Source organism: Paraburkholderia solisilvae (assembly GCF_902859875.1).
GTDB lineage: Bacteria > Pseudomonadota > Gammaproteobacteria > Burkholderiales > Burkholderiaceae > Paraburkholderia > Paraburkholderia solisilvae.
Genome location: NZ_CADIKF010000015.1, coordinates 1 through 57,671, shown reverse-complemented (window position 1 = coordinate 57,671; position 57,671 = coordinate 1). Strand labels below are relative to the sequence as shown.

Annotated in this window: 46 protein-coding genes, 1 tRNA gene and 1 pseudogene (1 of these 48 running past the window's edge); 19 read left to right on the top strand and 29 right to left on the bottom strand. The window is 63.2% G+C overall.

Annotation, left to right across the window (positions count from 1 at the left end):
* The 6 genes from HV675_RS11645 to HV675_RS11620 all read right to left on the bottom strand — a co-directional run.
* Positions 1-538, bottom strand: partial view of an SRPBCC family protein gene (locus tag HV675_RS11645; protein ID WP_175111057.1) — the 5' portion only. 197 nt of this gene lie to the left of the window's left edge; the window shows 538 of its 735 coding nt (coding positions 1-538); the start codon lies at positions 536-538; its stop codon lies off the left edge, out of view.
* Positions 539-570: 32 nt separating this feature from the next.
* A complete protein-coding gene (locus HV675_RS11640) occupies positions 571-1,026 on the bottom strand; it encodes a DUF427 domain-containing protein (RefSeq protein WP_175111056.1) in 456 nt (151 codons plus the stop codon).
* A gap of 229 nt (positions 1,027-1,255) precedes the next feature.
* Positions 1,256-1,756, bottom strand: coding sequence for a carboxypeptidase regulatory-like domain-containing protein (locus HV675_RS11635; RefSeq protein WP_175111055.1), 501 nt, complete (start codon positions 1,754-1,756; stop codon positions 1,256-1,258).
* Positions 1,757-1,893: 137 nt separating this feature from the next.
* Positions 1,894-3,414: a DegQ family serine endoprotease gene (locus HV675_RS11630; RefSeq protein ID WP_175111054.1), complete on the bottom strand. Its 1,521-nt coding sequence runs from the start codon at positions 3,412-3,414 to the stop codon at positions 1,894-1,896.
* A 113-nt stretch (positions 3,415-3,527) separates the two neighbouring features.
* The gene (locus tag HV675_RS11625; protein ID WP_175111053.1) at positions 3,528-4,829 is read right to left on the bottom strand and encodes an ATP-binding protein; all 1,302 of its coding nucleotides are present in this window, start codon (positions 4,827-4,829) and stop codon (positions 3,528-3,530) included.
* A 4-nt stretch (positions 4,830-4,833) separates the two neighbouring features.
* On the bottom strand, positions 4,834-5,496 hold the full coding sequence (locus HV675_RS11620; protein ID WP_175111052.1) for a response regulator: 663 nt from the start codon (positions 5,494-5,496) through the stop codon (positions 4,834-4,836).
* Between the two features lie 589 nt (positions 5,497-6,085).
* On the opposite strand from HV675_RS11620, the gene dacB reads away from it, so the two are divergent.
* Positions 6,086-7,672, top strand: coding sequence for a D-alanyl-D-alanine carboxypeptidase/D-alanyl-D-alanine endopeptidase (dacB, locus tag HV675_RS11615; RefSeq protein WP_175111117.1), 1,587 nt, complete (start codon positions 6,086-6,088; stop codon positions 7,670-7,672).
* Between the two features lie 529 nt (positions 7,673-8,201).
* Positions 8,202-9,365, top strand: coding sequence for an SGNH/GDSL hydrolase family protein (locus HV675_RS11610; protein WP_175111051.1), 1,164 nt, complete (start codon positions 8,202-8,204; stop codon positions 9,363-9,365).
* Positions 9,366-9,595: 230 nt separating this feature from the next.
* Here the strand turns inward: HV675_RS11610 and HV675_RS11605 are convergent, their stop codons facing one another.
* The 9 genes from HV675_RS11605 to HV675_RS11565 all read right to left on the bottom strand — a co-directional run bounded on the left by HV675_RS11605 (position 9,596) and on the right by HV675_RS11565 (position 19,896).
* Positions 9,596-10,678: an L-threonylcarbamoyladenylate synthase gene (locus HV675_RS11605; protein WP_246270195.1), complete on the bottom strand. Its 1,083-nt coding sequence runs from the start codon at positions 10,676-10,678 to the stop codon at positions 9,596-9,598.
* 13 nt (positions 10,679-10,691) lie between these two features.
* Positions 10,692-11,918 carry a 5-(carboxyamino)imidazole ribonucleotide synthase gene (locus HV675_RS11600; RefSeq protein ID WP_175111050.1) on the bottom strand — a complete coding sequence of 409 codons (1,227 nt, stop codon included), beginning with the start codon at positions 11,916-11,918 and terminating at the stop codon, positions 10,692-10,694.
* 132 nt (positions 11,919-12,050) lie between these two features.
* Entirely contained in the window at positions 12,051-12,578 is a 528-nt protein-coding gene (gene purE / locus HV675_RS11595) for a 5-(carboxyamino)imidazole ribonucleotide mutase (protein WP_175111049.1), read from the bottom strand.
* A 122-nt stretch (positions 12,579-12,700) separates the two neighbouring features.
* On the bottom strand, positions 12,701-13,591 hold the full coding sequence (locus HV675_RS11590) for a phosphoribosylaminoimidazolesuccinocarboxamide synthase (RefSeq protein ID WP_175111048.1): 891 nt from the start codon (positions 13,589-13,591) through the stop codon (positions 12,701-12,703).
* Between the two features lie 319 nt (positions 13,592-13,910).
* Complete coding sequence (fba, locus tag HV675_RS11585) at positions 13,911-14,975, bottom strand: class II fructose-bisphosphate aldolase (protein WP_175111047.1); 1,065 nt, start codon at positions 14,973-14,975, stop codon at positions 13,911-13,913.
* Positions 14,976-15,281: 306 nt separating this feature from the next.
* Positions 15,282-16,718 carry a pyruvate kinase gene (gene pyk, locus HV675_RS11580; protein ID WP_175111046.1) on the bottom strand — a complete coding sequence of 479 codons (1,437 nt, stop codon included), beginning with the start codon at positions 16,716-16,718 and terminating at the stop codon, positions 15,282-15,284.
* Positions 16,719-17,218: 500 nt separating this feature from the next.
* Positions 17,219-18,412: a phosphoglycerate kinase gene (locus HV675_RS11575; RefSeq protein WP_175111115.1), complete on the bottom strand. Its 1,194-nt coding sequence runs from the start codon at positions 18,410-18,412 to the stop codon at positions 17,219-17,221.
* Positions 18,413-18,811: 399 nt separating this feature from the next.
* A complete protein-coding gene (locus HV675_RS11570) occupies positions 18,812-19,135 on the bottom strand; it encodes an AzlD domain-containing protein (protein WP_175111045.1) in 324 nt (107 codons plus the stop codon).
* Positions 19,132-19,896 carry an AzlC family ABC transporter permease gene (locus tag HV675_RS11565; protein WP_175111044.1) on the bottom strand — a complete coding sequence of 255 codons (765 nt, stop codon included), beginning with the start codon at positions 19,894-19,896 and terminating at the stop codon, positions 19,132-19,134. Before HV675_RS11565 ends, HV675_RS11570 begins: the two co-directional genes overlap by 4 nt.
* Positions 19,897-20,315: 419 nt before the next feature.
* On the opposite strand from HV675_RS11565, the gene HV675_RS11560 reads away from it, so the two are divergent.
* From HV675_RS11560 to HV675_RS11535, 6 genes are all read left to right on the top strand, one after another.
* Positions 20,316-21,239, top strand: coding sequence for a branched-chain amino acid transaminase (locus tag HV675_RS11560; RefSeq protein WP_175111043.1), 924 nt, complete (start codon positions 20,316-20,318; stop codon positions 21,237-21,239).
* 86 nt (positions 21,240-21,325) lie between these two features.
* A complete protein-coding gene (locus tag HV675_RS11555) occupies positions 21,326-21,520 on the top strand; it encodes a zinc-finger domain-containing protein (protein ID WP_075155855.1) in 195 nt (64 codons plus the stop codon).
* 216 nt (positions 21,521-21,736) lie between these two features.
* A complete protein-coding gene (waaF, locus tag HV675_RS11550; protein ID WP_175111042.1) occupies positions 21,737-22,762 on the top strand; it encodes a lipopolysaccharide heptosyltransferase II in 1,026 nt (341 codons plus the stop codon).
* A gap of 336 nt (positions 22,763-23,098) precedes the next feature.
* Positions 23,099-23,545 carry a nuclear transport factor 2 family protein gene (locus HV675_RS11545; protein ID WP_175111041.1) on the top strand — a complete coding sequence of 149 codons (447 nt, stop codon included), beginning with the start codon at positions 23,099-23,101 and terminating at the stop codon, positions 23,543-23,545.
* A gap of 39 nt (positions 23,546-23,584) precedes the next feature.
* Entirely contained in the window at positions 23,585-24,658 is a 1,074-nt protein-coding gene (locus HV675_RS11540) for a hydrolase (RefSeq protein WP_175111040.1), read from the top strand.
* The gene (locus tag HV675_RS11535; RefSeq protein WP_175111039.1) at positions 24,651-25,286 is read left to right on the top strand and encodes a DUF2946 family protein; all 636 of its coding nucleotides are present in this window, start codon (positions 24,651-24,653) and stop codon (positions 25,284-25,286) included. The genes HV675_RS11540 and HV675_RS11535 overlap by 8 nt, the downstream gene beginning before the upstream one ends.
* Positions 25,287-25,459: 173 nt before the next feature.
* On the opposite strand, the gene HV675_RS11530 is transcribed toward HV675_RS11535, so the two are convergent.
* Complete coding sequence (locus HV675_RS11530) at positions 25,460-27,145, bottom strand: M48 family metalloprotease (RefSeq protein WP_175111038.1); 1,686 nt, start codon at positions 27,143-27,145, stop codon at positions 25,460-25,462.
* A 232-nt stretch (positions 27,146-27,377) separates the two neighbouring features.
* On the opposite strand from HV675_RS11530, the gene moaC reads away from it, so the two are divergent.
* Positions 27,378-27,857: a cyclic pyranopterin monophosphate synthase MoaC gene (gene moaC / locus HV675_RS11525; RefSeq protein ID WP_175111037.1), complete on the top strand. Its 480-nt coding sequence runs from the start codon at positions 27,378-27,380 to the stop codon at positions 27,855-27,857.
* A 66-nt stretch (positions 27,858-27,923) separates the two neighbouring features.
* Here moaC and HV675_RS11520 read toward each other — a convergent pair whose 3' ends face one another.
* The 8 genes from HV675_RS11520 to recA form a co-directional block, all read right to left on the bottom strand.
* Positions 27,924-29,714 carry a PglL family O-oligosaccharyltransferase gene (locus HV675_RS11520; RefSeq protein ID WP_175111036.1) on the bottom strand — a complete coding sequence of 597 codons (1,791 nt, stop codon included), beginning with the start codon at positions 29,712-29,714 and terminating at the stop codon, positions 27,924-27,926.
* Positions 29,715-29,845: 131 nt separating this feature from the next.
* Positions 29,846-30,472 (bottom strand): pilin, encoded by a 627-nt coding sequence (locus HV675_RS11515; protein ID WP_175111035.1) that lies wholly within the window; start codon positions 30,470-30,472, stop codon positions 29,846-29,848.
* Between the two features lie 184 nt (positions 30,473-30,656).
* Entirely contained in the window at positions 30,657-31,370 is a 714-nt protein-coding gene (locus HV675_RS11510) for a TerC family protein (RefSeq protein ID WP_175111034.1), read from the bottom strand.
* Positions 31,371-31,632: 262 nt separating this feature from the next.
* On the bottom strand, positions 31,633-32,514 hold the full coding sequence (gene sucD / locus HV675_RS11505; protein ID WP_175111033.1) for a succinate--CoA ligase subunit alpha: 882 nt from the start codon (positions 32,512-32,514) through the stop codon (positions 31,633-31,635).
* Between the two features lie 116 nt (positions 32,515-32,630).
* A complete protein-coding gene (gene sucC, locus HV675_RS11500; RefSeq protein ID WP_175111032.1) occupies positions 32,631-33,803 on the bottom strand; it encodes an ADP-forming succinate--CoA ligase subunit beta in 1,173 nt (390 codons plus the stop codon).
* Entirely contained in the window at positions 33,800-34,552 is a 753-nt protein-coding gene (locus HV675_RS11495; RefSeq protein ID WP_175111031.1) for a DUF2889 domain-containing protein, read from the bottom strand. Before HV675_RS11495 ends, sucC begins: the two co-directional genes overlap by 4 nt.
* Before the next feature lie 162 nt (positions 34,553-34,714).
* The gene (gene recX / locus HV675_RS11490) at positions 34,715-35,743 is read right to left on the bottom strand and encodes a recombination regulator RecX (protein ID WP_377700618.1); all 1,029 of its coding nucleotides are present in this window, start codon (positions 35,741-35,743) and stop codon (positions 34,715-34,717) included.
* A 10-nt stretch (positions 35,744-35,753) separates the two neighbouring features.
* The gene (gene recA / locus HV675_RS11485) at positions 35,754-36,839 is read right to left on the bottom strand and encodes a recombinase RecA (RefSeq protein WP_175111030.1); all 1,086 of its coding nucleotides are present in this window, start codon (positions 36,837-36,839) and stop codon (positions 35,754-35,756) included.
* 290 nt (positions 36,840-37,129) lie between these two features.
* On the opposite strand from recA, the gene HV675_RS11480 reads away from it, so the two are divergent.
* The 4 genes from HV675_RS11480 (at position 37,130) to HV675_RS11465 (ending at position 41,671) form a co-directional block, all read left to right on the top strand.
* The gene (locus HV675_RS11480; RefSeq protein ID WP_175111029.1) at positions 37,130-37,960 is read left to right on the top strand and encodes a response regulator transcription factor; all 831 of its coding nucleotides are present in this window, start codon (positions 37,130-37,132) and stop codon (positions 37,958-37,960) included.
* Between the two features lie 15 nt (positions 37,961-37,975).
* Positions 37,976-39,532 (top strand): sensor histidine kinase, encoded by a 1,557-nt coding sequence (locus tag HV675_RS11475; protein ID WP_175111028.1) that lies wholly within the window; start codon positions 37,976-37,978, stop codon positions 39,530-39,532.
* Positions 39,533-39,765: 233 nt separating this feature from the next.
* The gene (locus tag HV675_RS11470) at positions 39,766-41,424 is read left to right on the top strand and encodes an MFS transporter (protein WP_175111027.1); all 1,659 of its coding nucleotides are present in this window, start codon (positions 39,766-39,768) and stop codon (positions 41,422-41,424) included.
* A gap of 170 nt (positions 41,425-41,594) precedes the next feature.
* Positions 41,595-41,671: transfer RNA gene (locus tag HV675_RS11465), tRNA-Met, on the top strand.
* 91 nt (positions 41,672-41,762) lie between these two features.
* On the opposite strand, the gene HV675_RS11460 is transcribed toward HV675_RS11465, so the two are convergent.
* From HV675_RS11460 to HV675_RS11440, 5 genes are all read right to left on the bottom strand, one after another.
* Complete coding sequence (locus HV675_RS11460; RefSeq protein ID WP_175111026.1) at positions 41,763-42,296, bottom strand: hypothetical protein; 534 nt, start codon at positions 42,294-42,296, stop codon at positions 41,763-41,765.
* Between the two features lie 151 nt (positions 42,297-42,447).
* On the bottom strand, positions 42,448-42,852 hold the full coding sequence (locus HV675_RS11455; protein WP_175111025.1) for a PIN-like domain-containing protein: 405 nt from the start codon (positions 42,850-42,852) through the stop codon (positions 42,448-42,450).
* A complete protein-coding gene (locus HV675_RS11450; protein ID WP_175111024.1) occupies positions 42,849-43,535 on the bottom strand; it encodes a DUF433 domain-containing protein in 687 nt (228 codons plus the stop codon). The genes HV675_RS11455 and HV675_RS11450 overlap by 4 nt, the downstream gene beginning before the upstream one ends.
* 328 nt (positions 43,536-43,863) lie before the next feature.
* Positions 43,864-44,238, bottom strand: a complete 375-nt coding sequence (locus tag HV675_RS11445; protein WP_175111023.1) for a hypothetical protein — start codon at positions 44,236-44,238, stop codon at positions 43,864-43,866.
* Positions 44,239-44,581: 343 nt separating this feature from the next.
* On the bottom strand, positions 44,582-44,758 hold the full coding sequence (locus HV675_RS11440) for a hypothetical protein (RefSeq protein ID WP_246270193.1): 177 nt from the start codon (positions 44,756-44,758) through the stop codon (positions 44,582-44,584).
* 496 nt (positions 44,759-45,254) lie between these two features.
* Here HV675_RS11440 and HV675_RS11435 point away from each other — a divergent pair, with 496 nt between their 5' ends.
* From HV675_RS11435 to HV675_RS11410, 6 genes and pseudogenes are all read left to right on the top strand, one after another.
* Positions 45,255-45,695, top strand: a complete 441-nt coding sequence (locus tag HV675_RS11435; protein ID WP_175111021.1) for a zinc-finger-containing protein — start codon at positions 45,255-45,257, stop codon at positions 45,693-45,695.
* 258 nt (positions 45,696-45,953) lie between these two features.
* Positions 45,954-53,999, top strand: coding sequence for a hemagglutinin repeat-containing protein (locus HV675_RS11430; RefSeq protein WP_175111020.1), 8,046 nt, complete (start codon positions 45,954-45,956; stop codon positions 53,997-53,999).
* Between the two features lie 507 nt (positions 54,000-54,506).
* Positions 54,507-55,055: a hypothetical protein gene (locus HV675_RS11425; protein WP_175111019.1), complete on the top strand. Its 549-nt coding sequence runs from the start codon at positions 54,507-54,509 to the stop codon at positions 55,053-55,055.
* A gap of 130 nt (positions 55,056-55,185) precedes the next feature.
* On the top strand, positions 55,186-55,500 hold the full coding sequence (locus HV675_RS11420) for a hypothetical protein (RefSeq protein ID WP_175111018.1): 315 nt from the start codon (positions 55,186-55,188) through the stop codon (positions 55,498-55,500).
* Positions 55,501-55,525: 25 nt separating this feature from the next.
* Positions 55,526-56,407 carry a hypothetical protein gene (locus tag HV675_RS11415; RefSeq protein WP_175111017.1) on the top strand — a complete coding sequence of 294 codons (882 nt, stop codon included), beginning with the start codon at positions 55,526-55,528 and terminating at the stop codon, positions 56,405-56,407.
* A 685-nt stretch (positions 56,408-57,092) separates the two neighbouring features.
* Positions 57,093-57,353: pseudogene (locus tag HV675_RS11410) on the top strand (Imm42 family immunity protein); the annotation flags it as partial.
* Positions 57,354-57,671: the final 318 nt, after the last annotated feature.

Here is a 57,671-nt window from a genome sequence, read left to right as displayed (position 1 = left end):
TCGGCCGCAGAAACACATGCTGGCGCCGCGGCGGCGTTTCGCGCGACTGGTTCGGCCCCTGGCCATGCTTGGCCTGCACGACCGCGCAGAACTCGGTGAAGAAATCGTCTGCGAGTTCATGCAGCGCGTTCTCGATCTGGCGCGCCGGCAATTCGGCGAGCGGCCCGGTCGAAGTCGCCCACACCGAGTAGTCGATACGCGTGCTCGGCGCGGCGCCGGGCGTTTCGTCGTCCGCGCGCAAAGCGACGTCGATCTGGCCGCGCAGCGAACCCACGCCGCCCGCGCGCGCCTTGAAGTTCAGCGTGCGGTGCGGCTGGTCGGCGGCCGTGCCGTTGTCGCTCGCCACGTGAGCGCGCACCTCGTAATGCGCACGCAAGGGTCCGAGCGGCACCGTCAGCGTCAGTTCATATTCGCCGCCCGCGAGGCGCGTGAACGACTCGCAGTTGTCGAGACTTGCGCGCAGCAACGCGAGATCCTGCATCGCGTCCCAGACTTCAGACTGTGCAAGCGGAATTCTTAACGCGTTGGTCAGTTCCATGGCCGCCTCCCGATAAGCTCGCCACCGCGGGATCAGGACGTCTGATCGATGCGGTCGACGCGCGACGCGTAAAACGCCAGATACCCTTTGATCTGTCCGGCTCCGTCGATCGGGGCCTCGTAACTCCATGCGGCGTTTTCCACGATTCCGTCCTCAGTGCGCAAATGAAAATACGATGCGTCACCTTTGAAGGGACATCGGGACGAGTGGGTCGAACGTTCGAGGCGCGCCATGTTCACGTCTGCGCGCGGAAAGTAGACGACGTCGGGCAAGCCGGTTTCGGCGAGCGTCAACGCGGTCTGGGTGTCGGCGACGGTGATGCCTTGGTGGATCACACGCACGCGGTGGCGATTCGGCGCAATGCTGATGCGATGTCCGCCGGCCTCGCGACTCTCCGACGCGCGCTCGCAAGCCGCGTCGCCGCACGCGGCGCCTGACTGTTGCGAGGCGTCGCGGTCTTGGCCGCCGTTGGTCGGAACACCGCTCATCTCACCCGCTCCGGGAGGAATCTGATATTGCGTGGACTCGCGTTTGTGCAGTCGCAGCAAAGCAAAACCGCCGACCTTTCAAACACGCTTTCAAAAACGAAAAGCCACGGACCGGGAAGTCCGTGGCTTTATTATCGGCCAAACCGTCATCTATTGCGCGCGTTCGCGCACGCTGGCAACCACCTGACCGGCGGCATCCGGCGTCCGTTCAGATGCGCGATCGCCTGATTTACTGGGTTTGCCAGTAGAAAGCCGCCTTCGCGGTGCCCTTCGCCGGCACCGTGATGGTCTTCGATTGCGCGTGGTCTTTATACGACGCCTGAACCGTGTAGCGGCCCGGGCGCAACTTGACGAGCATATACGGGCCGCGCGACGTCGTATCGAGCACGTCGCCGCCGTGCGCGTCGGAGATCTTCACCTTGACGTCGGCCAGATAGTCTGAACCCGGCCCGGTGAAGCGCAGCGATAGCGGCCAGCTATGTTCCGCGCTACGCAGCGCGCGCGATTCATCGAGGCCGACACCGCCCGACGTATACGACACGTCGCCCTGTTGCTGAACCTGCGGCAGACCCTCGACGTTCGCATTGCCCGCGCTGGTGTCGTCCGTCGTGCTGCCGCCGGTCACGCCGTTCGCGTTCTGCGCGAACGCGGCCGACGTGAAACCGAGTGAAAGCGCCGCGGCTGCAATGATTGCAGTCACACGGCGAGAAAGGTGGCGCGGATCGTTCATTGGTTAGCTCCTTTTTCGGGGTTCCCCGAACGGTGGAAATCCAACCGGAGCAGCAAGGGACATACCCGCTTGCCGCCCTTTTTTACCGATCGGCGGACGCGCGGCCAGCCGCGCCCGCCGAAACGCGCGCTGCGCGATCAGCCGAGGTCGACCGGTACGAAGATCTGCGCGTTGTCGCGCTGGATCAGCAGCGCGAGGCTGTCGCCCGCTTGCGACACCGCCTGCTTCAATTGCTCGACGCTCGACACCGGACGACCGTTGACGGCGAGAATCACGTCGCCGGGCTGAATGCCCGCGCTGGCCGCCGCGCCGCCCGCCTGCTGCACGAGCAGCCCGTGCGAAACCGACGCGCCGCTCTTTTCCTGCGGCGTGAGCGGACGCACCGCGACGCCGAGGCGCCCTTGCATCTGCGCAGACGACGGATCGTCGTTGGACGCGACCTTCGTATCCGACAGCGAGCCGATCGTCACCTTGATGTTCTTCGACGACTTGTCGCGCCACACGGTCACATCGGCGGTGGTGCCCGGCTTCAGGTTCGCGATCTGCGTCGGCAGGTCCGTCGAATCGCTGACCGGGTTGCCGTTCACCGAGGTGATCACATCACCCGGCTGCAGGCCGGCCTTCGCCGCGGGGCCATCCTTGTCGACCGAGCTGATGAGCGCGCCATTCGGCTGCTTCAGGCCAAACGAATCGGCAAGCGTCTGGTTCATGCCCTGCACCGCGACACCCAGACGCCCGCGGCTCACATGACCGGTCTTCACCAGATCGTCCTTGACCTTGATCGCCTCATTGATCGGGATAGCGAACGAAAGACCCTGGAAGCCGCCCGTCTGCGAATAGATCATCGAGTTGATGCCGATCACTTCGCCTTGCAGGTTGAAGAGCGGACCGCCCGAGTTACCCGGATTCACCGGCACGTCGGTCTGGATGAACGGCGTGTAGTTCTCGTTCGGCAGCGAGCGCGACTTCGCGCTGATGATGCCCGACGTCACCGTATTCTCGAAGCCGTACGGCGAACCGATCGCCACCACCCACTGACCGACCTTGCTCTGGCGCGGGTCGCCGATCTTCACGACCGGCAGATCCTTCGCATCGATCTTCAGCACCGCGACATCCGACTGCTTGTCCGCGCCGACCACCTTCGCGTGGAATTCGCGCTTGTCCGTGAGCTTCACGGTCACGACATTCGCGCCGTCGACGACGTGCGCGTTGGTCAGGATGTAGCCGTCGCTGCTGATGATGAAACCCGAACCGAGGCTTGCGCTCGGCTGGTCGGGGCCGTCGCCGCCGTCATCGCCGCCGGGACCTTGCATGCCCGGCACGTTGCCGAAGAAGTGGCGATAGAACTGGTAGAAAGGATCGCTCGGATCGATCGGCAATTGCTGGTTATTGCCTCCGCCGCCGCGCAACGCGGTGTGCTTCACCACGTGCTTCGCGCTGATGTTCACGACCGCCGGGCCGTATGTTTCGACGAGTCCGGAGAAATCGGGGATGCCGGTTTTCGCGGCGGCTTCGGCCGGCATCATCGCGGCAGCGGCCTGGGCCGGCTGGATGACTTCGGGCGTCTGCATATTGCGGCGCCCGGCCACGTAGCCGGCGGACAGCGCAACCGCGACAGCGACGGCAACGGCACTGCGGGACAGAGTTTTGGCGTTCATCGTTGTACTCCAGACAGGGAGAATGATTCTCGGATGTGTCGCAGAGTACGCGGGGTCGCTTAAAACAATCTTAAATAGAATGTTTCAAAAAATAGCCATAAAACACAGGGTTTTCAGAACGTGACCGTGACGAGCAATCCGCCTGACTGCGAATCGCCGAGTGTGACGCTCGCGTGATGCTGAAGTGCGATGCGCCGCACGATCGCGAGGCCGAGGCCGCTGCCCGCGACATCGGTGCGCGCGCGGTTGGCGCCTTCGCCGACGCGATAGAAACGGTCGAACACGCGGCTGCGTTCTTCGCGTGCAATGCCGGGGCCGTTGTCCGCGATCTGCACCGTTGGATGTCCGTCAGCCTCACGCACGCACACGTCGACGCGCCCCCCGCTCGGCGTGTACTTGGTTGCGTTGTCAATCAGATTGTTGAACAGCACGCGCAGCGCCTCAGGATCGCCGCTCACCAGCGCCGTTTCGCTCGCTTCGATGCCGAGATCGACGCCGCGCCGTTGCGCAAGCGGCGCGTACGACGCCACGCAGTCATGCAGCAGCGCGTCGAGATCGAGCTGGCTTGCCGCTTCGCGGCCGTCCGGCTCGGTGCGCGCGAGCGCGAGCAACTGTTCGGCGAGGCGCGTGGCGCGCGTCACACCCGCCTGCAGATCGGTGAGCGCTTCGCTGCGCGTTGCGTCGTCGTGTGCGCGCGCAACGAGTTGCGCCTGAATCTGCACCGCGGCAAGCGGCGTGCGCAGTTCATGCGCGGCATCGGCGACGAACGCCTTCTGCGTATCGAGCGCCGCCGCGAGACGTTCGAGCAGGCCGTTCAACGCGCGCACGAGCGGCCGCACTTCGACCGGCAAACGCGAATCGGGCAACGGGTCGAGCGCTTCCGGATGACGCGCGTCGAGCGCGCCGGTCACGCGGCGCAGCGGCGCGAGCCCGCGGCCGACCACGCCCCACACGGCGACGCCCAGCACCGGCAGCAGGATGATCAGCGGCCACAGCGTGCGCAGCGCGACATTCGCGGCCAGCCGGTTGCGCACCGATAGCGGCTGCGCCAGCTGCACGACGTTGTCGCCGACGATCGCGCCATATACGCGCCAGTCGCCGCGCTCGGTGCGCTCGGTCGAAAAGCCGAGTTCCGCGCGCGGCGCGAGCGGCGCGCGCGGATGCGAGTAATACATCAGCACACCATTGCGATTCCAGATCTGCAGCACGATGCCTTCGTCGCCGGTATCGCGTGAACTGAGGATTTGCGAGAACGGTTCGGCGGGCAGCGCCGCGGCGATTTCCTGCAACTGGTAATCGAACAGCTCGTTTGCTTCAGCGAGCGCCTGCCGGTAGATCAGCCAGCCGGCGATGCCGACGCCGAGCAACACGATCGCAAGCAGCCAGAACAGCAATTGACGGCGAATCGAACGCATCGTGTCAGGCTTCCTTCGCGATCATGTAGCCGAGACCGCGCACGTTGCGAATCAGGTCCGCGCCGAGCTTCTTGCGCAGCGCGTGGATATACACCTCGACCGTATTGCTGCCGATTTCCTCGCCCCAGCCGTACATTTTTTCTTCCAGCTGGCTTTTCGATAAGACCGCGCCCGGGCGCGCAAGCAGCGCCGCGAGCAGCGCGAACTCGCGCGCGGAGAGCGCGACCGGCGCGCCGTCGAGCGTCACCTGATGCGAGGCCGGATCGAGTGTCAGCGCGCCATGGCGGATCGTCGAATCGCTGCGGCCGGACTGACGGCGGATCAGCGCGCGCATCCGTGCGCCGAGTTCATCGAGATCGAACGGCTTCACGAGATAGTCGTCGGCGCCTGCGTCGAGGCCCTTCACGCGATCGGCGACCGCATCGCGTGCGGTGACGATCAGCACCGGCAGCGACAGCCCGCGCTTGCGCAGCGTGCGCAGGACATCGAGACCGTCGCGCTTGGGCAAACCGAGGTCGAGCAGCACGAGATCGTATGCCTCGCCCGCTGCGGCGCTCAACGCGGCTTCGCCGTCCTGCACCCAGTCGACCGCGAAGCCCTCGCCGCGCAGCGCCTTGCGCACGCCTTCGGCGATCATCCGGTCGTCTTCGACAAGCAGTATGCGCATGGCTTTTGTCAGTCAGGGGTCGAAATGCCTGCATTCTAGCGCCCGCTCGCGAAATTTCGCGCGCGGGCGCGTTTTTGCGCAGCGGCGCGGCAGGTCTTCTACAATGAGCGCTTTTGCGCGGCGGGGCGTGACGTTTGCACCTGGACGTCGCGGTGGACGCTGCGTCTGATGTTGCGATTGCGACTGCGGCCGAAGGTGCATCTGATGTGGCCGTTCGCCGTTCGCCGTTCGCCGTTTGACGTTCGCCGCTGAGTAGTTGCGTTTGTGCTTCACCACCGCACGCTGCGCTTGCGCTCCGGTTACCGGCCGCACACAATCCACCGCGTGGGCGTCGCGCGCCGCTGCAAGAACTGAATACGAAAGCTTTTTCGAAGATCGACTGTACATGACGCCCGCTTCACCTTCCGCCCGCGCCCGTTGGTTCATCCGCCGCCTGTCCGCCCGCGTTTTTCCGTCCGCACGATTTTTTTCGCACAGTGGCTCTCGCGCCGGTTCCGCTGCCGTGGACTCTGACACCACGCACTCCGCTGCCGCGCCCTTTCCCGCTGCGGAATCTGTCGGCACGCAATCCGGACCCTCCACGGCCACGCTGTTTGACCGCACTTCAACACCCACGCGCACCCGCCACACCGCGCGCGCCGCCACCGTGCTGTTCGCGTGCACCGCGCTCGTCTGCGCGGCGCCCGCGCAGGCGCGCAAGAAAACCCAGCATCCGTCGGTCAACGTCTCGACCGTGCTGCCGGCCGCGGTGATGGCGGGTCTGCAGCGCGCGCATGTGCCGCTGTCGTCGGTGAGCGTGGTGGTCGAAAAGGTCGGCGATCGCACGCCGCTGCTCGCGCTGAACGCCGGCAAACCGATGATGCCCGCCTCGACGATGAAGCTCGTCACCACTTACGCGGGCCTGTCGATGCTCGGGCCGGACTATCGCTGGCGCACCACCGCCTATACCGATGGCGAGGTCGACGCGAACGGCGTGCTGCACGGCAATCTGTACATTCAAGGCACCGGCGACCCGAAGCTCGTGCCCGAGGAACTGATCGACCTCGTGCAGAAGATTCGCAAGGCGGGCATCAACGGCGTCGACGGCGCGCTCGTGCTCGACAAGCGGTTCTTCGATCCGTCCACACGCGATCTGCCCGCCTTCGACGACGACACCGAAGCGCCGTACAACGTCGGCCCCGACCCGCTGCTGTACGCGTTCAAATCGCTGTCGTTCACGCTGACGCCGTCGCCGGACGGCACCGTCTCGATCGATGTGCTGCCCGCGCTCGCGCAACTGCAGATCGACAACCATCTGCGCGCGACCGGCGGCCCGTGCCGCGGCGAATTGAGCGCGCTCAATCCGGTGGTCACGCCCGAGGCCGGCGGCCTCGTGATGGCGTCATTCGACGGCAACTACCCGCTGCGCTGCGGCGACCGCACGATTAACGTCGCGACGCTCGATCACTCGGCGTTTTTTGCCGGCGGCTTCCTCGCGCTATGGAAGCAGACCGGCGGCACGTTCAACGGCACGACGCGTGAAGGCGCGGTGCCGGTCGGTGCGCGGCTCGTCGCGACGCATCAGGGCCCGATGCTGTCCGACATCGTTCACGACATCAATAAATTCAGCAACAACACGATGGCGCGCAACCTGTTCCTGACCATCGGCGCGGTCGAGAGCAAACCGCCCGCGACACCGGCGAAGTCGGCGCGCGCAATCGAAGCGTTCATGCAAAGCAGCGCGTTGCCGACCGAGTATCTGACGCTCGAGAACGGCTCGGGGCTGTCGCGCAACGAGCAGGTCACCGCGTTGACGCTTGCCGATGTGCTGCAGTCGGCCAATGCGAGTCCGGTCGCGCAGGTGTTCGTCGATTCGCTGCCGACCGTCGGCGTCGACGGCACGATGCGCAACCGCTTGACGCGCGAGCCAGTCAACGGCAACGCGCATATCAAGACCGGCACGCTGCGCGATGTGCGTGCGATCGCCGGCTACGTGGCGTCCGCGGACGGCGTCAGCTATGTGGTCGTCAGCCTGATCAACGATCCGCGTGCCGAGGCCGCCCGTGCCGCGCACGACAGTCTGATCGAGTGGGTCTACCAGGGACCGCAGGCCGCCCTCACCGAATCGCTTGCCGAACCCGTTGCGGAGCCGCGCGGCAAGCCCAGGAAAAACCCGAACCGTCGCGGCACGCATTGAGGAATCCTTCTAGCGATGCGCACGCGCGTGCGCCGTCGAAGCGTGTACGCTGTCGGGCAGCGCGCGCATGATGCGCCTGAATCGCACATAAGAACGGGCGCACCCGCCGCGTCGCATCACGTCACGCGGCGGCGCAGACCACGGAGGGAGACACTCATGTCATTCGCTGCCGGATTGCTTCCGCTCGACAGCACACCACTGCAAGCGGCACGCATCGACGACACTCGCTGCGATCCGCCTCGCATACATCCAGACACGGCCTGCCTGCGGCACACCACCACCGCCATCACGACGGCGCGTGCGTGCGCGGCGAGGCGGTGCTGGCCGGCACGCGCCTGAATGAAGCGAACGCGCGAGAAAGACCGCGTGCTTGCGCTCAAGTCACCGCTCGAAATGCCGTTCAACGAGTCAACCACGCACGCGAGAAAAGCGGGTTCTGCAAGCTGACGCCGCGTTGCGCACACCGCGTGCACAGCTTGCGACAAAGGGCACGCATGCCCACTACATACACAAAAAGATCGGAGACAACATGAAGCAAGCATCACAGCCATTCCGCCTGCGGCGCGCCGCACAAGCCGGTATCGCGAGCGCCGCGTTCGCGGTGCTCGTCGCGTGCGGCGGCGGCGGAGACAACAACAATAACAATGCGAGCAACACGCCGGCGGGCGGCATCAATATGCAGGTCGTATCGTTCGGCACGAGCCTGTCGGACGTCGGCACCTACTCGCCGGTGATTCAGGCGAGCTTCGGCGGTGGCCGCTTTACGACGAATCCCGGCGAAATCTGGACGCAGAAGGTGGCCGAGTACTACGGCGGCACGCTGACGCCCGCGTATCTCGGCGGCTTCGGGCAACCGCTCGTCGCTTCGACCGGGCTTGGCTATGCGCAGGGCGGCGCGCTCGTGATCGGCGCGGACGGCATCGGCCATGCGCCGGCGCCGCTGCCGTCGTACGCGCAGGCGACCACCGTGCCGGTCGCGACGCAGGTGCAGAACTATCTGTCCGCGCATGGCAGCTTCAATGCGGGCCAACTGGTGCTGATCGAAGGCGGTGCGAATGATGTGCTGGTGGCGGCGGAAACCGCTCAAGCCACGATTCAGGCCGCCGTCGCGCAGGGCACGCCGGTCGCAACGGCCACCACGCAGGCGGTCGGCGCCGCGGCGATGTCGCTGGTCGGGACTGCACAGCAAATGGTGCAGCAGGTGGTGGCGCCGGTTCTGGCGAACGGCGCGACGCACGTCGTGGTCGCGAACGTGCCGGACATCGCGGTGACGCCGCTCGGCGTCAGTGCCGGCCCATCGGGCCAGCAGCTGTTCCAGACGCTGGTCGGCGCGTTCAACCAGGCGCTGTCGCAGACGCTCACCGCAACGAATCTGATGAGCAAGGTGATCTATCTGCAAACCGATCAATGGATCGACAACACGGTCGCGAACTATCAGGCGAACGGCTTCACGGTATCGAATACCGGCACAGGCTGCCAGCTGGCCGCGATGCAGGCCGCGGCACAGCAGTTCGGCGAGTCGGATCCGAGCGCGTTCGCGTCGTCGCTGTTCTGCTCGCCGCAGTTGTACACGACGCCGAATGCCGACCAGACCTACATGTTCGCCGACACGATTCACCCGACCACACATTTGCACGCCTTGTTCGCGGTGGCCGCCGAGCAGGCGATAGCGGGTTCGGGACTCGGGAAGTAGGCGCGCAAGCGTTCTTCAACGCAAGCCGCGGCGGGCCAGCGTCCACAGCGCGACGCACGACGCAGCAAATAAAAAAATGCCCGGTTCGTTTTTGAACCGGGCATTTTTTGACATGTAGCGCGTATCGAAGCTGACGTAGCTGACGCATCCGCCAAGCTTCGAGCCGCGGCAATGAAGATCGCAGACGCGACCGCGCCGTGCCGCTTGCGAGCACCGCGCGCGTCGACGTGTTACTCGGACTCAGACGCCTCGAACGCCGCGGCCGCTCGCCCGAGCCGATCGTTCACCGCGATCCACGCGATCGTATCCGGCAGCTTCTCGATCAGAATGCGTGCGACATTCGCGCGATCGAGCGCGCGCAACAGCCCGTATAGATCGCGCGCGTACGCATGCGGATCTTCCGGTGCGGCAATGAAATGCACGCCGTCCGCATCCGCCCAATGCCCGGCGCGCGACGCCCGCGCGACCAGCGCGACGCGCTCGTTCGCCGCACGCGCAGCCGCGAGCAGCGGCTCGAGCGCATCGAACGGCAACAGCGCGAGCGGCGTGCGCGGCGCATAGTGCGCTTTCAACGTGCCCGATGCGCGCGGCGCCGTCGCGTCGGAGCCGTCCGGCAGACGCGGCATCGCGCCGAGCACGTCGGCGATATCCTGCGGCGTCACATGGCCCGGCCGCAGCAGCGCCGGAAAACCACGCGACAAATCCAGAATGGTCGATTCGATACCGACGGTCGACGCACCGCCGTCGAGCACATGAATGGCCGAACCGAACTCGTCGCGCACGTGCTGCGCGGTGGTCGGGCTCACGTGCCCGAAGCGGTTCGCCGACGGCGCCGCGACGCCGCCATGCCCGCCGCGGCGCGCGCTGAACGCGTCGAGCAGCGCCTGCGCGACCGGATGCGACGGACAGCGCAAACCGACCGAATCCTGACCGCCGCTCACCGCCGGCGGAATATGCGCGGCGCGCTTCAGAATCAACGTAAGCGGGCCCGGCCAGAACGCATCGATCAGCCGTTGCGCATCGGCAGACCACTGCTCGACCCAGTAGCGCGGGTCGCCATGCGGCGCGAGATGCACGATCACCGGATGATTCGCCGGCCGTCCTTTGGCCGCGTAGATGCGTGCGACCGCCTCCGGACTTTGCGCGTCGCCGCCCAGACCATAAACCGTCTCGGTCGGAAACGCGACCAGTTCGCCGGCGTCGAGCAACGCGGCCGCGTGGTCGATCTGCGCAGCATCGATCTGGCCATGCGCCGGCGCATGACCGCTGTCGCGAGACGCTGTGCCACCCGGCTGTTTCGGTTGATCCGGCATGATGGAAACGGCTTCAGCTCGTCGGAATATGCAGCAGCCGCGCGCAATCGCGGGCGGCCGTGCGCGCCTCGTCGAGCGTCGCGGCAGCGAAGTTCACATGACCCATCTTGCGGCCGGGACGCGCCTCTTCCTTGCCGTACAGATGCAGACGCGCGGCCGGCATCGCGGCCACTTCGTGCCACGGCGGCGTCACCGCCGGGCCGCAGTGCGCCCCCTTCGGGTCCTTCGCGTCCTTCTTGCTGTCGGGAAACCACACGTCGCCGAGAATGTTCAGCATCACCGCCGGCGAGTGCTGGCGCGTATCGCCCAACGGCATCGCGGTCATCGCGCGCACCTGCTGCTCGAACTGGCTGGTCGCACAGGCGTCCACCGTGTAGTGACCGGAATTGTGCGGGCGCGGCGCCATTTCATTGGCGACCAGCGAACCGTCTTCGAGCACGAAGAATTCGACGCACAGCACGCCGACGTAGCCGAGCTTGTCGGCAATCTGCAGCGCCGCCTGCTGCGCCTGCATCACGAGCGTCGGGCTCGCATCGGGAGCGGGCACGATGGTATGCGACAGCACGCCGTTGCGGTGCGTGTTCTGCGCGAGCGGATACACCGCCGACGCGCCATTCGCGCCGCGCGCGAGCAGCGCCGACACTTCGAACTTCAGCGGCAGGCGCTTCTCGAGCACACACGCGACGCCGCCCAGCGCCGCATGCGCTTGCCGCACTTCCTGCACATTGCCGACCCGCACCTGCCCCTTGCCGTCGTAGCCGAGACGCGCGGTTTTCAGAATGCCGGGCAGCACCGCTTCGAGCGCCGCATCGTCGAGTGCGGCCAATGCATCCGACGACTCGATCGCCACATGCGGCGCCACCGGCACGCCCGACGACGCGATAAAGCGCTTCTCCGCGATGCGGTCCTGCGCGATCGCGACGCAACGTCCGGCCGGACTCACGAACGTGGTGCGCGCGAGAAAATCGAGGCTCGCGGCCGGCACGTTCTCAAATTCCGTCGATACCGCCGCGCACAGCCGCGCGAGCTCGGTAAGCGCCGCTTCGTCGTCGTAGGCGGCGCGCACGTGCTTGTCCGCCACCGAGCCGGCCGGACTCGTTTCGTCCGGATCGAGCACGGCGACGCGATAGCCCATCGCCTGAGCGGCAAAGCAGAACATGCGGCCGAGCTGGCCGCCGCCGACCATGCCCAGCCATGCGCCTGGGAGAATCGGGGATACCGGAGTGTTATCTGAACTCATCTTCGTGGTCGGATTCGACGTCGATCGGGTCGCCTATGTGCGACAAGCGGTCCGCCGCGTGCACGCGGCGGCCGGTGGGGCAAGGAACTGGCTTGCGAATTTTATTGTGATGCGCGGCGCGTGTCGCGGCGCTCAAACGGCGGGCAGCACCATCGCGTGCGCGGCCTGATTCTGGCGCACGCGGAACGCGGCAAGCTTGTCCGCGTATTCCGGCAGCGTGCCGCTCAGGATCGACACCGCGAACAGCGCCGCGTTCGCCGCGCCCGCTTCGCCGATGGCGAAGGTCGCGACCGGCACGCCCTTGGGCATCTGCACGATCGAATGCAGCGAATCGACGCCCTTCAGATACTTGCTCGCGACCGGCACGCCCAGCACCGGCACCGTCGTTTTCGCCGCCAGCATGCCGGGCAGGTGCGCAGCGCCGCCCGCGCCCGCGATAATCGCGCGCAGGCCGCGCTCACGCGCGCTTTGCGCGTACGCGAACATTTCGTCGGGCATCCGGTGCGCGGACACGACTTTCGCCTCGTACGGCACGCCGAACTCCTGCAGCATCGCGACCGCGTTTTTCATCACGTCCCAGTCGGAGCTGGAGCCCATCAGCACACCCACGAGCGGCGCATCGTGCGCATGGAGCGTGCCGGCAGTTTGAACGTCACTCATCTTTCACAGATTCCTTCCCCCGTTCCGCACGGGTTCGATACACACAAAACGCGCACGCCAATGCGCACATCGATGCGCGGCGCCAGACAGGTTCAGATACGGCGCGCGCCGCGTGCCCGACCTCAGGCGAGCTTCTGCCCGGTCAGCCGCTCGAGCGCCTCGCGATACTTGGCTGCCGTCTTCGCGATCACGTCGTCGGGCAGTTTCGGCGCGGGCGGCTCCTTCTTCCACGGTTGCGTTTCGAGCCAGTCGCGCACGAACTGCTTGTCGAACGACGGCGGATTCGTGCCGACCTGGTACTCGTCGGCCGGCCAGAAGCGCGACGAGTCGGCGGTCAGCGCTTCGTCCATCAGATACAGCTTGCCGTGATTGTCGAGGCCGAACTCGAACTTCGTATCCGCGATGATGATGCCGCGCGTCGCCGCGAAATCGGCGGCTTCCTTGTACAGGCGGATCGAGATGTCGCGGATCGTCGCCGACAGCTCGGTGCCGATGCGGCGCTCCATCTCGTTATAGGTGATGTTCTCGTCGTGGTGGCCCATTTCGGCCTTCGCCGCCGGCGTGAAGATCGGCTCGGGCAGCTTTTGCGCGTTCTGCAGACCCGGCGGCAGCTCGACGCCGCAGATCGCGCCGCTCGCCTGATAGTCCTTCCAGCCGCTGCCGGCCAGATAGCCGCGCACCACGGCTTCGACGAGAATCGGCTCGAGCTTTTTCACGACGACCGCGCGTCCCTTCACCTGCGCCACTTCGTCCGGCGCGACGACGGTTTCCGGCGCGATGCCCGTCAGGTGATTCGGCACGACATCTTTCAGCTTGTCGAACCAGAAATCGGCCATCTGGTTCAGCACGCGGCCCTTGTCCGGAATCGGCTCGCCCATGATCACGTCGAACGCCGACAGACGGTCGGTGGTGACGATCAGCAACTTGTCGTGGCCCACCGCGTAATTGTCGCGGACCTTGCCGCGGCCCAGCAGCGGCAGCGAGCGGAGCGTGGATTCGTAAAGGGTAGACATCGTCGTGGCTCGTAAAAATGATGCAAAAAATGAGGCAAAAACACTGCCCTGACAAAAGGGAAACGCCGTTCCCCGGGGCAAGCGGGAACGGCGATGCAACTGTTGCTGCGCGGGCCGGCCTTCGTGCAGCCGGCCGGTGAAGGCCGAATCGCACAAGGCTGCGCGAAGGGCCGCTCCGTACAGCAGGCGGGCGAAGCACTGCGCCTGCCGTCCGCGTGCAACTCGCGCGGCCCTCATACTGCTCGCTTGCTGCCCCTTGCACCCGTGTGCGGCCCGCAGGCCGCAAGCGGGCCGGCCCGAAGCGGCGCCCGCCGTCCGCTTAGCGGACTACCTGCGCGAGCTGACCCGCCTTGTACTTATCCGCCATCTTATCCAGCGGCAGCGGCTTGATCTTGCCCGCCTGGCCTTCGCAACCGAACGCGACGAAGCGGTCCAGACATACCTTTTTCGCCGCTTCGCGCGCCGGCTTCAGGTAGTCGCGCGGATCGAACTTCGACGGGTTCTCCGCGAAATAGCGGCGAATCGCACCGGTGATCGCAAGGCGCAGATCGGTATCGATATTGACCTTGCGCACGCCGTGCTTGATGCCTTCCTGAATCTCTTCGACCGGCACGCCGTAGGTTTCCTTCATATCGCCGCCGAACTCGCGAATCTCGGCGAGCAGTTCCTGCGGCACCGACGACGAACCGTGCATCACGAGGTGCGTGTTCGGGATGCGCTGGTGAATCTCCTTGATACGCTGGATCGACAAAATATCGCCGGTCGGCTTCTTCGAGAACTTGTACGCGCCGTGCGACGTGCCGATCGCAATCGCGAGCGCATCGCACTGCGTGAGCTTGACGAAATCGGCGGCCTGCTCGACATCGGTCAGCAGTTGCTCGCGCGTCATCGTGCCGTCGGCGCCGTGACCGTCTTCCTTGTCGCCCTTCATCGTTTCCAGCGAACCCAGCACGCCGAGTTCCGCCTCGACCGTCACGCCGATCGAATGCGCCGCTTCGACGACCTTCCTCGATACGTCGACGTTGTACTCATACGACGCGACCGACTTGCCGTCGGCTTCGAGCGAACCGTCCATCATCACGCTCGTGAAGCCGCTGCGGATCGCCGCCATGCACACCGCCGGCGACTGTCCGTGATCCTGGTGCATCACGACCGGAATGTGCGGATACGACTCGACCGCCGCTTCGATCAGATGACGCAGGAACGGCTCGCCCGAATATTTGCGCGCACCTGCCGACGCCTGCATGATCACCGGCGAACCGACCTGATCCGCCGCCGACATGATCGCCTGCACCTGTTCCAGATTGTTCACGTTGAAAGCCGGCAAGCCGTAGCCGTTTTCAGCCGCGTGGTCCAGCAATTGACGCATTGATACGAGAGGCATGGACTACTCCTTGGATTTGAAACAAAAACCTTTGCCCGCCGCATCATCCGTTGCATCAAAAGTGCGATTTTACGTGAAGCAGGCCGCCTTCCCGCGCGCACCGCGTAGCGCGTGCGCATCCGGAACCGGTCCGATGCGCGCGCCGCGCGGTGCGCCGCCTCTCTCAGGGAGCGGCAGCCTGCCTCGCGATGCCGTTCAGGAACGGCTCATTGCGGGCGTGATTCTTTTGCGTGTTCGCGCTGCGCGTGTGCTCCGCGCAGTCGCCCGCGCGGGCCGGCCGCGCGGGTGTACTTCAATGTCCTGCGTTCAGTACGGCTCGCCGACCCGCACGATCTTCAGCGTGTTGGTGCCGCCCGCCTGCCCCATCGGCTCGCCGACGCTCAGCACCACCATATCGCCGCGCGCCGCGTAGCCCTTGCTGACCACCACCTCGAGCGCCTGCTGCAGCGCGATGTCGCGATCGGTGCTGCTATCCAGATGCAGCGGGTTCACGTTGCGGTAGATCTGCATTGCGCGCTCGCTGCCGATTCGCGGCGTGAGCGCGAAGATCGGCACATGCGTCCAGTGGCGCGACATCCACAGCGCGGTCGAGCCGGACTCGGTCAGCGCGACGATCGCCTTCGCGCCGAGGTGATACGCGGTGAAGAGCGCGCCCATCGCGATCGACTGGTCGATGCGCGTGAACGTGCGGTCGAGGAAATCGCGGTCGAGCTCGACATGCTCGGACTTCTCCGCTTCCACGCAGATGGCGGCCATGGTTTCGATCGTCTGCACCGGGTACTTGCCGGCCGCCGATTCCGCCGACAGCATCACCGCGTCGGTGCCGTCGAGCACCGCGTTCGCGACGTCGGAGACTTCCGCGCGCGTCGGCACCGGCGCGTGGATCATCGATTCCATCATCTGCGTCGCGGTGATCACGAACTTGTTCGAGTCGCGCGCCATCTTGATCATGCGCTTTTGCAGCGCCGGCACCGCCGCGTTGCCGACTTCGACCGCGAGGTCGCCGCGCGCGACCATGATGCCGTCCGACGCGTCGAGAATGCCTTGCAGCGCCGGAATCGCTTCCGCGCGCTCGATCTTCGCGATCATCTTCGGCTTGATGTTGTACGGCGCGCCCGCGATATTCGCGAGCTGGCGCGCCATTTCCATGTCGGTCGCGTTCTTCGGGAACGACACCGCGACGTAGTCCGCGCCGAGCGACATCGCGGTGCGGATGTCTTCCATGTCCTTCGCGGTCAGCGCGGGCGCGGTGAGGCCGCCGCCCTGGCGGTTGATGCCCTTGTTGTTCGACAGATCGCCGCCGATCTTCACGACCGTGTGGATCTCGTTGCCGATCACACGCGTCACGTTCAGCACGATCAGGCCGTCGTTCAGCAGCAGCACGTCGCCCGGCTTCAGGTCGCGCGGCAAATCCTTGTAGTCCAGACCGACGCGCTCGTCGTTGCCGAGCTCGCAGTCGCCATCGAGGATGAACGTGTTGCCGGCGATCAGCGTGACCTTGCCGTTCTCGAACTTGCCGACGCGGATTTTCGGTCCTTGCAGATCGGCCATCAGGCCGACCTCGCGGCCCGCCTGGCGAGCCGCTTCACGTACGAATTCGGCGCGCTGACGGTGATCGTCGGCCGTGCCGTGGGAAAAATTGAGCCGCACCACGTCGAGGCCCGCCTCGATCATTTGTTTCAGGATGTCCAGCGTGCTGGAAGCCGGGCCGATGGTAGCGACTATCTTGGTGGCGCGATGCATGAGTCTCCTCGTGTGGGTGGATTCGCTGGGAAGTGCGCTCTGTGTCGGGTGCGGAGGCTGCGTGCCGACGGTGACTACCGGGGCGAATGCGCCGTTCATGCTGATTGCGCCGCTGCGGGTGGGGTACGCAGTCGACGCCGGCGTCGTGTTATGAAGTGCTGTTGCGCGGTGAGCCGCGCTATTGTGCGACGGCGTGTGTGACGCCATCGTGTTCGAAGCGGGTTCGTCCAGTTCGGCGACCGCGACAGCCGCGTCGGCCGTGGCCCGCGCCGCTTCGTCGGCCGCCGGGTTGGCGGCTTGCTTGACCATTTTATTGGCGGCTTCGTTGGCCGCCTGGCTGGCCATTTTGTTGGCAGCTTCGTCAGCCGCTGTGTTGGCTGCCTGCTGCGACGGCGCGGGCTGCGCCGTCGCATGCTCTACGGCGCGCGCTCCCGCCGTCGATCCCGCACGCGACGACGCGCGTGCTTTCCGGGTGCTGGAGGCAGAGCGCTGCGCCACGTTCAGGCTCGCGATTCGAGGACTTCGACCGCCGGCAGCTTCTTGCCCTCGAGGAATTCGAGGAACGCGCCGCCGCCCGTCGAGATATAGCTGACCTTGTCGTGAATACCGTACTTCGCGATGGCCGCGAGCGTATCGCCGCCGCCCGCGATCGAATACGCGGACGACTTCGCGATCGCTTCGGCAAGCGTCTTCGTGCCGTTGCCGAACTGGTCGAATTCGAACACGCCGACCGGGCCGTTCCAGACGATCGTGCCGGCCTTTTCGAGTTGCGAGGCCAGCACCTTCGCGGTTTGCGGCCCGATATCGAGAATCATGTCGTCGTCTTGCACGTCGGCGACCTGCTTGACTTCCGCCTTCGCGCCCGACGCAAATTCTTTCGCGCTGACGACATCCATCGGAATCGGCACCGACGCGCCGCGCGCCTTCGCCTGCTCGATGATCGCCTTCGCTTCGCTCACCAGGTCGGCTTCGGCGAGCGACTTGCCGATCTTCAGCCCCGCGGCCAGCATGAACGTATTCGCAATGCCGCCGCCGACGATCAGCTGATCGACCTTTTCGGCCAGCGACTTCAGGATGGTGAGCTTGGTCGACACCTTCGAGCCGGCGACGATCGCGACGAGCGGCCGCTTCGGTGCGCCGAGCGACTTGCCGAGCGCTTCGAGCTCGGCGGCCAGCAGCGGACCCGCGCATGCGACAGGCGCGTACTTCGCGATGCCGTGCGTGGTGGCTTCCGCGCGATGCGCGGTGCCGAACGCGTCATTCACATAGACGTCGCACAGCTTCGCCATTTTCTGCGCGAGTTCGTCCGAGTCCTTCTTTTCGCCCTTGTTGACGCGGCAGTTTTCGAGCAGCACGAGCTGGCCGGGCGCGACGTTCACGCCGTTCTCGACCCACTGCTGCACGAGCGGCACGTCGCGGCCGAGCAGTTCGGCGAGGCGCGTCGCCACGGGTGCGAGCGAATCTTCGGGCTTCAGTTCGCCCTCGGTCGGGCGGCCCAGGTGCGAGGTGACCATCACGGCCGCGCCGGCATCGAGCGCCGCCTTGATGCCCGGCACGGAGGCGCGGATGCGGGTGTCTTCTGTAATGTTGCCGGTGTCGTCCTGCGGGACGTTCAGGTCGGCGCGAATGAAAACGCGTTTACCGGACAGCTTGCCTTCGGCGATCAGATCGGAGAGACGCAATACGTGGCTCATGGACATGTGTATGCGAGTTGATTGGAAGGCGGTGGCGGACGCTGCGCGGGCGGTCGACGGCGGCGGCATGAGCGACGCGAACGTCGCGGTCAATGCAGCGGCCCGACCGGCGGCCAGGTTGCAGGCTGCATGCAGGCGCCAGGAGGCTGCCATTTTAACCGATCCCCTTGCCGTTTCGATCCGCCCCCGGCTGATTGACAATATTCGGGAAACGCCGTCGCATCGCGTTTGCTCGAAACGTTCCCGCGTGACCGCTCCACCGTTCATGCCTCATCTGCGTCGCCCGCTTCGGCCGGCCTTCGCGGGTTGCGCACTGTCGCGCACTGTTGTCGCCACGGCGACGTCATTGCGACGCCACACCGACGCTGCCGCGCATGTCGCGCACGCGCGCCGACTGCCCTACAGCAACAACCTGAGCGCCGTGAAAACCAGCATCCCGACGATGATCGTCTCCACCATACTGCGTCGCAGCAAATACCAGACAAGCCCTGCAAGCGTCGCGTAAAAATCGTGATTCGACAGCGCGAACGACACCCCATCGCCGGTCACCAGCACGTCCGGCAGCACGACCGCGATCAACGCGGCGGCCGGCGCGTAGCGCAGCATCCGTTGCACGCGCTCCGGCAGCACCGTGCGCTCGCCGCCGATCAGAAACAGCGCGCGCGTGAGCGCGGTCACGAACATCATGCCGAGAATCGCAAGCCAGATCTGCGTGGAAGTCATGGCGGGTCTCCGGCGCCATCGCGAACGCGGCGAATGCGGCGCACGCGGCGCAGGTCGGTGCGCTCGACCATCAGGTCCGTCGCGCTGCCGGCCGCGATCGCCGCGAACACCGCGAGCGGCAACGCGAGCCGGTACGGCAGGTCGAACAGCACCAGCGAGACGATACCCGCCACCGCGACCGCGGCAAGCGTCGAGCGGTTCGCGATGGCCGACACCATGATCGGAATGAGCGCGAGCGTGCCCGCGAGACTCAAGCCCCAGTTGTCCGGGAACAGACTCGCGAGCAGGATGCCGATGATCGACGACACCTGCCACGACAGCCAGCTGGCGACCGCCATGCCCCAGAAGAACGCTTCCTTGCCCGGCACATAGCCGGTGGCAAAGGCCTTCTTCTGGAACAGCAGGTAGATGATGTCGCCGTTGAAGTAGCCGAGCAGCAGACGCCGCCACAGCGGCAGATACGCGAAGTGCGGCGCGAGCCCCGCGCTGAAGATGACAAAGCGCGTGTTGACCATCGCGGCGGTGAGCAGCACGGTCCAGATCGGCAGCTTGGCGGCGAGCAGCGGCAGCACCGCGAGTTGCGACGAGCCCGCGTAAACGAGCAGCGACATGCCGAGCGCCTGCGGCATCGTCATCACCGATTTGCTCATCGCGATGCCGGTGACGAGCCCCCACGAGAAGATCGCCATCAAGGTCGGCGAATAGGTGCGCAGGCCCTCGTGAAAAGCGCGGCGATCAGGTTCGGACAGGCGAGCGAGCATGAGACGGAAAAGGCCGGCGCGCACCATCGCGCAGCGGCGGGAAGGGTCGTCCGGACGGGCCGACCGGTGGTGGACGGCCCGATGACGAAAATGAATTCATGTTATGCGTGCGCGGAATTATAGCGTCCGGCCTGCTCGGGAATGTCCGGTCGTCGCGTAAAAGACGCTAAAATATTGCTCTTCGCCGCCCCGAAGCTACTGCAGCCAGCCCGTTGCAGCGCGCACGGTTCAGTTGTCAGGCTGGTTGTCGGGCCGGTTGTCGGGCTCAGTCGCCAGGCGCGTTTGCGAGGCTTGGGCTACCTGCCAGGCCCGGTCGTCGCCCCGGTTACCCCCGTTCAGGCGAGCCTGCTCGGGCGGCGGCTTTGTCGTTGCACTTCTGCAATCTAATTACTCGCTACTGCACCGCCCTGGAGAAACGTATGTCAATGGCCGACCGCGACGGCAAGATCTGGATGGATGGCAAGCTCATCGACTGGCGCGACGCCAAGATCCACGTGCTCACTCACACGCTGCACTATGGAATGGGCGTTTTCGAAGGCGTGCGCGCATATCAGACGGCCGACGGCGGCACCTCGATTTTCCGCCTGAAAGAGCACACCAAGCGTCTCTTCAACTCGGCGAAGATCTTCCAGATGGACGTGCCGTTCGATCAGGAAACCATTTCCGCCGCGCAACGCGAAGTGGTGCGTGAGAACAAGCTCGAGTCGTGCTACCTGCGTCCGATCATCTGGGTCGGCTCGGAAAAGCTCGGCGTGTCGGCGCGCGGCAACACCATTCACGTTGCGATCGCCGCCTGGCCGTGGGGCGCCTACCTCGGCGAAGACGGCATGACGAAGGGCATCCGCGTGAAGACGTCGTCGTTCACGCGTCATCACGTGAATATCTCGATGGTCCGCGCGAAGGCGTCGGGCTGGTACGTGAACTCGATCCTCGCAAACCAGGAAGCGACCGCCGACGGCTACGACGAAGCGCTGCTGCTCGACGTCGACGGCTACGTGTCCGAAGGCTCGGGAGAGAACTTCTTCCTCGTGAACAACGGCAAGCTGTACACGCCGGACCTGTCGTCGTGCCTCGACGGCATCACGCGCGATACGGTCATCACGCTCGCGAAAGACGCCGGCATCGAAGTGATCGAAAAGCGCATCACGCGCGACGAGGTCTACACCGCCGACGAAGCGTTCTTCACCGGTACGGCCGCCGAAGTCACGCCGATCCGCGAACTGGACAATCGCACGATCGGCGCCGGCATGCGCGGCCCGATCACCGAGAAGCTGCAATCCGGGTTCTTCGACATCGTGAACGGCAAGAGCGCAAAGTACGCGCACTGGCTCACGAAGGTCTGATTCGAGCTCAACCTGAGCGGGCGCCGCCCCTGCGCTGATCACAGCCGGCCGCGCGCCCGGCATCCCGTATAGACGAGAAAAGCCTCATGAGCGAAATCAAGGAAATGCCGCTGGTCGAGTTGTCGGCAAAGGATCTGCCCGCTTACTGCCCGAATCCGGCCATGCCGCGCTGGAGCATGCATCCGCGCGTCTTTATCGACGTTACGCATGGCGAAGCGCGCTGCCCGTATTGCGGCACCCGCTACAAGCTGCGCGACGGCGAAGTGGTCAAAGGCCACTGAAACCGGCCGCGTCCCGGCAAGGCCCGCGCGCAGCGCGGCTGCCTGCGGCCGTGCGCGCGCTGCGCACCACGCCGCAAGCAGCGCGCTTTGACGCCGCGCCCTGTGTGATCCTGCCGCGCCGGTACGGGCGTGGGCGCGCCACTTTCATTCCAATAACCTGAACGCCGCACGCCTTGCGCGCGCGGCGATTCTTTTCGACACCGGACAATCACCCTGATGCGTCGCGCGTTGGTTATCGCACCGAACTGGATCGGTGACGCATTGATGGCGCAGCCGCTGTTTGCGCGCCTCGTGAAACTTCATCCGCGCATCGTGATCGACGCGGTTGCGCCCAGCTGGGTCGCGCCGGTGCTCGAGCGGATGCCCGAGATCCGCGATGTCTACGCGACCGACCTCGCGCACGGCAAGCTGCAGATGCTGCGCCGCTGGCAGTTGGCGAGCGACCTGCGCGATGTCGGCTACGACGCCGCGTACGTGCTGCCCAATTCGCTGAAATCGGCGCTCGTGCCGTGGCTCGCGGGCGTGCCGCTGCGCATCGGCTACACCGGCGAGAGCCGCTACGGCCTGCTGAACGTGCGCCACGCGACCCCGCGCAAGAACGAACGCCCGCCGATGGTCGGCCACTACGCGGCGCTCGCGTACGCACCCGGCGCGAAAGTGCCCGACGATCTGCCGGCGCCGCGCCTCGACGTCGACCTGAACGAGGCATCGCGCGTATCGGCGCGCTTCAACCTCGACACGCGCGTGCCGCTGCTCGTGTTCTGCCCGGGCGCCGAGTACGGCCCCGCGAAACGCTGGCCGCCCGAGCACTTCGCCGCACTCGCGCAGATGGTCGGGCAATCATTCCCGTATACGCAGATCGTCGCGCTCGGCTCGCCGAAAGACTCGCCGATCGCGCAGGCGATTGCCGACCGCGCGCCGAACGTGCGCAACCTGTGCGGCCAGACCGCGCTCGGCGAGGCATGCGCGCTGATCTCGCGCGCCAATGCGGTAGTCACCAACGATTCCGGCCTGATGCACGTTGCCGCCGCGCTACGCCGGCCGCTCGTCGCGATGTTCGGATCGACTGATCCGCGCCACACCCCGCCCTTGTCGGACCTCGCAAAGGTACAATGGCTGAATCTCGAATGCAGTCCATGCTTCGAACGCGAATGTCCGCTCGGTCATCTGAATTGTTTGCGGCAGTTGAGCGCCGAGCAGGTATTTGACGACCTGCGCGGCATGTTGATCGCGCAACGGTAGCAGGCGCAGCGCAACGCAAAGCACGGCGCGCAGGCCGGCGCAATGGCGTTGCGGCAGGGCGCGGCAACGGCGACCGTCGCCGAAGCGGTCCGTCCGTGGCCACGCGGTGGCCGCTCGCGCAGGCCGCAATTGGCTGCACGACAGGCGCGTCGGCGCGTCATGCGCGCGTCTTGCGGCGCGGGCATTCTCGCGGTTGGCCGCCGCCGACGGGCCGTGCGCGCCGGTGCAAGGGCGCGCCATGCATGCGGTACGCGGCGCTCGCGTGAAGCGCCCCGCCGCCCGTCGATGCCGTATCACCTGCAACCGCGCACGTTGCGCCTAACAGACTGACGAGCCATGCCACGTTTCGCCCATATCTTCGAAGCCGCTGCGGATACCCTGAACGCCTATTACCAGGCGGTCGCGGAGGTCAACATCGAGAGTCTGATGGGCCTGTGGATCGACGAAGAGTTCGTCACCTGCATCTGCGCGGACGGTTCGCACCTGCACGGTCTCGAGAACATTCGCGCCGGGCTCACCGCGCAGCTCGAAGTGACGCCGGTATCGATCGAACCGCTCGACATCCGTGTCTACGACAGCCTCGGCACGGTCGTCTACGCGATTGCCGAAGCGCACCGGCCGGCGAATCCGGCCGCGATGCCCGCGATGGTGTTCACCACCTATGTGATGGTCCACGAACGTGGCGAATGGCGCATTGCGCATATCCACGCGAGTGCGATGCCGAACGAAACCGCCGCGCAGTTCGCTGCCAAAATGAGACACGGCCAGGGGCCACTGCATTGAGCGGCGCCTTCGTGACCCGCTGATTCGACCGGTACTGCAATGAGCACGACGCACGACAAGCACGCTTCCCCCACGCGAAACCGCGCCGCGGCGGCGGTCGGGGCGACCGTCGACATGCTCTACCGCGCGCCGCTGTGGCTGCCGAACAGTCACGCTCAGACCATCGTGCCCGCACTGTTCGGGCGCCGTCCCGCGGTGAGCTACCGGCGTGAGCGCTGGGAAACGCCGGACGGCGACTTTATCGATCTCGACTGGCTGGCGCATGATGCGCAGCACGCGCCGTCCGACCACGCAGCCGACGAAGCACCCGACGGCGCGCCGCTTTTCGTGCTGTTTCATGGCCTCGAAGGCAGTTCGACCTCGCACTACGCGCTCGCGCTGATGGACGCCGCGCGCCGGCGCGGCTGGCATGCGGTCGTCCCGCACTTTCGCAGTTGCAGCGGGCCGCTCAATCTGATGCCGCGTTTTTATCACCTCGCGGATAGCGACGAAGTCGACTGGGTGCTGCGGCGGCTGCGCGAATCGCATCGCGGGCCGCTTGTCGTGGCCGGCGTGTCGCTCGGCGGCAGCGTGCTGCTGCGCTGGCTCGGCGAGCGTCGCGAAGACGCATCGTTTGTCGCGGCCGCGGCGGCGATTTCCGCGCCGCTCGACGTGCACGCGGGCGGACGCATGCTGTCGCAAGGCTTCGGCATGGTCTACACGCGCAGCTTCCTGAAGACGCTCAAGCGCAAAGCGCAGCGCAAACTGACGCAATACCCGGGTCTCTTCGATCTGAACACGATGCTCGCGAGTCGCACGATGTACGAATTCGACGACGTCGTCACCGCACCGTTGCACGGCTTTCGGAATGCTGACGATTACTGGACGCGCGCGGCGTCGCGGCCGTGGCTGCCGGAAATCACGGTGCCGACGCTCGTGCTCAATGCGCGCAACGATCCGTTCCTGCCGGGCGCGGTGTTGCCGTCGCCGCATGAGGTATCGCGTGCGGTCGAACTCGATCAGCCCGCGCACGGCGGACACGTCGGTTTCATGACGGGGCCGTTTCCGGGCAGGATCGACTGGCTGTCGGAGCGGATCTTCGGTTACCTCACGCCTTACACGCAGCATGGATGAGATCGTCAGGCAGGCGCTCGCCAAATGGCCGAACGTGCCGCATTGCACCGGCTGGCTGCTGCTCGACCGACGCGGCACGTGGCGCATGCGCGACGACGCCGCACAGGCGCGCGGCGCGCTCGGCGAGCCGATCCGGCATGCGGCGCTGATCGGCTTTATCAACCGCAACTACGAGTGCGATGACGACGGGCAATGGTTCTTTCAGAACGGACCGCAACGCGTGTATGTCGAGCTCGTCTATACGCCGTGGATCGTGCGGCTGTCGGCCGATGAGTCGAGCGGCGGCGCGCTGACGCTGACCGATCACACGGGGCAGCCGTTTACGCCGGCTGCGGTGTTTGTCGACGATGAAGGCGGTGTGCTGTTTGCCGATGATGCATCGCCGGCACGGGTGGCCGCGCTGCATGACCATGATCTCGATCTCTTTTCCGGGCATGCGGAACTCGTCGACGATTGCGCGGATGGCGCGTCGGGCGCGTTCAATTGGCGTGATGGCCACGTGCTGCCGCTGCAGCCGATCGAGCGCGCGAAGGTGGCGGCGCGCTTTGAGTTTGTAGCGAGTCCGGCCGCGCGGGCTGCTGCCGCAGTGGTCGCAACTGACGGCACGGGTGACAGGCGCGACGCGTGAATGGCCGCTGTCGTGGCCATGCAAGTGGTAGCTGCGGGGTTATGTCGATCGCAATGAAGGCCGCGCGGTTCGCATAGCCGCCGCGTGAGCGACACATAAGCCGCAACGACAACAACCGCGATGCCTGCCCGAACGCTCCGCGCAACGCGTGCCCAACACGCCGATCTTCGCGCTCAGATCTTGTCCTTATCGTCTTCGCGCTCTTCCTTGTAACGTGCCTCGAACTCATGCAGGCGTGCGTCGATCGTCGACAGATCGTAGTAGCCCGCGGTCTTGATATCGCGCGCTTCCTTCAGTTGGCGGATCGCCGACGGCCACGCGCCATCGAGCGCGAATTGCTCGGCAAGCGCGCGATGCTGCGTCAGCGTGTCGCCCGCTCCGGCGCTCGCCTGCGCGAGATACAGCCACCATGCCGGCTGCTGCGGCTCCGCTTCGGTCTCGCGCTGCGCCTGCATCTGCGCGTCCTTGAAGCGCTTCGCGGTGAGCAACGTGCGCAGATGCATGTCGATCGCCGCATGCGAGTCCGGCCAGCGCGTTTGCGCAAGCTGCGCGAGCCTCAACGCATCGTCGTCATGGCCGGCGCGGCGCGCGATGTCGGCCGCGAGCACATCGAGGCTCGGCGAACTGCGCGCCGTTTCCCCCTCTCTGCGCGCACTCGCTTCGAACGTCTGCCGTGCGGTCGCTAAAGACGCCGCCGCATCGGCATAGCGTTCGAGCAGCATCTGCGCGTACGCGATGCCGTACCAGTTCGCGGCGACGTTCAGCGCGGTCTTGTCTTCGATCTCCGAACGCATCCGCGTGATCTCATCCGCGTAGTCGCTGCGTGAGCGGTCCTGCAGCACGCGCGCACGCGCGCGCACGAAACCGTATTCGGGCGCCTGATGCGGCTGCCGGTATGGCGAGCGGCGCGCGCGGTCGGACATATCCGCGATGCGCTCGCCGGTCAGCGGGTGGGTGCGCGCGTAGGCCGGCACGCCCGTGTCAGCCATCGATGCGCGATCGAGCCGCTCGAAGAACGACACCATTCCGTATGGGTCGTAGCCTGCGCCCGACATCAGCTGGAAGCCGACGCGATCCGCTTCGTGCTCGGCCGAACGCGAAAAGCGCAGCTGATTGTCGACCGCATACGCCTGGCCGCCGAGCGCGATTGCGGTGCCGAGATCGCCGCTGTGGGCCAGCACGCCGGCCAGCACACCGAACAGCGTGCTGGCGAGCGCCGCGTAGGTGCCGTGCTCGCTCGCGGTGATCATCCGGGCGATATGCCGCTGCAGCACGTGTCCCATTTCGTGGCCGATCACCGATGCGAGTTCCGACTCGGTCTGCGTCGCGACAATCAGCCCGGTGTTCACGCCGATAAAGCCGCCCGGCAGCGAGAACGCATTGATTTGCGGATCGCGGATGGCGAACAGATCGAAGTCCGGCCGGTATCCGCCGATGTATTGCGCGCTGGCGGCCGCCGCAAGCTTCGCCGATACCGAATTCAGATAGTCGCGCACCAGCCAGTCGCCGATATAGTCGGGATCGCGCCGCACCTCGCGCATGACGCGCTCGCCGAGTTTGCGCTCGGCCTGCGGTGTGAGCGAGCCGCCGGAGCCGTCGCCGAGATCGGGCAACTGCTGTGTCGTGATGGGCGCGCGCAGGCTCGAATTGCCACCGGCGTTGCCGGAAAAGCGCGCTTGCGCGCCGCCATAGGTGCCGAAGATGCCCTGCGCGATATCGGGCGACAGAATTGGCGATGCATATTGTTCGAGCGGACCGGATTCGAGCGGCAAACTGCTGCTCGCGGCTTGCGCCAGCAACGGCGGCGGGGCGGCAAGCGCGATGGATAACAACGCGGCAAGAAACCGTTTCGAACGCATTGCGAGGTGCGCGGGTGGGTGGTCGGTTGAGTACTCGGTTGGGTGCTCGGTTGCGTGCCCCGTTAGATCAATCTCGCACGATTGTAGCCAGACGCCCGGTCGCGACCGTGCGAAGACAGACGGCGTATGGTCAAATTCTAGCGCGCGCCGCTACAGGGGAATTCAGCGGACGGCACAAAGCCGCCGCCGCAATGATCGACGCCAACCTGCAACAGGAAAATAGGAGCAAACCATGCCTGAACTCACCCACTTCGACGCGGCCGGCCAGGCGCATATGGTCGATGTCGGCGGCAAAGAGGAGACGCAACGCGTCGCGATCGCGCGCGGGTCGATCCGGATGCTGCCGGCCACGTTCGCGCTGATTCGCGACGGCAATGCGAAAAAGGGCGATGTGATCGGCATCGCGCGGATTGCGGCGATCCAGGGGGCGAAACGGACCGCGGATCTGATTCCGCTGTGTCATCCGCTGGCGCTGACACGGGTGACGGTGAACTTCGAACTCGATGACACGCTGCCGGGCGTGCATTGCACCGCGCAAGTGGAAACGCGCGGGCGCACCGGTGTCGAGATGGAAGCGCTGACCGCCGTCCAGGTCGGGCTACTGACGGTCTACGACATGTGCAAGGCCGTAGACCGCGGGATGACGATCACCGACGTTCGCGTGCTGGAGAAGCATGGCGGGAAGTCGGGGGATTGGGTTGCCCCTGTGTAAGTGCGTGTTTGAGTGCGCTTTTGGGTGTGCTCTTGGGTGCGCTTTTGCGTGCACGTTTGAGTGCAATCAACCGTCTTCGTCGTCGCCCTCGTCGTCCTGATTGATGTCCTTCGGCGGCGTTCCATACTTCTTCACCAGTTCCGCCTTGAAGCCCGCGAGCGACTTCTGGTCATCGCACAGGCTGTACAGATACGCGAGTTGCGACGGCCAGTCGTTCAACTCTTCCGCGAAGAGCTTCAGACGTTCGACGGTGTCGTAGGCGCTCTGCGTGTCGCCATTCAACGCCTGCAGCACCGCATAACGGCGCAACACCGTCTCGCCCGGCAGCAACGCAATGGCCTGCTTGTGCATCTCGAGCTTGTACGGCAGGTTCATGCTGTTCATCGGCAGCAGCGTCGCCATGCCGTACTCGCCCCATGCGCCGAACAGGAATGACGGATTCGCCTCATATTGCTCCGCCGGATGCGACCCGTAGTACAGCACTTCGGCGCGGTTGTAGTCGCGCAGCACCGGATACAACGCGGCAAGCCCGAAGCACACGACGATCGTATACAAGGTTAGCGATGCACCGCGTGGCACCCACCGCAACGGCCTGGTGTCCAGCAGTCCGAAGATGAACATCGCCGGCAGCAGGAAGAACATGTACTGCTGCGGATACTCGACGAGCGCATGCATCACGAGCACGCCGATAATCGCAAGCCCGAACACGCGTGCTGCCGTATGCGGCTCGCGCAGCACACGGATCGCCCACGCGAGCAAACCCAGCAGCACGATGGCGAAGCCGATCAAACCGGTTTTCGCGAGCAGATCGATAAAGATATCGTGCGAGTTGTTTGCGATCTCGACGTGACCGAGCTGCTTCACGAAATCGAACTGGTAGCGCGGAAACTCGCCCCAACCGACGCCGAGCAGCGGATGCGACTTGAACATGGTCCAGCCGTAATTCCACAGTGCAAGGCGCGGTGCGATTTTCCCCGCCTCGCGGAAGCGATCCGCCGCCGACACTTCGAGGTTGAAGTGAAAACGGACGTTCGCCCAACGCACCAGCACGTTGACTATCACGAACAGCAGCGCCAGCGCGAACGGAACCAGCCATTCACGGTCGCTGCGGCGAAGGTGCGGATTGCGCCGCTTTTCGGCCAATGCCATCCACAGGCCCGCGACGACGATCACGCCGGTTTGCAGCCACGGACCGCGCGAAACGGTGAGCGCCAGCCCCAGCGAAAAAATGGCCGACAGCAACGCCCACACGGCAACATTCAGCCGCCGCGTCTGCACGAGAAACATTGCGCCGGCCACCCCGAACGCGATGCAGCTGGCCAGATGGTTCGCCTGCGCCATGTTCCCGAACGGCCGACGGTCGACCATCACGTTGTACGCGACGACGAACGGCGTGACTTTCACCTCGAGGTGAAACAGCTGGATCACCTGGCAGAACACCGCAAAGAGCGCACCGATGATCATCGCGCCCGCGCCGACGCACAACACGGTTTCGGTCATCTCCGCGCGGTTGAAACCGTAGCCGATATGCGTGGCCATCAGCGCGGCCAGCAGGAAGCCGGCGCCCAGCCAGGCCATCGACGGTTGCGCGAGCGGCAGCACGAAAGTCTGCACGATCAGCACGATGCCGAACCCGAGCGGCACGAGCGCCACCGCCGGCGTGCTGAACTGCATGCGCGGACTCGCCGTCCAGTACATCAGCGCGACGCCCGCACCGGTCAGCACATACAACGCGAGCGCGGTGAATTCCGCGTAGAACGTCGGGATCGGGTAGGTATGGTTGACGACCGCATACGGCAGGATCAACGCGCAAACCAGCAGGAACAGTGAAAGATAGCGTGCAAAAGTCGTGGGCATGAGCAATGGGAGACGTCGGCAACCGGCGCACTATACAAAAGATTTGTCCCGATGTGCGCCGGCTGTGCCGAAATACGCCGATGTGATCAAGTTAACCGTGGCGTTGTTGCAAGAACCGTGCACCGCGTGGATCAGGCGCGGCACTCGGGCGGCGCGAGATTGGGCGGCAGCTTCGCCACCTCCGCGGGCAACGGCCCCGTCCCCGGCGCGGGCAGCGACGACGCGTTCTTGCCGCCTGCGAAGCACTCCCAGGTCACGACGCCCGGCAGCGTCACGCCTTTCGCGAGGCCGACACGCGCGGTAGGCGCATCCGCGTTATCCGGCACCGACGGGACCAGCACCAGCGTGTTCGTGTCGTCCGGCGCGACGCGCGTGGTGAAGGCGACGGTAATCTGCCCGCTGTCGTCGTCGACATGGATCGACTTCACGTTGCGCGTGGCGGGCGGCGACGTATAGCCGCCGCCCAACGCATTGCCGCTCGCGGCGTTCTCGGCGACCGTCAGCCGCGCGGACGCGGCGAGCGACAAGCCCTCGCCCACCCGGCTGCGCGCCAGATAGTCCTGATACGCGGGCACCGCATACGACGCGATCACCCCGACGATCGCAAGCACGATCATCAGTTCGATCAGCGTGAAACCATAGGCGGCGTAACAGGCGCGCGCGAGCCCCAGCGGCCATTGCCAGCGGCCGTCCGGCGGATTGAAACGGCGGCGCGAATAAAACGAAGACAGCGAATAAACGGCGACAGGTGTGATCATCTGCAAACTCCTCGAAACAGAAACGCCTGCCCCGGACATCAGGACAGGCGCTGCCATCGTATCGAGTGTTGCCGCGCAGACCTAGTCAGCCGAACGGCATATGTTCGCGGCCGGCGAATTGCCGTAGAGTGCCTGCGGTGAAGGGTGAACAACGGTGAACGGCGCAGCGCATGAAGCAGCGCCGCTAGTGTGACGAGTGGCTGGCCACCCGCGCGTTGCGGCGTTTGATCAGATGGCCGACGATCAGCACGAACAGCGCGCCGGCAATGCACATGCCGTACTCGGCGGCCGGCGTGTCGAGAATCGGCCAGCGGTCGCCGGCCGGGTCGTTGATGATGAGTCCGCCTGCAATCCAGCCCAGCAGCGCGGCGCCCAGCGACACGATAACCGGATAGCGGTCGAGCAGCCGCAGCACGATCTGGCTGCCCCACACAATCAGCGGAATGCTCACCGCGAGGCCGAAGATCACGAGCGCGATGCGGTGCTCCGGGTCCGCTTGCTCCGCGGCGCCGGCAATCGCAATCACGTTGTCGAGGCTCATTACCGCGTCCGCGACGATGATCGTCTTGATCGCGCTGATCAGCTTGTCGGCGGGTTTGATGTTCGCGTGCACGTCGTGCGCGGGCGCGAGCAGGCGCACGCCGATCCACAACAGCAGCAGGCCGCCGGCGAACTTGAGCAGCGGCACATCGAGCAGCGCGACCGCGAATACGATCAGCACGACGCGCAGCAGAATCGCGCCGAGCGTGCCCCACAGGATGCCGCGCGTGCGCTGGCTGTCCGGCAGATTGCGGCACGCGAGGGCGATCACCACCGCGTTATCGCCACCGAGGAGGATATCGATAACGATGATCTGGAAGACCGCGCCCCAATGGAGCGTCGCGAAGAACTCGAGCATGAAAGCAGGATAAAAGCGTGTGGAAAGAACAGGCAACAAAAAAAGCGGGAGAGCCGGGCTCTCTCGCTTCGTCTGTCAGGCGCGACGTCTTACGAAAGAATTTCGTAAGAGTAACAAAAAAATGCGCCGACGTACCTAAGAAGCACGTCGGCGCATTGGAACAACGTAGAGGAACAACGTCGGCGCAAAACCCCTGGCGACAAACCTGGGGGCAAACGCCGTGATGAAACGAGGGAAACGAGCTAGTGCGGCAAACCGGCCTTTACAGCACCGACTTCAGCAGGCGGGCCATTTCCGACGGGTTCTTCGTCACCTTGATGCCGCAAGCATCCATGATTTCCAGCTTCGCGTCCGCCGTGTCCGCACCGCCCGAGATCAGCGCGCCGGCGTGGCCCATGCGCTTGCCCGGAGGCGCCGTCACGCCCGCGATAAAGCCGACCACCGGCTTCTTCATGTTGTCCTTGATCCAGTGCGCGGCGTTCGCTTCGTCCGGACCGCCGATCTCACCGATCATGATGACCGCATCCGTCTCCGGATCGTCGTTGAACATCTTCATCACGTCGATGTGCTTCAGACCGTTGATCGGGTCGCCGCCGATACCGACTGCCGACGACTGGCCGAGGCCCAGCGCCGTCAGCTGACCGACTGCTTCGTACGTCAGCGTGCCCGAACGCGACACGACGCCGATGCGGCCCTTGCGGTGAATGTGGCCCGGCATGATGCCGATCTTCAGTTCGTCCGGCGTGATCGTGCCCGGGCAGTTCGGTCCGAGCAGCAGCGTCTTGCGGTTTTCGCGACGCATGCGGTCCTTGATTTCGATCATGTCGCGCACCGGAATGCCTTCGGTGATGCAGATCGCGAGATCGAGGTCGGCTTCGACCGCTTCCCAGATCGCAGCCGCGGCGCCTGCCGGCGGCACGTAAATAACCGACACGGTCGCGCCGGTTTCGGCCTTCGCTTCCTTCACACTCGCGTAGATCGGAATGCCTTCGAAGTCTTCGCCGGCCTTCTTCGGGTTCACGCCCGCGACGTAGGCTTCGCGGCCGTTTGCGTATTCACGGCATGCGCGCGTATGGAACTGACCGGTCTTGCCGGTAATGCCCTGCGTGATGACCTTCGTGTCTTTGTTGATCAGAATCGACATGTATTGACCTCTGTTCGTTTGGCTTCGCGTTGCGCGCGCTGCGTGCGAGATGCCCCGCATGCCTCAAGCGCCGCGCGTTCGCGCCGCCATTCGTATCCGGTGATGAGCGCGGGGCCTTAAGCCTTCTTGCCCGACGCCGCCGCGACAACCTTCTGCGCAGCCTCTTCCATGCTGTCCGCCGCGATGATCGGCAGGCCCGATTCGGCAAGCATCTTCTTGCCGAGGTCTTCGTTCGTGCCCTTCATGCGCACGACGAGCGGCACCTTCAGCGACACCGCCTTCGACGCCGCGATCACGCCTTCCGCGATCACGTCGCAGCGCATGATGCCGCCGAAGATGTTGACGAGAATCGCCGTCAGGTTCGGGTTCTTCAGCATGATCTTGAACGCTTCGGTGACCTTCTCGGTCGTCGCGCCACCGCCGACGTCGAGGAAGTTCGCCGGCTCGCCGCCGAACAGCTTGATGGTGTCCATGGTCGCCATCGCGAGGCCCGCGCCGTTCACGAGGCAGCCGATGTTGCCGTCGAGCGAGATATACGCGAGGTCGAACTTCGACGCTTCGACTTCAGCCGGATCTTCTTCGTCCAGATCGCGATACGCGACGATTTCCGGATGACGGAACAGTGCGTTCGAATCGAAGTTGAACTTCGCGTCCAGCGCGATCACCTTGCCGTCGCCGGTCAGGATGAGCGGGTTGATTTCGGCGAGCGATGCGTCCGTTTCCCAGAAGCCCTTGTACAGGCCTTGCAGGATCGCGCGTGCTTGCGGCACCGATGCGTCGGGCACGCCGATCTTCTTCGCGAGGCTGTCGGCTTCCGAGTCTTGCAGGCCCTTCGACGGATCTACCGCAACCTTGTGGATCGCTTCCGGGTGCTTCTCGGCGACTTCTTCGATGTCCATACCGCCTTCGCTCGACGCCATCACGACGACCTTCTGCGACACGCGATCGATCACGAGGCCGACATACAGTTCCTTCTTGATGTCAGCGCCTTCTTCGATCAGCAGGCGGTTCACCTTCTGGCCTTCCGGGCCGGTCTGGTGCGTGACGAGCTGCATGCCGAGAATCTGGTTTGCGTACTCGCGGACCTGGTCGAGCGACTTCGCGACCTTCACGCCGCCGCCCTTGCCTCGGCCACCCGCGTGGATCTGAGCCTTCACGACCCACACCGGGCCGCCCAGCTCCTGTGCGGCCTTGACCGCATCTTCCACCGAGAACACCGGCTTGCCGCGCGGTACCGCGACTCCGAATTTCCGCAGGATTTCCTTACCCTGGTACTCGTGAATCTTCATGCGTGATTCCCTTCAGTCTGAGAGTTGGATAGAACATCGTTTCCGGCTGTCTCCTCCGCAAGTGCTTGTGCAGCAGATGCACCGGCACGCGGCGCCGCGACGGGCCGCGACGGACGCGGTGCGCGGCCGTACCAGCGCGGATAGAACTGCCGTACCGCCTCGCCGTCGAATCGCAGCGCGTGGCAGCGACCCAGCTGGAATGGCGGTTTATCGTTTGAATTTTCGTCTGAATGCGTGTGTGTGCGTGCGTCCGCGCGTTCGCTGCTTGCGTCCCCTTGGCCGCTTTGACCTGCCTCGCCCGGATTGCCGTTGGCCGTGTTCCACACGTCGCCAGCGAATGCCTGGATCGCTGCGCTCGGCAGCACCGCGCAAAGCTCGGTGAGATGCGTGCAGCCGACCGTGCCGCCGAGCAGACGCGCGGCGTGACGGCGGAAGTTATCGAGGAGGTTGAGCCCGATGAGGGCCCGATAGGCGGGGTTGGATGCTTCGCAAAGGCCGGGATATGGAACCCAGGCCGACGACGCTTCGGCGTCGACGACAGTGAGCTTGCGATCGATGGTGATGCGAAGCCAGAGTTCATGGATCGGCAGGCCATTAGGCCGGACGCCCGACGCCAGCACAGTGTCGCGCGGCTTGACGTCGGTGAGGCACGCCTCGATATCCCACAACCCATCCGCACGCTCAAAGGCATCCGCTCGGATTGCGCGGCGATGGCGCAATTGACGGGGCACTGGCGGGGAAAGCGGCATGCGAGGGGAAAGGAGGCCGGATTTGGAAACCCCCGGATTTTAGCATATCGGGTATGGGCGCCTCGGCATCGTCCGTGCGAATGGAACAGGCTTGCCGGTAGGCTTTCGGGGCTGGGCGCTGAGCGGCAGCGGGGCGCTATGCCGGGCGGCGCCCGGCTCGGCCTAGTCCGCGCTCCAGTCTTCGTCGATGCCTTTCAGGATTCTGGAGACAACGGCTTGCGAGAAGCCGCGCGAGACGAGAAAGCGCGCCTGTTTCGCGCGTTCGGCAGGTGTGTCCGGAAGCTGGCCGTATTTTTTGCGCCAGACCGCTTGCGCGCGCGCCAGTTCGGTTTCGCGCAATTGCGCGGCGGTTTCTTCGATCAGCGCCGAACCGACCCCCTGCCGCTTCAGTTCACCGACGATACGGTTCGCGCCGAGCCGCGATGCGCGTCGGTGCACGACACTTTCGGTGAAACGCGAGTCGGACAGCCAGCCTTCCTGCTCGAGGGTGTCGAGTAGCGTATCGAGGGAATCGCTTTCTTCGACGAACGGCTGCAGTTTGCGCGACAGTTCCGCACGGCTGTGTTCGCGACGCGATAGATAGGCCAGTGCGCGGCCCTTCAGCGAACGGGTTGGGCGTTGGCGTGACGAACCGGTGGAGGTTGGATCGGTTTCGCCGGGTCGGCGGCGCGAGCGGGTGTAGGTGGATTCGCCGTCTGCGGGGCTTGCGTCGGCGGCATCGTCTACGCGGCGAGCGCCGGATCGACTGCCGAAGCGGGGACCAGAAGGAGGACGGGAACCGGAACCAGAGGAACCCGACCGTGCGGAAGGCTCGCGGCCCGCCGCGCGGTCATGTGCGTCAAAAGATTCGAAGGGGTCGAAGGAATCGACGGGGATCGATGGATCCGCAGCGGTTGAAAAGGCACCGGCGGATGCACCGGTAGATGCAGCGGCGGCTCCGCCATCAGAACCGCCGTCGCTCTTATCGCGCGGGCCGCTCACCTCACGTTCAGAACCGCCCTCGCTTTCCTCGCGCGGGCCGCTCGCTTCACGTCCGGAACCGCTGTCGCCGTCATCGCGCGGGCCGCGTGCTTCACGTTCGCCGCCAGCACGTTCAACACCGGCATGTCCGTCACCGGCATGTCCGGAACCGGCACGTTCAAAGCCGCCGCGTCCCGAACCCGACGCAGACATCGGTCGGCCCTTGCGCATCACGCTGTGCTTACTCTTCGTCTGCGACTTCCGCGCCTTCCGCGTCCGCGCCGACCACCGCTCCGGCCGGCATCGCGTTCACACCCAGCGACTCGCGAATACGGTTTTCGATTTCACGCGCAATGTCCGCGTTCTCGCGCAGGAATTCGCGTGCGTTGTCCTTGCCCTGGCCGATCCGCTCGCCGTTGTAGCTATACCAGGCGCCCGCCTTATCGACGATTTTCGCCTGCACGCCGAGATCGATGATTTCACCCTGACGCGAAATGCCCTCGCCGTACAGGATGTCGAAAATCGCTTCGCGGAACGGTGGCGCCACCTTGTTCTTCACCACCTTCACGCGCGTTTCGTTGCCGATCACTTCGTCGTTCTTCTTGATCGAACCGATACGGCGGATATCCAGACGCACCGACGCGTAGAACTTCAGCGCGTTACCGCCGGTGGTGGTTTCCGGATTGCCGAACATCACGCCGATCTTCATGCGGATCTGGTTGATGAAGATAACGAGGCAGTTCGTGCGCTTGATCGTGCCGGTGAGCTTGCGCAGCGCCTGCGACATCAGTCGCGCCTGCAGACCCGGCAGCGAGTCGCCCATTTCGCCTTCGATTTCAGCCTTCGGCACGAGTGCCGCGACCGAGTCGATCACGATCATGTCGATCGAGCCGGAGCGCACCAGCGCGTCCGCGATTTCGAGCGCCTGTTCGCCGGTGTCCGGCTGCGAAACCAGCAGGTCCGACACATTCACGCCGAGCTTGGCCGCGTATTGAATGTCCAGCGCGTGTTCCGCATCGATAAACGCCGCGGTGCCGCCGAGCTTCTGCATTTCCGCGACGACTTGCAGCGTCAGCGTGGTTTTACCCGACGATTCCGGCCCGTAGATTTCAACCACGCGGCCGCGCGGCAAACCGCCAACGCCCAGTGCGATGTCGAGGCCGAGCGACCCGGTGGAGACCACCTGAATGTCTTCGACTGCCTCACCTGCGCCGAGCCGCATGACGGACCCTTTGCCGAACTGTTTTTCGATCTGCGTGAGCGCGGCGGCCAGCGCCTTGCTCTTTTCAGCCGTCAGTCCAGCCGGGCCTTTCTTGCTTTCTTCCATGAATCGTCCTTTGCTATGATGAACGGCGCCTGTGCGGCCGTGCACGGCCCTTTCCGAGCGGGCTTAAAGTTAAACTCACGTCAAACTGAAGCCAACTCAAAACGGGCGGCACGCCAATCGCAGACACTGTATAAAAAAACAGTAGTTTTGGCAAGCACAATTAAGCCGAATGACGCGCATGCACACATGTGTAAACACGCATGGCTAATCGGACACCAACCCCACCACAATAAAGTTTCGGAGACGCTGCGCGCCGGACACACCGGTGCCGGCATGCCTGCCAGCGCATCATGCGAATTCTCATTGCCGAAGACGACAGCATACTCGCGGACGGTCTGATTCGATCACTCCGCCAATCGGCCTATGCCGTAGACCACGTGAAGAACGGCGTTGAAGCGGACACCGCGCTGTCGATGCAGACGTTCGACCTGCTGATTCTCGATCTCGGCCTGCCGCGCATGTCCGGGCTCGAGGTGCTGCGCCGCCTGCGCGCGCGCAACTCGAACGTGCCGGTGCTGATTCTGACGGCCGCGGATAGTGTCGACGAGCGCGTGAAGGGCCTCGATCTCGGCGCCGACGACTATATGGCCAAGCCGTTCGCGCTCAACGAACTCGAAGCCCGCGTGCGCGCGCTGACCCGCCGTGGCGCGGGCGGCGGGCCGACGGTCGTGCGGCATGGGTCGCTGTCGTTCGATCAGGTCGGGCGCATTGCGTACGTGAACGAGCAGGTGCTCGATCTGTCCGCGCGCGAGCTCGGGCTGCTCGAAGTGTTGCTGCAGCGGATCGGCCGGCTTGTGTCGAAGGAGCAACTGGTCGATCACCTGTGCGAATGGGGCGAGGAAGTCAGCAACAACGCGATCGAGGTGTACGTGCACCGGCTGCGCAAGAAGATCGAGCCGAGCGGCGTGCGCATCATCACGGTGCGCGGACTAGGCTACTGCCTCGAGAAAACCGCACAGGCTCCGGTACCGGCGCAAGCACCAGCCGAAGCGTCAACACCACAAACCACCGCGCCGCAAACACAAGCCCACACGCCCATGCCCACGCCGCCTGCCTCGCCAACGCCATCGCCCGAGCCTGTCGCATCGGCCGCGATGCCGGCGAGCCACCACTTCAAATAAGCATAAGAAGGCGCCATGTCCGCCCGCGCAGATCGCGCCACGGGTGCTTCGGCGCACGCGGCGAACCTCGACGACGACCGCGATGCCCGTTACGAGAATCCGTTCGCGCCGCCCGACGAAACGGAAGCGGCCGCCGAAACACGGCCGCGTTCGCTGTTCGGCGAGATTCTCGACTGGATGCTCGCGCCGCTGTTGCTGCTGTGGCCGATGAGCATCGCGGTCACGTATCTGGTCGCGAAGTCGATTGCGAATGCGCCGTTCGACCGCGCGCTCGAAACCGATGCGTATGTGCTCGCGCGGCAGATCCAGCCGGTAAACGGTGTCGCGGAACTGCGGTTGCCCGATACGACGACCGACTTCCTGCGCGCGGACAATATCGATAGCGTGTTCTATCAGGTACTCGGCACGCGCGGCGAACTGGTCGGCGGCGAGCGCGATATGCCGCTGCCGCACGAAGACGACCGGCCGCAGCCCGGTATTGTCGAATTCCGCGACGATGTGCTGCACGGCAACGACATCCGCGTCGCATACACGACCGTCGAATTCCCGCAGACGCCGGGCGCGCAGCCGGTGCTCGTGCAGGTTGCCGAGACGCTCGACAAGCGCAGCCAGCTGGCGAACGACATCATCAAGGGCGTGATCCTGCCGCAGTTCGTGATTCTGCCGCTCGCGATCGTGCTGGTCTGGTTCGGGCTATCACGCGGTCTCGCGCCGTTGCATGCATTGCAATCGCATATTCGCGCGCGGCGTCCGGACGATTTGTCGCCGCTCGAAGCGCGCCGCGCGCCGCCGGAAATCGAACCGCTCGTCACGTCGTTCAACGACCTGCTGACGCGCCTCGAACAGAACATGGAATTGCAAAAGCGCTTTATCGCCGATGCCGCGCATCAGATGAAGACGCCGCTGGCCGGGCTGCGCACGCAGGCGGAACTGGCGCTGCGGCAGGACGTATCCGCGGAAGTGCAGCGCTCGCTGCAGCAGATCGCGACGAGTTCGGAGCACGCGGCGCGGCTCGTCACGCAATTGCTCGCGTTGGCGCGCGCGGAAAACCGCATGTCCGGGCAGGTGTTCAGTCCTGTCGAAGTCACGGACGTCGCGCGTCATGCGGTGCGCGACTGGGTGCAGGCGGCGCTGATGAAGCAGATGGACCTCGGCTACGAAGGCCCGGATGTGCCGGTCGATGTGGAAGGCAACCCGGTGATGCTGCGCGAAATGCTGTCGAACCTGATCGACAACGCGATCCGCTACACGCCGGCCGGCGGGCGCGTGACCGTGCGCGTGCGCGAAGAACCGCCATTCGACATGCCGCATTGGGTGCACCTCGAAGTGGAAGACACGGGGCTCGGCATTCCGGCCGCCGAACGCGAGCGCGTGGTGGAGCGCTTCTACCGGATACTCGGCCGCGAAGGCGACGGCAGCGGCCTGGGCCTCGCGATCGTCAAGGAGATCGCGACGATGCACGGCGGCACGCTGACCATTGAAGACAACGTGTATCAGGCATCGCCGCGGCTGGCTGGAACGCTGGTGCGTGTCAGTTTGCGGGCACTGGGACGTGGACGGGACTTACCCTAACTGTCAGCGAACGCCGACAGAAGCAAATTTGCCGAAACGACGCGTTAGCACGCTTTTCGATGATAAAAGACAAGAATTAGAAGACGATCGGCGATTTTCTGCAAAACAACCGCGACCAGAGTCAGACGAATCTGAGTCAGTAGGCCGTAAGTTTCCACTCCAATAATCGGGGGCACGGATCGACCCACCCGGGCGTCCGCGTGCATATATCAAAATTGGGATGGAGACGACAAATGGCTACCGTTAGCGGGCAGGTCTCGCACGCGCCGATGACAGGCGATGAGAAGCGGGTGATCTTCGCATCGTCGCTGGGCACGGTATTCGAGTGGTACGACTTTTATCTGGCCGGCTCGCTGGCGGCTTTTATCAGCAAGAGCTTCTTTTCGGGCGTCAATCCGACGGCGGGCTTTATCTTCACGCTGCTGGGCTTTGCCGCGGGTTTCGCGGTGCGTCCGTTCGGCGCACTGGTGTTCGGGCGGCTGGGCGACATGGTCGGGCGCAAGCACACGTTCCTGATCACGATCGTGATCATGGGCTTGTCGACTTGCGTGGTGGGCTTCCTGCCGGGTTATGCGTCGATCGGCATCGCTGCGCCGGTGATCTTTATCGCGATGCGGCTGTTGCAGGGTCTGGCGCTCGGCGGCGAGTACGGCGGCGCAGCGACTTACGTCGCAGAGCACGCACCGGCGAATCGGCGCGGCTTCTACACGTCGTGGATCCAGACGACGGCGACGCTCGGTCTGTTCCTGTCGCTGCTCGTGATTCTCGGCGTGCGCACGTGGATGGGCGAAGAATCGTTCGGCGCGTGGGGCTGGCGCATTCCGTTCGTCGCGTCGCTGATTCTGCTGGCTGTGTCGGTGTGGATCCGGCTGCAGCTGAGTGAATCGCCGGCGTTCCAGCGGATCAAGTCGGAAGGCAAGACGTCGAAGGCGCCGCTGACGGAAGCGTTCGGCCAGTGGAAGAACCTGAAGATCGTGATTCTTGCGCTGATCGGCTTGACCGCAGGTCAGGCGGTGGTGTGGTACACGGGCCAGTTCTATGCGCTGTTTTTCCTGACGCAGACGCTGAAGGTGGACGGTACGAGCGCGAACATTCTGATTGCGCTTGCGCTGCTGATCGGCACGCCGTTCTTTGTGTTCTTCGGTTCGCTTTCGGACCGTATCGGACGCAAGCCGATCATTCTGGCGGGCTGCCTGATTGCGGCGCTGACGTACTTCCCGCTGTTCAAGGCGTTGACGCACTATGCGAACCCGGCGCTCGAGGCGGCGACGCAGAAGTCGCCGATTGTCGTGATCGCGGACCCGAACGAGTGCTCGTTCCAGTTCAACCCGGTGGGCACGTCGAAGTTCACGTCGTCGTGCGATATCGCGAAGAGCGCGCTTTCGAAGTCGGGCCTGAACTACGAGAACGTTGCGGCGCCGCCGGGAACGGTCGCGCAGATCAAGGTGGGCGACACGGTGATCAACGCGTATGACGGCAAGGCTGCGGACGCGAAGGAACTGGGCAAGGCGTTCGACGGACAGCTGAGCTCGACGCTGAAGGCGGATGGGTATCCGCCGAAGGCTGATCCGGCGCAGATCAACTGGGTGATGACGGTGGTGATTCTGACCATCCTCGTGATCTACGTGACGATGGTGTACGGGCCGATTGCGGCGATGCTGGTGGAGATGTTCCCGACACGGATCCGGTATACGTCGATGTCGTTGCCGTATCACATTGGGAATGGGTGGTTTGGCGGGTTCCTGCCGGCGACTGCGTTTGCGATTGTGGCGGCGAAGGGGAATATCTACTCCGGGCTGTGGTATCCGATCATCATCGCGCTGGCTACGTTTGTGATCGGGCTGATTTTTGTGCGGGAGACCAAGGACTCGAATATTTATGCGCAGGATTGACTGGTGATTGAGGGGGTGGGGCTGGCTGGTTGTTGTTTGTTGGTTGGCCGCCGCCCTCGCTCCTCTAAATCGATCGATGACCCCTGTGACGTAGATAGACACTGTCCTAAGATCGGGTCGCGGCGGGGGTTGACGGCTCCCGCCGACCTCCCTATAATCTTCCCTCTTACGGCGAATTAGCTCAGTCGGTTAGAGCGACGGAATCATAATCCGCAGGTCCGGGGTTCGAATCCCTGATTCGCCACCAAACAAAGCAAAGGGTTACAGCGCTTCCGCCTGTAACCCTTTGTCGTTTCTAGAATCCATGTAAGATAAATACCGCTCTTGCCACCGACCGCCTACGGTTCTATGCGGACCATGGCAGACGCAGAATTTGAATCAACCTCAGGCTCACCGCTCCTGTCCCGCCCGCCCGTGTGAATTTTCATCTCGGCCATAATCGATACTGTGGTGCCGACCGGCACCACCACGGTTTGCATATCGTCCATCTCCGCGTTTGGTAGAAACTCGTAGCTGTCGCCCGCCAGCTTGAGCAAATCGACGCTTGCTATAAGTTCGCCTTCATCCTCATTGAATAGCGTTCCCGACTTTGCATCTGGGACTAGCTTGCGCACACGCAACTGGTAAGAGTCGTGCTGGCTGCTATTCAATTCAAATGTCGAATTGCGCGGGTTTTTCGATTTTGCATGTACGACCAGCAACCGCAGATCGTCGTGATACGGCAGTACGTGAGTTTCTAATGTGATGTTGTCCTGCCAGTCGGTCGAACCGCCAAGCCGGAAGACCCAGACCGCCCAGCCGCCCGCACACACTATGGCAATGCACGACAACACTTTCAGTGTCAGGTCGGCTATCTCGATGGCTCGTTTCATTGGGGCAAGTCCGCGAATGAATTGAGGCAATGATAACGGTGCAACTGGAAGCGCCATGCGCGTAGATGCATCCAATCCCAGGCCGCCTTGCGGACAAGAAAACGCCCGCGCGCCCACAACCGGCAAAACGCACGGGATGTCGAATTTCCGTTTACAGGATCACCTGCTCGAATTGCCCTTTCCCGGAGAAGTTATAGGGAACCTTGAATGCCGCCCCACCCTTAATACCTTCCGACTGCTCGATGATCCTCGGCCACCAACGCACGAGGTTATGAGCCTTATCCCAGAACGGGTGATTCGACCACCCTTTATCGAGAAAAAAGACGATTAGTCCGGCTCGGCGCAATGCCTCCCGCTCCAACCCTTTGTTCAATTTATCGTGGGTGACGACCGACCATCCACCCTGTGTCGACAGAGACTCAATCCATTCTGCGTCCCCTGCACTCTGGGAAAACATTTCTCTCAGATGAGCGACCCTGTGTTCCGAGGGTTCAGATAGCGCATGCAGGGCTTTCGCCAACGCTGGCGGCAGGTTGTTGTCGACAAAGAAATTCACGCTGCCGCCAGACTTTCTTCGAAGGCAATAGCCGCATCGACTGCGGAAACCGGTACGTCATACAGCTTCGCGACAAAATTCTTGTCGCCCTCAACAGCAACCGCATCATGCAGAATCGAAGTACGAACAGCGCCAGCCGTGACAATGGGCTTGCCGAACGCAATTGCAGGGTCCAGCACCACCGCCTTACTCCGCCGGGCCGGATACCAACGGGCGGCCAGCTGATCCTCGTCGAACTCAATTCCGCTATACAGCGACGGTTCAATGATTTTTCGGAACGCGTACTGCTGCTTCACCAGATCCAGTAGTTCGGTCTCCCCAGTCTCTTTCATCGCCGATGCGAAAATCGTCCGGCCATCGGTGCGGAACTGACGCGAAGTGAAGGGGTAGTCCGTTTCGAAAAGCTCACGGGCTCGCTGGCTAGCGAGACGTATCGCCTGCAGGCTAACCCCATGCTTCCGGAATGCATGCACGAACCGGACCTCAAGCAGATCATGGAAGCTAACGCCGTCCAGAGAATCGGTAGCGAGTTCCGTTTCCCAGAGAGGTCCTACCATGACCGGCGCATGCGTCTTATCGCGGTAGGAGTAGCCATCCAGCCAGCGGCGAATATCACGAAGCGGAATTTTCGTCAGCCGCGCCGCTTCATGGAAGGTGTACAGGCCGATGCCAGTAAGCTGCATAACCCCTCCCTCCAGAAAGTTGATCCGCCCAAGAGTACCCGGTACATTAAACGACGCTCGATTCTACCGAAATTCCGCAGCCATCTCGTCGCGCATGTCGCCGTAAGCCTTCGCCGAAGCTGCGGCCAGGACACCAGCTTATTGCCGGAACCTTCTCGGTATGCACGCCGGCAACACGTCACACAAAATCCATCGAAGCGCGTTCGCCTTTTAATATGGCGCGCCGGTCGCCATGCTCGCCTCCTGCCGAACCATAATGCTCGACAGCCCTTGATTTAGACCAGCATCTCAGGCGTCGCCCATCGATTCAGGATACGCAACAATGCAGCTACGGCGAGACTCTCCCTTGCAGATCACATCTTCGCCGCGCTTCCGCAACGACACCATCCCACTCTGCATTCGTCAGTCGCTCCTTGAAAATCTGAATCAGAAAATCGCCTAAATTCTGGTTCTTCTTGACCAATCCCAATCGCCCCTTCAGAACACGCAGTTCGTTCTGAATCTGGACAATGCGTTCCTTGGCGCTCTGGTACTTCAATGAACCACGCGATAACGTTTTGACCAAAGCCTCCAACGCAGAGAGCTCTTGCGTCAAGCTAGCACGTCGGTGCTCGAGCGATTTGATACGCTGTTCGACACTGTCACCGGTATCCGACAGGGACAAAGGAAATGTCTCGACAATGCGAGAAAGGACGTGACTCATGATTCGGTCTCTCATGACAATCGGTTTCAAAACCCACCGTCGCATCAACGAAGATAAGACGGCAGGTACAAGACCCTACGACTTGTCGAGCGACCAAGCCCGAATCACTGTTGTCTACAGCAATGTTTGCCAGTATAGCGGCACACAATTGTGGGATATATAGGCCAATCGACATACCTTGACAGGCCCAACTACTCTCGATGTCCGACGTCGATGGCCCGTCGACAAAACTGATGAACGTGCACCCCGTCGATGCAGGAACTGCTCTTAGTGTGTCCGTTCCGGCAAGTGAATGCGCATTCTGGAAGAAATCCAGTTCGCCTGCCGAAGGCAACCCGAGCTACTAGCCGTGACGCCGCTTCACCTCATAACGCCGCCAAAGCTTGAGGATCATCACATAGATCGCGGCGGCAACGATCAGATCGATGACGACCATCGTCGCGATGTAGAACATCTCGTAATCGGCCACCCCAAATCTCTCGGATATCACGATCAGATAGTGCCGCTGTTGCCGCGTCATGGGCATCGGGTAAGTATGGACATATCGCACTGCTAGCAAAAACAATGCACAAAATAGAACTGCCTTGAACGCTCTACGGACAACTGTCGTCATTTGAAATTACCTCAATCCAACCATACGCACCTATTCCCGAGTCGCCGGCAAGAACGGGCGATGTTTGCAGCAATATTTGTCGAAGCCTGCGAAAGTCATCAAGGCTCTGCAGCGTGATGCACTCGTATGAATATCCGCTTCCTCCAAAAGTGGGAATCGGCATACTGCTTGCGATCCTCGATTTGCCGATGGTCACGGGGGTTCCCATACAAGCCGGCAACGTTATCTCAAACCAAATCCGCGCGCGTCAAATTTCGTCAAGGTGAGTCTCGCAATGCCACCCTCGCCTTCCGCGTCACATCACTCTCTCCATCTTTTCACCACCGACATAAACATCGACAAACCGCAGAGATAAAAGAGGCTGCTATTCTGTGTCGTAGCCCACTCATAAACAAGGATCACCGTGCGCGTAGGCCGCCCGATAAAAGCCGTTCCCCAACCCGTCTGCGACTACTGCGGCGAGCGAGCACAACTCGCAAGCTTCGGGGACGAGATCTACCCGTACCGCGACGACCACAACGCCGTCTGGATCTGCACATCCTGCGAGGCGTGGATCGGCGTGCGACCGCGCAGCCGGCACAACGCACCACTCGGGCGTCTGGCCGATGCGACGCTGCGCGACGCGAAGAGTCGTCTGCATGACGCGCTCGAGCCGCTCGCCGAAGCGAAGGTGCGGCGCGATGGCGTATCGATCTTCGAAGCGCGCGCCAAGGCCGTCCGTTGGGTGGCGACCGCACTCGGATTCGCACCGATGCCGCCGAGCCTTCACTCGTTCAGTCTCGACCAATGCAATCAGGCGCTGCACTACGTGGACACGTGGAAGGCGCATCGCGACGCCAGTTAGATATTTCACAGGCAACGAAACGCAGCACCCTCGTGCACCCCACTACGCTGCATATCCAGCCATAATCTTCGCCCGCCCACGCGCGGGCTTTTTTGCGCCCAAACGCGCTACCTCATCTCGACGCATTCGCTCGATAAGAAAACTCTGATTTAGCGAAAAGCGTTGTATCCATCGCATCAAGCGTGTCATGCGTTGTTTCGAAGCTGTGGCGTCGGCTAGTTTACCCATCGTCACAAATTAGCATCCCGAACAACGTAGATGAACAACAATAACTACCGGTTGATCTACAGCCGGCTGAGAGAAACACCTGCCGCAGTCAGCGAAATAGCCAAGTCAACGAGAAAGCAAGCTGGTCGCAGTGCGGTTGTTCGTTCCTCATCACGTGCCGCGACTCGCACCGGACGATTCAAGCTTCGCCAGATCGCATTCACCGTGCTTGCGATGACTGGCGTTCTGCCTGAATGGTCCGTCGCGCAGATCATCCCTTCCGGTCCCAACAGTCCATCGGTGATCTCGACGCAGAACGGTTTGCCGCAGGTGAATATCAACCGTCCGTCGGGCGCGGGCGTGTCGATGAATACCTATGGTCAATTCGACGTGCAGCAGCGCGGTGCGATTCTGAACAACTCGCCCGCGATCGTGCAGACGCAGCAGGCGGGCATGATCAACGGCAACCCGAACTTGGGCCCCGGCGACGCGGCGCGCGTCATCGTCAACCAGGTCAACAGCAACGCGGCGAGTCAGATCAATGGTTACGTCGAAGTCGCGGGTCGGCGTGCGGAAGTGGTCATTGCCAATGGCAGCGGCATTTCCGTCAATGGCGGCGGGTTTATCAATACGTCGCGTGCGATTCTCACGACCGGGACGCCGAACTTCGCGGCCGATGGTTCGCTGGCGGGCTTCGATGTTTCGCGTGGGCTCATCACCGTGCAGGGCGCGGGGCTGAATGCGTCGGAGGTGGATCAGGTCGATCTCATCGCGCGGGCGGTGCAGGTGAATGCGGCGATCTATGCGAAAAGTCTGAATGTGGTGGCCGGCGCAAATTCGGTCGACCATGAAACACTCGACGCCACGCGGATCGCCGGCGACGGTCCGCCGCCAGGCGTCTCCATCGACGTCAGCCAGCTCGGCGGCATGTACGCGAACCGTATCTGGCTCGTCGGTAACGAGTATGGCGTGGGGGTGTCGAGCAAAGGGGTGCTGGCTGCGCAGGCCGGTGATCTGACGCTGACATCGGACGGCAAGCTGGTGCTTGCCGGGGAGATGGTTGCTAACGGCAACATTAACGCCAGCGCGCGGGATGGGATCGATAACAGCGGCACCGTGCACGCGCAACAGAACGTCAACGTCGCGAGCCAGAGCGCGATTGCGAACAGCGGCACGCTGGCAGCCGGCGGCAATGCGACGCTGGTCGCGGGCTCGACGCTGGTCAATGCCGGTACGGTTGCGGCGAGCGGTCGCGCGTCCGTGGCAGCGGCGACTTTCGATAATAGCGGCGGCACTCTGATCGCCGACCAGGTGACGCTGCATGCGATGAACCTGCTCAATCGCGGTGGCGGGATCAGGCAGTCGGGTTCAGGCACGACAGTCATTGATGTAGCGGGTTCGCTGAACAATGCAGGCGGCACGGTCGCGACAAATGGCGCGCTCGACGTCCACTCGGGGACGGTCTCGAACCGAGGCGGCACGCTAGCGGCGCAAACGGACGTTACGTTGAGCGCCGCGTCGCTCGACAATAGTTCGGATGGCTACGTTGGAGCACGCACGGTATCGGTGACGGCCACAGACTCGCTGAACAATACCGGCGGCACGATCCTGGCAGACAGTACGCTCTCCGTTTCTGCGCAGTCGGTCGCGAATGATGGCGGATCAATCGCGAACAGCGGCACGGGATTGACTACGGTCAGCGCCAGCAGTGCGGTGACGAACACGCATGATGGATTGATCGGTGGCAATGGCGATGTGACGGTGACAGCACGCACACTGTCGAACACGAGTGACGCGTCCGCCAGGGGGACTTCCGCAGGGGCGCAGATCATCGCGGGGCGTGACCTGACGCTGAACATTGCGCAACTCGTCGACAACACGAACGCGACTCTGTCCGGTGTGAATAACGTCACGCTCAATGGGCCAAACGCTACGTTTCTCAACGTGGGCGGCTCGGTGCACGGCAACGGTGTCGTGACGCTCAATGCCGCGTCGCTCGACAACACGACCGGACGCATCGGCAACGACACCGGCAGTGGCGGTTCGGTTGCTATTGCCACGAACACACTCGCGAACCAGAACGGTGCAATCGGCAGCGACCGGAATCTGGATATCGTGACCGGTTCGCTGACCGGCGATGGCAGCATCATTGCAGGTCACGACGGCACGCTGACGATCGGCAGCGACTACACGCTGGGTGGCGCCAACCGGATCCAGGCGAATCACGACCTGACGTTCACGACAGCGGGCGCGTTCACCAATCAGGGCACGCTCGGTGCGGTAGGCGCGCTGACGGTGAATGCCGCGAGCGTCGATAACCAGGCAGGCGCGGACCTCAATTCGTCGATCACGACGGTGAATGCCTCGGGCGCCATCATCAACGCGGGGCGCATCGAAGGCGATAGCGTCACGACGCATGGCGCGTCGCTGGTGAATTCCGCGACGATTGTCGGCAATACGGTCACGCTGAATGCGGGTTCGATCGTCAATGCTGGAGCGGCAGCGGCGATTGCCGCGGCCTCCGCCGTCAGGCTGTATGGCCTGGATGTGTCCAATACCGGTGGCGCGACAATCTTCAGTCTCGGTGACATCAGTATCGCAGCGGATGACGCACGCGATGGTGACGGCGTGCTGGCTCACCGCTCAACCTCGGTGACAAACGATCAGTCGACCATCGAGGCCCAGGGCAACATCGAAATCGCCGCGCAGACGCTGACCAATACGCGCCCCGCGCCGACCGTCGGGACGGTGACGACGGACGTCGAGACGGTTCACGGGACGAAGCGCGACAGATACATGGCCTGCACGCCCACCAATGCAGACGCGCATTCGTCGTGTACGCAGGAAGTATGGGACTACGGCTATCTGAATCCGCTGGATGTCACGTTCAGTAAGGCGGACATCGTCTCGACCGCGAGTGGGGCGAATGCCGCCGACCGCGTGCTCGTCGTGAACGTCAACGGCCAGCCGCAGACGATCTACTACAACACGCTGACCACCAACGCCGACGGCACGATCACCGTCAGTTACTGGGACGCCTACGACCCGCACGTCAATTTTGACCCGGCAAGCGAGTATCCGGGCGATGACCAGGCGCATCACCATTACCAGCGGGTAGAAGTTGCCCGCGACACCACCACGACCACGCAGCAGGACACGGTGACGGGACCGCAGGCGCAGCAGGCCCAAATCACGGCGGGCGGCAATATCACGCTGGCGAACGTCGGCAGGCTGAACAATGAGTACAGCGCGATCGGCGCGGGTGGGTCGATCCGCATTGGCAGCGCTGGGACGGATGGTGACGCTGGTAGCGGCAGCTACGGCGGTACGCTCGTGAACAATATCGGCCAGACGCTCTACCAGTACCAGCGGCAGGACATCGTCTCGACCTACGCGTGGAACGAAGACATCAGCCGCGACCGTGACTCCGTCGTGCAGCCGTCGATCATCCTGACGCCGGTGGCGATCGGTGGCCTGGGCGGCACGATTGTCGCGAATAGTGCGGTGCAGATTAGCGCCACTGACCTCAGCAACACGAACGTCGCAGCCGCGAACTCGGCGACTGGTGCAACGGGTGGCACGCTAGGGGCAAACGGTGCGGTGAATGGCATCGTCAACGCGCCGCAGTCCATCCTTGGGCCCGACGGCGTGCCCGCTTTCACCCTGCCGTCCGGCGGCCTGTATGCGCTGAATGCGTCACCGGGTGCGTCCCATCTGGTCGTCACCGATCCACGGTTGAGCAGCTATGCGGGTTTCATCTCCAGCGACTACATGCTGGGCCAGCTTGGATTCGATCCATCGAAGACCATCAAACGGCTCGGCGATGGCGTCTACGAACAGCAGCTGATCCGCAACCAGATCACCCGGCTGACCGGCCGCGTGTACCTGCAGGACTATGCCAGTAACGAGGATGAATACCGGACGCTGATGACCAACGGCGTGCATGTGGCGCAGGCATTCAGCCTCGTGCCCGGCATGGCGCTCACGGCCGCGCAGATGGATGCGCTGACAAGCGACATCGTGTGGCTCGTGAACCAGACGGTGACGCTGCCGGACGGCTCGACGCAGACCGTACTTGCGCCGGTCGTATACCTCGCGCATACGCATGCGAACGACCTCCAGCCGGGCGGCGCGCTGATTGCGGCCGATGACGTCGAAATACACGCGCCGGGAAGCGCGACGAATTCGGGCGTAATCAGGGGCGGCACGCAGACGGTGATCGGCGCGACGGATATCGTCAATCGCGGCGGTGCGATCGGTAGCGGCAACGACCACGGCACGACCGTTATCTCGGCAACGAACGATGTGATCAACGCATCGGGACGGATCACCGGCAACCGTGTCGCGGTGCTGGCGGGTCACGACATCGTGAACACGACCCTGGTTGATACGGTCGGTATCCGCTCGATGGCGGGCGACAGCCGGGTCAGCCAGACGCTGCAGGGCGCTCAGGGCACGATCGCCTCGACGGGCGACATGGTGATTGCGGCCGGTCACGATCTGACGGTGCGTGGCGCGAGCCTCGAGGCAGGCGACAACGCACAGATCGCAGCCGGTCACGACATGGTGGTCGATACGGTCGAATCGCACATATCGCTGTCGGTCACGAAGAACACCGACAACTACGCCCACACGGTTACGACGCTGCACCAGAGCAGCGGCATCAGCGCGGGCGGCAGTCTCGCGATGCAAAGCGGCAACGACATGACGTTCAAAGGCGCGACGGTGAGCGCGGGCGGCGATCTGGCTGTCGTGGCGGGCGGCAACCTCACCGCGACGACGGTCACGGATTCGGTGCGCCGCGAGGATGTCACGCGCGGAGATAAAACCCGCAGCGGCGAGGACCGCAGCTACGACGAACGGGCGATCGGGACGTCGTTCAGTGCGGGCGGTAGCGGCACGCTGGCCGCGCTCAGTGCCGATGGCGGCAAGGGCAATGTGACGCTAACCGGCTCCGCGCTGTCAACCGGTACGGGTTCGGCAAACATCGCGGCAACGGGCAACGTCAGTATCAGCGAGGCGCGCGAGGAACACGACAGCTATTCCGCCGTGCAGTCCAGACGCGGCAGCTTCGTACACGGATCGACGACGAATGAAATGCAGGACGTGCACGCGAACGTGGGCGTCAGCAGCACGATATCCGGCGATTCGGTCACCATCCGCGCGGGGAAAGACCTGACGGTGAAGGGATCGACCGTAGCCGGTACGAACGATGTAAATCTCGCCGCAGCGGGGAATGTGACGATTACGACGTCGCAGGATACGCAGAGCGCGTCGTCGTACTACAGCCGGCACGAGTCGGGAATCGGCACGAGCGGCGGCATCGGGATTTCGGTGGGCAGCCAGACGCAGACGGATACGGCCCATGACACGACGGTCACGAACAGCGGCAGCACGATCGGCTCGCTGAACGGCAGCCTGAACCTCGTCGCGGGCAACGACCTGCATGTCACGGGAAGCGACCTGATTGCAGCGAAGAACGTGACGGGCACGGGTGCGAACGTCGAGATTGATGCGGCTACCGATACCGCGCACCACGACGAATCGCATGAGGTTAAAAAGAGCGGCTTCACGCTGGCGCTCAGGGCGCCGGTGATCGATGCGGTGTCGAACACGGTGAACCAGTCGCGCGATGCGAGCCGCAGTCAGGACGACCGCGCCGCGGCGCTGCATGGCATCGCGGCGGCAAGCGGCGCGTTTGATGCGGGCGTGGCGGCGGGCGGTGTCGTGAAAGACGTCGTCGCCGGCACTACGCCCCAGGGCAAGCTCGAACTGGGCTTTGGCAGCAGCCGCACCAGCAGCACATTGACCGAAGACAGCACAACCAGTCGTGGCTCAGATGTCATTGCAGGCGGAACGGCCGCGTTCGTCGCGACCGGCAACGGCACGCCCGGAAGCGGAAACCTGACGATTGCCGGTTCCAGCGTGAATGCGACCGACGTGGTGCTTGCCGCGCAGAACCGGATCAGTCTCGTGAACACCACCGGCTCTGACTCGACACGCAGCACGAACGAGTCCAGTAGCGGCAGCATTGGTGTGTCGGTGGGCACAGGCGGCTTGGGTATCGACGCGTCGGCGTCCCGCTCGCACGGTAACGCGAATGCGGATTCCGTCACGCAGAACAACACGCATGTGACGGCGGCCAACACGGTCACGATCCTGTCGGGTGGCGATACGGCCATCATCGGCGCGAACGTGAACGGCCGGCAGGTGAATGCGGATGTCGGCGGCAACCTGACTGTCGCGAGCGTGCAGGACACGGTGGCAAGCGCCGCGCATCAGGACAGCCAGGGCGGCGGTTTTGCGATCAGCACGCACGGCGGCAGCGCGAGCTATAGCGCGCAGCACGGCAATGCGGACGGCGACTATGCGCAGGTCAATGAGCAGGCGGGTATCCGCGCGGGGGATGGCGGGTTCAGTATCAGCGTCAGGGGCAATACGGACCTGCAGGGGGCGGTGATTGCGAGTGAAGCGGACACGGCGAGAAACACGCTGTCGACGGGCACGCTCACGTTCAGCGATATCCGGAACCAGTCGGACTACCACGCCCATTCGGGCGGATTCAGCGCGGGCGCAACCGCAGGCGATGGCGGTTCGAACTACAGCACGCATGGCCCCGCATCCGGGACCAACGCGGGCGGCGGCGCGCCCATGGTCAGCCAGAACGGAAGCGGCAGCGACAGCGCGACCACACGTAGTGGTATCAGCGCGGGCACGATCAGCGTAACGGATGCCGCGCGACAGGGGCAGGACATCGCGAGCCTGAACCGGAATACGTCGGAGACCAACGGCACGGTCGCGAAGCCGCCGGATGTGAATAACCTGCTGGACCGGCAGGCGGACATGATGGCGGCGGCGGGCGCGGCGGGTGAAGCGGTCTCGCGGCGCATTGGTGATTTTGCGCAGTCGAAATACGACGAGGCGAAAGCGAAGGGCGATCAGGCCGGCATGGAAGCCTGGAAAGAAGGCGGCATTGCTCGTGCGGAAATGCAGGCGGCAGGCGCCGCGCTGGTGACCGGGCTCGCGGGTGGGAACGCGATTGGCGGAGCGGCTGGTGCGGGGATCGCGTCGATTGCGGCCGGGAAGCTGAACGGGCTGGGTGGTGCGATCGAAGGTGCAAACCCGACTGGCAATACCGATATGAACCAGGCGCTTGGCAACATCGTCGCCAATGTTATCGCGACCGGTGCTGGTGGCGTGATTGGCGGCGACTCCGGTGCATTCTCTGGATACACCGTTGACCGATACAACCGGCAGTTGCACCCTGACGAATACGCGCTGGCGAAGAAAGATGCGAAGGTCGCCGCGCAACGACTTGGAATCAGCGAACAGCAGGCCGAAGGCCGGATCGTGGCAGAAATACTGCGCAATTCGGACAAGCAGACATCAGACGCATCGGGTGGCGTGCACGACTACGAGATTCGTGCAGTCGTGGGTTGCGAGAGGCTGAACTGCGACGCATACAAGAACGACCCGCAATACACGAACCATGACTACAACAGCCAGTACATCGCAAATAATCAGCAAGCCTACGATGCTGGACAGAGTCAGCTTGGGAAAGGAAAGACCTACGATCAGCTTGTCGCAGCGAACTACGACAAAGATCCCGTGGGAAACACAATAGCGCGCGCTTTCGGCACTCTGTTGGCAGGATCTGTAGCCGGTGGCTTGGCGTCAGTCTGGGCCGCCGGCACAGCATTTACCAATGTCGGTGACGCATTGAGTTATCAGTTCGGGTTGTCTGCCGATCAGCCAAGCTACAAGAATGCAGCTGTAGCAGGGGTGGTTGCGGCTGCAACATCTCCGCTACTGCTGCCGCTTAACGCGTTAGGTGGCTCCTTTGGAACGAAAACCGCGATCGCAATCTACAACTCCGCAGTAAGCGGCACTGGGGCATTCGGCACAACCGCGATTACAAATCCTGGCAGTAGCCCCGACCTGTCTGCGGGCCTCGGCATGGCCGGCGCGCTACTTACGATCGGCGGGAAAGCGATTCTTCCGTCAGCGATGGGAAGCGTTATAGACACTGGTATGCAGATATTGCCTGGACCAGCCCAGGCAGCAATTGAGAAGAACGGTCAAAAGGCAAAGCAATGAATGAAATGACAACGAAGCGCAAGGTGCTTTATCGAAAGTATCTATTTGGGTACCTGTGTTTACTCGGCTTTCCGATAATGATCCTCGCACTCTCCCTATCGAAGGGGGCTGGAATCGCAGGGTTAGTCCCCGGCATTCCATTCTATGTATTGGTGCTCGGTGGAGCGACGTACAAGTTCATAAAGGAGCTTCGTGCTCTGAAAAGCGAAGGGCGTATGACTGGACGCAAAAGCGAATAGACGCGTGTAGAAATTCCCGACGAATCAAGCTGCAATAGAAATGGCGCGATCGGTTACTCCGGCCAGATTCCAAATTCATTTGAAAATGAGAAATTAAGCGTATGAATAAACCATCAGTCAGGGTGACGCGGATAAGGAGCATCGTCTTGAAGCGGCAGGCTGCGCGCTGGTTCACTACGCGGCCGAATATGCTCCAGGAACTGCGGACTACGCCAAATATTCGGCACTTCAGGCGGAAGGCGCGAACTACACCGCTGAACAGGCGCAATTGCAGAACTACAACGGCACGTCCTTCTCTGCAGCGGGCTATGGTGGAATGGTGCGACAAACCTCGGGCGGGTTGTTCCAATATCCTGTAGCCGATTCAACTGCCGACACTAAGGCAATGCAGGCGGTAATGGCGGCCCAGCGCCCGGGATCCATCGATTACGTGACTCTGCAGGGAGGCGCCGGTGTTGGTGGGAGTACCACAGTGAATCTGCATAACGGAAACGTTTATGCCGGAGCGTCCGTTTCCGCGTCACGAGAAGCTGGACTGGGGATCATCTTCGGCATGATTCCTGAGAGCGTTGGAAAGACAAGCGACCAGAAGTCCAAAGATACCGATAACCTTTTGCAAGGGCGATCTGTCGGCGGGAATGGGTGTTTGTTTGGGGTTTGTGCAGGCTTGAACCATGCCGTTGGAGGGAGCACGGCCATCGAGTTTGGGGTCGGTATAGGAGGAGTTACAAAAGCACCCAATCCAGGTGGCAATGGAAGCTGGGGCTATAGCGACCAAGTTTTTTCTGTTCCAGGGGTCGGTAATGCGAAGCGCTAATCGTCTAAGTTGGAAAGCTGCGTTGATTGGAACGTGGATTCTTGTTTGCGTAACAGCATCCTTGGTTTTTAGTGTTGGGAGTCCGTCAAAACGAGACGCTGAGGCGCAACTAGCTGTAATGAACGCCGATATGGACTACGCCTTGCGCGAAGGAGGTGTGGCTGATTCTCGAAATTCAAATGCAAAGTTTGGCGGAGCGTTGTTATATGTCAATATTCTCAAAAATTCTTGGAATCAAGAACTCGCGAATAAATACAAAGGGGCACTTTTAGCTCGGGGGTGGATAGAGACAAACGCTGAGGGAAATCGTCTTACGCTTTGCAAGAATAAGATTCTTGCAACGATAAATTCTGCCCCAGAATTAGATAGCTCTCGCGGACTACCTCGGGAAGTCTACGGTTTCTCGATGAAATACGGCGGAGACGCTGCAAGGGTCTGCAAATGACGTTGGGAACCGATACAACCGGCAGTTGCACCCCGACGAATACGCGCTGGCGAAGAAAGATGCGAAGGTCGCCGCGCAACGACTTGGAATCAGCGAACAGCAGGCCGAAGGCCGGATCGTGGCAGAAATACTGCGCAATTCGGACAAGCAGACATCAGACGCATCGGGTGGCGTGCACGACTACGAAATTCGTGCAATCGTGGGTTGCGAGCGGCTGAACTGCGACGGATACAAGAACGACCCGCAATACGCGAACCATGACTACAACAGCCAGTACATCGCAAATAACCAGCAAGCCTACGATGCTGGACAGAGTCAGATTGGTAAGGGCATGACCTATAACGACCTTGTGAAGAACAATGTCAAAAACAACCCCATCAGCACGGCAATCGCAGGTGTAGGCATGATCGCATTGGGGGGCGCGGTGGCCGGTGGTATTCCCTCGGCGATAGGAATGCTTACTGGCGGAGGACTTGGCGCGGGCGTGAATACTGGCGCTCAATATGTATTCAACAACGGACCAATCAGCATGGTCGATACGGCTATGGCTGGTGTAACCGGCGCCCTCACATTCGGAGCTGGATTGTTGCCGGGTCTTTTGATAAACACAGGCGGCGCGCTCGCTGGCTCAGCGATAAAGGGCGACAATCCGAACATGAGTATGGCCGGCGCTGCTGCTGGAACGGTCACGGGCTATGCCATCGGCGGGAAGGTAGAGAGCGCCATAGGCAATCGTGTGAACCCTTGGTACAGAGCAGAATGGGTTGAGATTGGTGGCGGCATTTCGAGGTACGTTCCGCCTAGCGCAATCCCTTCGATTGCCGGCACGACGGCAGGCGCGATTTCATCAGAATCAACGAGTACTGGAGTAAGCACTGTCCCCAACTCACTGCCGAAGAAACAATGAGCACACGTCTTTCGCGAAGCTTCAGAGCCTTTGGAAGTTATTTGCTTATATTTTTTATTATCTATTCAATCTGCGGAGTGGTCATTGAACTCGTTTGGCTTCCATTTTTTGCGTGGTTCCACGACTACAACGGTTACCTTTGGCCATCCAAGTCACGCATCTACGCTTGGTGCAAGTTAATTCCTTTGGCGACCATTGTTTCCAGTGCCGGCGTCTGGTTCTACGAACGCAAGCGTATCGGCTGGTAAGTAGGCCTCGTTCGTTTTGCACCATCAGGCGCTTTCGGCACTCTGTTGGCAGGATCTGTAGCCAGTGGCTTGGCGTCAGTCTGGGCCGCCGGCACAGCATTTACCAGTGTCGGTGACGCATTGAGTTATCAGTTCGGGTCGTCCGCCGATCAGGCAAGCTACAAGAATGCAGCTATAGCAGGAGTGGTTGCGGCTGCAACATCTCCGCTACTGCTGCCGCTCAACGCGTTAGGTGGCTCCTTTGGAACGAAAACCGCGATCGCAATCTACAACTCCGCAGTAAGCGGCACTGGGGCATTCGGTACAACCGCGATTACAAATCCTGGCAGTAGCCCCGACCTGTCTGCGGGCCTCGGCATGGCCGGCGCGCTACTCACGATCGGCGGGAAAGCGATTCTTCCGTCAGCGATGGGAAGCGTTATAGACACCGGTATTCCAACGCGGAATTCAGTGATTACAAGCATCTGGTTTCGGTAGGAAGTCTTCTAGATGAAGGTCACTACGTTTTCCTGATTGAATCGGGTGACCAGTCTAAACTGATACAAGGCTTCAAGGAGGACTTGTCCAGCGTCCACGAGATCATGTTGAGCCGCGGAGAGTTTCAATCTGTTGTGTCGGAAGCGATCGACAAGTTGATTAATCACAAAAACCAAGCGACATCCGCAAACACGGATTCGAGATCACCAGCCCGTTGGTGAACCAGGTCGGGACGTTCGTGGCCAACCGTGCCACGGGGGGCGGACGCGGCTCCCGCGCATCCCACAATCGCGTGCAACGCGGCGCGTGCAGATTCACTGTCGAGTGAGTAACGGAGGCATCGATGCGAGGACCAACGGACGAAGAATGGAAACGCATGACCCCGGAGCAACGCCGGACCTACAAAAGTTTCATAAGTGTTGTCGTACTGAATCGCCCCGGGAATCGTGGAGGCTGGTTGGTTTAAGTTAATGCGGGTTCGGCGACCGGTGTTTCAAGTTGCCGATAGTAGTTTGCCTCAGCTTCTGCGGGCGGGATGT

Excerpts from the sequence above, each read along its gene's own strand:
- HV675_RS11640 (WP_175111056.1), bottom strand. The coding sequence starts at position 1,026 with ATGAGCGGTGTTCCGACCAACGGCGGCCAAGACCGCGACGCCTCGCAA.
- HV675_RS11635 (WP_175111055.1), bottom strand. The coding sequence starts at position 1,756 with ATGAACGATCCGCGCCACCTTTCTCGCCGTGTGACTGCAATCATTGCA.
- HV675_RS11630 (WP_175111054.1), bottom strand. The coding sequence starts at position 3,414 with ATGAACGCCAAAACTCTGTCCCGCAGTGCCGTTGCCGTCGCTGTCGCG.
- HV675_RS11625 (WP_175111053.1), bottom strand. The coding sequence starts at position 4,829 with ATGCGTTCGATTCGCCGTCAATTGCTGTTCTGGCTGCTTGCGATCGTG.
- HV675_RS11620 (WP_175111052.1), bottom strand. The coding sequence starts at position 5,496 with ATGCGCATACTGCTTGTCGAAGACGACCGGATGATCGCCGAAGGCGTG.
- HV675_RS11610 (WP_175111051.1), top strand. The coding sequence starts at position 8,202 with ATGAAGCAAGCATCACAGCCATTCCGCCTGCGGCGCGCCGCACAAGCC.
- HV675_RS11605 (WP_246270195.1), bottom strand. The coding sequence starts at position 10,678 with ATGCCGGATCAACCGAAACAGCCGGGTGGCACAGCGTCTCGCGACAGC.
- HV675_RS11600 (WP_175111050.1), bottom strand. The coding sequence starts at position 11,918 with ATGAGTTCAGATAACACTCCGGTATCCCCGATTCTCCCAGGCGCATGG.
- purE (WP_175111049.1), bottom strand. The coding sequence starts at position 12,578 with ATGAGTGACGTTCAAACTGCCGGCACGCTCCATGCGCACGATGCGCCG.
- HV675_RS11590 (WP_175111048.1), bottom strand. The coding sequence starts at position 13,591 with ATGTCTACCCTTTACGAATCCACGCTCCGCTCGCTGCCGCTGCTGGGC.
- fba (WP_175111047.1), bottom strand. The coding sequence starts at position 14,975 with ATGCCTCTCGTATCAATGCGTCAATTGCTGGACCACGCGGCTGAAAAC.
- pyk (WP_175111046.1), bottom strand. The coding sequence starts at position 16,718 with ATGCATCGCGCCACCAAGATAGTCGCTACCATCGGCCCGGCTTCCAGC.
- HV675_RS11575 (WP_175111115.1), bottom strand. The coding sequence starts at position 18,412 with ATGAGCCACGTATTGCGTCTCTCCGATCTGATCGCCGAAGGCAAGCTG.
- HV675_RS11570 (WP_175111045.1), bottom strand. The coding sequence starts at position 19,135 with ATGACTTCCACGCAGATCTGGCTTGCGATTCTCGGCATGATGTTCGTG.
- HV675_RS11565 (WP_175111044.1), bottom strand. The coding sequence starts at position 19,896 with ATGCTCGCTCGCCTGTCCGAACCTGATCGCCGCGCTTTTCACGAGGGC.
- HV675_RS11560 (WP_175111043.1), top strand. The coding sequence starts at position 20,316 with ATGTCAATGGCCGACCGCGACGGCAAGATCTGGATGGATGGCAAGCTC.
- HV675_RS11555 (WP_075155855.1), top strand. The coding sequence starts at position 21,326 with ATGAGCGAAATCAAGGAAATGCCGCTGGTCGAGTTGTCGGCAAAGGAT.
- waaF (WP_175111042.1), top strand. The coding sequence starts at position 21,737 with ATGCGTCGCGCGTTGGTTATCGCACCGAACTGGATCGGTGACGCATTG.
- HV675_RS11545 (WP_175111041.1), top strand. The coding sequence starts at position 23,099 with ATGCCACGTTTCGCCCATATCTTCGAAGCCGCTGCGGATACCCTGAAC.
- HV675_RS11540 (WP_175111040.1), top strand. The coding sequence starts at position 23,585 with ATGAGCACGACGCACGACAAGCACGCTTCCCCCACGCGAAACCGCGCC.
- HV675_RS11535 (WP_175111039.1), top strand. The coding sequence starts at position 24,651 with ATGGATGAGATCGTCAGGCAGGCGCTCGCCAAATGGCCGAACGTGCCG.
- HV675_RS11530 (WP_175111038.1), bottom strand. The coding sequence starts at position 27,145 with ATGCGTTCGAAACGGTTTCTTGCCGCGTTGTTATCCATCGCGCTTGCC.
- moaC (WP_175111037.1), top strand. The coding sequence starts at position 27,378 with ATGCCTGAACTCACCCACTTCGACGCGGCCGGCCAGGCGCATATGGTC.
- HV675_RS11520 (WP_175111036.1), bottom strand. The coding sequence starts at position 29,714 with ATGCCCACGACTTTTGCACGCTATCTTTCACTGTTCCTGCTGGTTTGC.
- HV675_RS11515 (WP_175111035.1), bottom strand. The coding sequence starts at position 30,472 with ATGATCACACCTGTCGCCGTTTATTCGCTGTCTTCGTTTTATTCGCGC.
- HV675_RS11510 (WP_175111034.1), bottom strand. The coding sequence starts at position 31,370 with ATGCTCGAGTTCTTCGCGACGCTCCATTGGGGCGCGGTCTTCCAGATC.
- sucD (WP_175111033.1), bottom strand. The coding sequence starts at position 32,514 with ATGTCGATTCTGATCAACAAAGACACGAAGGTCATCACGCAGGGCATT.
- sucC (WP_175111032.1), bottom strand. The coding sequence starts at position 33,803 with ATGAAGATTCACGAGTACCAGGGTAAGGAAATCCTGCGGAAATTCGGA.
- HV675_RS11495 (WP_175111031.1), bottom strand. The coding sequence starts at position 34,552 with ATGCCGCTTTCCCCGCCAGTGCCCCGTCAATTGCGCCATCGCCGCGCA.
- recX (WP_377700618.1), bottom strand. The coding sequence starts at position 35,743 with ATGCGCAAGGGCCGACCGATGTCTGCGTCGGGTTCGGGACGCGGCGGC.
- recA (WP_175111030.1), bottom strand. The coding sequence starts at position 36,839 with ATGGAAGAAAGCAAGAAAGGCCCGGCTGGACTGACGGCTGAAAAGAGC.
- HV675_RS11480 (WP_175111029.1), top strand. The coding sequence starts at position 37,130 with ATGCGAATTCTCATTGCCGAAGACGACAGCATACTCGCGGACGGTCTG.
- HV675_RS11475 (WP_175111028.1), top strand. The coding sequence starts at position 37,976 with ATGTCCGCCCGCGCAGATCGCGCCACGGGTGCTTCGGCGCACGCGGCG.
- HV675_RS11470 (WP_175111027.1), top strand. The coding sequence starts at position 39,766 with ATGGCTACCGTTAGCGGGCAGGTCTCGCACGCGCCGATGACAGGCGAT.
- HV675_RS11460 (WP_175111026.1), bottom strand. The coding sequence starts at position 42,296 with ATGAAACGAGCCATCGAGATAGCCGACCTGACACTGAAAGTGTTGTCG.
- HV675_RS11450 (WP_175111024.1), bottom strand. The coding sequence starts at position 43,535 with ATGCAGCTTACTGGCATCGGCCTGTACACCTTCCATGAAGCGGCGCGG.
- HV675_RS11445 (WP_175111023.1), bottom strand. The coding sequence starts at position 44,238 with ATGAGTCACGTCCTTTCTCGCATTGTCGAGACATTTCCTTTGTCCCTG.
- HV675_RS11440 (WP_246270193.1), bottom strand. The coding sequence starts at position 44,758 with ATGACGCGGCAACAGCGGCACTATCTGATCGTGATATCCGAGAGATTT.
- HV675_RS11430 (WP_175111020.1), top strand. The coding sequence starts at position 45,954 with ATGAACAACAATAACTACCGGTTGATCTACAGCCGGCTGAGAGAAACA.
- HV675_RS11420 (WP_175111018.1), top strand. The coding sequence starts at position 55,186 with ATGGACTACGCCTTGCGCGAAGGAGGTGTGGCTGATTCTCGAAATTCA.